This is a genomic window from Maribacter algicola, assembly GCF_003933245.1.
GTDB classification, from domain to species: domain Bacteria; phylum Bacteroidota; class Bacteroidia; order Flavobacteriales; family Flavobacteriaceae; genus Maribacter; species Maribacter algicola.
Map to the genome: position 1 here is coordinate 864,803 of NZ_QUSX01000001.1, position 57,671 is coordinate 922,473.

Annotated in this window: 56 protein-coding genes (2 of these 56 running past the window's edge); 50 read left to right on the forward strand and 6 right to left on the reverse strand. The window is 43.1% G+C overall.

Annotated features, from left to right (window positions below):
• The 3 genes from DZC72_RS03565 to DZC72_RS03575 form a co-directional block, all read left to right on the forward strand.
• Positions 1-1,255: the 3' portion of a DUF1501 domain-containing protein gene (locus DZC72_RS03565; protein ID WP_125221507.1), read on the forward strand. Its footprint begins 446 nt before the window's first position; 1,255 of the gene's 1,701 nt are visible here — the last part of the coding sequence; the start codon falls outside the window, past its left edge; the stop codon is at positions 1,253-1,255.
• Between the two features lie 126 nt (positions 1,256-1,381).
• Positions 1,382-3,508 (forward strand): methionine--tRNA ligase, encoded by a 2,127-nt coding sequence (gene metG, locus DZC72_RS03570; RefSeq protein ID WP_125221508.1) that lies wholly within the window; start codon positions 1,382-1,384, stop codon positions 3,506-3,508.
• A gap of 165 nt (positions 3,509-3,673) precedes the next feature.
• Complete coding sequence (locus DZC72_RS03575) at positions 3,674-5,821, forward strand: Tex family protein (protein ID WP_125221509.1); 2,148 nt, start codon at positions 3,674-3,676, stop codon at positions 5,819-5,821.
• A gap of 17 nt (positions 5,822-5,838) precedes the next feature.
• On the opposite strand, the gene DZC72_RS03580 is transcribed toward DZC72_RS03575, so the two are convergent.
• Positions 5,839-6,795: an L-threonylcarbamoyladenylate synthase gene (locus DZC72_RS03580; protein ID WP_125221510.1), complete on the reverse strand. Its 957-nt coding sequence runs from the start codon at positions 6,793-6,795 to the stop codon at positions 5,839-5,841.
• Positions 6,796-6,848: 53 nt separating this feature from the next.
• Here DZC72_RS03580 and DZC72_RS03585 point away from each other — a divergent pair, with 53 nt between their 5' ends.
• Positions 6,849-7,751: a histone deacetylase family protein gene (locus DZC72_RS03585; RefSeq protein WP_125221511.1), complete on the forward strand. Its 903-nt coding sequence runs from the start codon at positions 6,849-6,851 to the stop codon at positions 7,749-7,751.
• A gap of 106 nt (positions 7,752-7,857) precedes the next feature.
• Positions 7,858-8,691, forward strand: a complete 834-nt coding sequence (locus tag DZC72_RS03590; protein ID WP_243641635.1) for a phosphatase PAP2 family protein — start codon at positions 7,858-7,860, stop codon at positions 8,689-8,691.
• Position 8,692: 1 nt separating this feature from the next.
• Here DZC72_RS03590 and DZC72_RS03595 read toward each other — a convergent pair whose 3' ends face one another.
• On the reverse strand, positions 8,693-10,351 hold the full coding sequence (locus DZC72_RS03595; protein ID WP_125221512.1) for a solute:sodium symporter family transporter: 1,659 nt from the start codon (positions 10,349-10,351) through the stop codon (positions 8,693-8,695).
• 215 nt (positions 10,352-10,566) lie between these two features.
• Between DZC72_RS03595 and DZC72_RS03600 the strand changes: the two genes are divergently transcribed.
• On the forward strand, positions 10,567-11,850 hold the full coding sequence (locus DZC72_RS03600) for a serine hydrolase domain-containing protein (protein WP_125221513.1): 1,284 nt from the start codon (positions 10,567-10,569) through the stop codon (positions 11,848-11,850).
• A gap of 90 nt (positions 11,851-11,940) precedes the next feature.
• On the forward strand, positions 11,941-12,540 hold the full coding sequence (locus DZC72_RS03605; RefSeq protein ID WP_125221514.1) for a hypothetical protein: 600 nt from the start codon (positions 11,941-11,943) through the stop codon (positions 12,538-12,540).
• Positions 12,541-12,569: 29 nt separating this feature from the next.
• On the opposite strand, the gene DZC72_RS03610 is transcribed toward DZC72_RS03605, so the two are convergent.
• Positions 12,570-13,814 (reverse strand): NAD(P)/FAD-dependent oxidoreductase, encoded by a 1,245-nt coding sequence (locus DZC72_RS03610; protein ID WP_125221515.1) that lies wholly within the window; start codon positions 13,812-13,814, stop codon positions 12,570-12,572.
• Between the two features lie 118 nt (positions 13,815-13,932).
• On the opposite strand from DZC72_RS03610, the gene DZC72_RS03615 reads away from it, so the two are divergent.
• From DZC72_RS03615 to DZC72_RS03770, 32 genes are all read left to right on the forward strand, one after another.
• Positions 13,933-15,468 (forward strand): HAL/PAL/TAL family ammonia-lyase, encoded by a 1,536-nt coding sequence (locus DZC72_RS03615; protein WP_125221516.1) that lies wholly within the window; start codon positions 13,933-13,935, stop codon positions 15,466-15,468.
• Entirely contained in the window at positions 15,465-16,586 is a 1,122-nt protein-coding gene (locus tag DZC72_RS03620) for a WG repeat-containing protein (protein WP_125221517.1), read from the forward strand. Before DZC72_RS03615 ends, DZC72_RS03620 begins: the two co-directional genes overlap by 4 nt.
• A gap of 28 nt (positions 16,587-16,614) precedes the next feature.
• Complete coding sequence (gene fabG, locus DZC72_RS03625) at positions 16,615-17,346, forward strand: 3-oxoacyl-ACP reductase FabG (RefSeq protein WP_125222590.1); 732 nt, start codon at positions 16,615-16,617, stop codon at positions 17,344-17,346.
• A 19-nt stretch (positions 17,347-17,365) separates the two neighbouring features.
• Positions 17,366-18,586 carry a beta-ketoacyl-[acyl-carrier-protein] synthase family protein gene (locus DZC72_RS03630; RefSeq protein ID WP_125221518.1) on the forward strand — a complete coding sequence of 407 codons (1,221 nt, stop codon included), beginning with the start codon at positions 17,366-17,368 and terminating at the stop codon, positions 18,584-18,586.
• An 11-nt stretch (positions 18,587-18,597) separates the two neighbouring features.
• Positions 18,598-18,840, forward strand: a complete 243-nt coding sequence (locus tag DZC72_RS03635; protein WP_125222591.1) for an acyl carrier protein — start codon at positions 18,598-18,600, stop codon at positions 18,838-18,840.
• 24 nt (positions 18,841-18,864) lie between these two features.
• A complete protein-coding gene (locus DZC72_RS03640; RefSeq protein WP_125221519.1) occupies positions 18,865-19,752 on the forward strand; it encodes an LpxL/LpxP family acyltransferase in 888 nt (295 codons plus the stop codon).
• Positions 19,749-20,675, forward strand: coding sequence for a flavodoxin family protein (locus DZC72_RS03645; RefSeq protein ID WP_125221520.1), 927 nt, complete (start codon positions 19,749-19,751; stop codon positions 20,673-20,675). Before DZC72_RS03640 ends, DZC72_RS03645 begins: the two co-directional genes overlap by 4 nt.
• The gene (locus DZC72_RS03650; RefSeq protein WP_125221521.1) at positions 20,675-21,808 is read left to right on the forward strand and encodes a beta-ketoacyl-ACP synthase III; all 1,134 of its coding nucleotides are present in this window, start codon (positions 20,675-20,677) and stop codon (positions 21,806-21,808) included. Before DZC72_RS03645 ends, DZC72_RS03650 begins: the two co-directional genes overlap by 1 nt.
• A complete protein-coding gene (locus tag DZC72_RS03655; RefSeq protein ID WP_125221522.1) occupies positions 21,809-22,243 on the forward strand; it encodes a hypothetical protein in 435 nt (144 codons plus the stop codon).
• Positions 22,244-22,248: 5 nt separating this feature from the next.
• Positions 22,249-22,704: an ABC transporter permease gene (locus DZC72_RS03660; protein ID WP_125221523.1), complete on the forward strand. Its 456-nt coding sequence runs from the start codon at positions 22,249-22,251 to the stop codon at positions 22,702-22,704.
• A 2-nt stretch (positions 22,705-22,706) separates the two neighbouring features.
• Positions 22,707-23,117 (forward strand): hypothetical protein, encoded by a 411-nt coding sequence (locus DZC72_RS03665; protein ID WP_125221524.1) that lies wholly within the window; start codon positions 22,707-22,709, stop codon positions 23,115-23,117.
• Positions 23,101-24,108: a BtrH N-terminal domain-containing protein gene (locus DZC72_RS03670; RefSeq protein WP_125221525.1), complete on the forward strand. Its 1,008-nt coding sequence runs from the start codon at positions 23,101-23,103 to the stop codon at positions 24,106-24,108. The genes DZC72_RS03665 and DZC72_RS03670 overlap by 17 nt, the downstream gene beginning before the upstream one ends.
• A 10-nt stretch (positions 24,109-24,118) precedes the next feature.
• A complete protein-coding gene (locus tag DZC72_RS03675) occupies positions 24,119-24,862 on the forward strand; it encodes an ABC transporter ATP-binding protein (protein ID WP_125221526.1) in 744 nt (247 codons plus the stop codon).
• Positions 24,855-26,120 carry an ABC transporter permease gene (locus DZC72_RS03680; RefSeq protein ID WP_125221527.1) on the forward strand — a complete coding sequence of 422 codons (1,266 nt, stop codon included), beginning with the start codon at positions 24,855-24,857 and terminating at the stop codon, positions 26,118-26,120. The genes DZC72_RS03675 and DZC72_RS03680 overlap by 8 nt, the downstream gene beginning before the upstream one ends.
• Entirely contained in the window at positions 26,110-26,547 is a 438-nt protein-coding gene (locus DZC72_RS03685; RefSeq protein ID WP_125221528.1) for an acyl-CoA thioesterase, read from the forward strand. Before DZC72_RS03680 ends, DZC72_RS03685 begins: the two co-directional genes overlap by 11 nt.
• Complete coding sequence (locus DZC72_RS03690) at positions 26,540-27,682, forward strand: beta-ketoacyl-[acyl-carrier-protein] synthase family protein (RefSeq protein WP_125221529.1); 1,143 nt, start codon at positions 26,540-26,542, stop codon at positions 27,680-27,682. The genes DZC72_RS03685 and DZC72_RS03690 overlap by 8 nt, the downstream gene beginning before the upstream one ends.
• A 59-nt stretch (positions 27,683-27,741) precedes the next feature.
• Positions 27,742-28,803, forward strand: coding sequence for a methyltransferase (locus DZC72_RS03695; protein WP_125221530.1), 1,062 nt, complete (start codon positions 27,742-27,744; stop codon positions 28,801-28,803).
• Positions 28,804-28,808: 5 nt separating this feature from the next.
• Positions 28,809-29,423: a 3-oxoacyl-ACP synthase gene (locus tag DZC72_RS03700; RefSeq protein WP_125221531.1), complete on the forward strand. Its 615-nt coding sequence runs from the start codon at positions 28,809-28,811 to the stop codon at positions 29,421-29,423.
• Complete coding sequence (locus DZC72_RS03705; RefSeq protein WP_125221532.1) at positions 29,413-29,670, forward strand: phosphopantetheine-binding protein; 258 nt, start codon at positions 29,413-29,415, stop codon at positions 29,668-29,670. The genes DZC72_RS03700 and DZC72_RS03705 overlap by 11 nt, the downstream gene beginning before the upstream one ends.
• Positions 29,671-29,732: 62 nt before the next feature.
• A complete protein-coding gene (locus tag DZC72_RS03710) occupies positions 29,733-30,932 on the forward strand; it encodes a beta-ketoacyl-[acyl-carrier-protein] synthase family protein (protein WP_125221533.1) in 1,200 nt (399 codons plus the stop codon).
• Positions 30,933-31,028: 96 nt separating this feature from the next.
• A complete protein-coding gene (locus DZC72_RS03715; protein WP_317127092.1) occupies positions 31,029-32,090 on the forward strand; it encodes a beta-ketoacyl synthase N-terminal-like domain-containing protein in 1,062 nt (353 codons plus the stop codon).
• On the forward strand, positions 32,084-32,860 hold the full coding sequence (locus tag DZC72_RS03720; RefSeq protein ID WP_125221535.1) for a polysaccharide deacetylase family protein: 777 nt from the start codon (positions 32,084-32,086) through the stop codon (positions 32,858-32,860). The genes DZC72_RS03715 and DZC72_RS03720 overlap by 7 nt, the downstream gene beginning before the upstream one ends.
• Positions 32,853-33,470 (forward strand): LolA family protein, encoded by a 618-nt coding sequence (locus DZC72_RS03725; protein WP_243641636.1) that lies wholly within the window; start codon positions 32,853-32,855, stop codon positions 33,468-33,470. The genes DZC72_RS03720 and DZC72_RS03725 overlap by 8 nt, the downstream gene beginning before the upstream one ends.
• Positions 33,451-34,059, forward strand: coding sequence for a hypothetical protein (locus DZC72_RS03730; RefSeq protein ID WP_125221536.1), 609 nt, complete (start codon positions 33,451-33,453; stop codon positions 34,057-34,059). Before DZC72_RS03725 ends, DZC72_RS03730 begins: the two co-directional genes overlap by 20 nt.
• Entirely contained in the window at positions 34,056-34,646 is a 591-nt protein-coding gene (locus DZC72_RS03735; RefSeq protein WP_125221537.1) for a porin family protein, read from the forward strand. Before DZC72_RS03730 ends, DZC72_RS03735 begins: the two co-directional genes overlap by 4 nt.
• Positions 34,647-35,015, forward strand: a complete 369-nt coding sequence (locus DZC72_RS03740; protein ID WP_125221538.1) for a 3-hydroxyacyl-ACP dehydratase — start codon at positions 34,647-34,649, stop codon at positions 35,013-35,015. It abuts the gene before it with no gap.
• Positions 35,015-35,497, forward strand: coding sequence for a hypothetical protein (locus tag DZC72_RS03745; RefSeq protein WP_125221539.1), 483 nt, complete (start codon positions 35,015-35,017; stop codon positions 35,495-35,497). Before DZC72_RS03740 ends, DZC72_RS03745 begins: the two co-directional genes overlap by 1 nt.
• A 56-nt stretch (positions 35,498-35,553) precedes the next feature.
• On the forward strand, positions 35,554-36,753 hold the full coding sequence (locus tag DZC72_RS03750; protein ID WP_317127093.1) for a DUF2062 domain-containing protein: 1,200 nt from the start codon (positions 35,554-35,556) through the stop codon (positions 36,751-36,753).
• Positions 36,746-40,429 carry a 1-acyl-sn-glycerol-3-phosphate acyltransferase gene (locus DZC72_RS03755; protein ID WP_125221540.1) on the forward strand — a complete coding sequence of 1,228 codons (3,684 nt, stop codon included), beginning with the start codon at positions 36,746-36,748 and terminating at the stop codon, positions 40,427-40,429. The genes DZC72_RS03750 and DZC72_RS03755 overlap by 8 nt, the downstream gene beginning before the upstream one ends.
• Positions 40,426-41,976: a phytoene desaturase family protein gene (locus DZC72_RS03760; RefSeq protein WP_125221541.1), complete on the forward strand. Its 1,551-nt coding sequence runs from the start codon at positions 40,426-40,428 to the stop codon at positions 41,974-41,976. The genes DZC72_RS03755 and DZC72_RS03760 overlap by 4 nt, the downstream gene beginning before the upstream one ends.
• Positions 41,976-42,851, forward strand: coding sequence for a cupin-like domain-containing protein (locus DZC72_RS03765; protein WP_125221542.1), 876 nt, complete (start codon positions 41,976-41,978; stop codon positions 42,849-42,851). The genes DZC72_RS03760 and DZC72_RS03765 overlap by 1 nt, the downstream gene beginning before the upstream one ends.
• Positions 42,852-42,890: 39 nt before the next feature.
• Positions 42,891-44,513: a C45 family autoproteolytic acyltransferase/hydolase gene (locus tag DZC72_RS03770; RefSeq protein WP_125222594.1), complete on the forward strand. Its 1,623-nt coding sequence runs from the start codon at positions 42,891-42,893 to the stop codon at positions 44,511-44,513.
• A 71-nt stretch (positions 44,514-44,584) separates the two neighbouring features.
• Here the strand turns inward: DZC72_RS03770 and DZC72_RS03775 are convergent, their stop codons facing one another.
• Both DZC72_RS03775 and DZC72_RS03780 read right to left on the reverse strand, forming a co-directional pair.
• Positions 44,585-44,917, reverse strand: a complete 333-nt coding sequence (locus tag DZC72_RS03775) for a single-stranded DNA-binding protein (protein WP_125221543.1) — start codon at positions 44,915-44,917, stop codon at positions 44,585-44,587.
• Between the two features lie 188 nt (positions 44,918-45,105).
• Positions 45,106-45,294, reverse strand: coding sequence for a hypothetical protein (locus tag DZC72_RS03780; RefSeq protein WP_125221544.1), 189 nt, complete (start codon positions 45,292-45,294; stop codon positions 45,106-45,108).
• A gap of 211 nt (positions 45,295-45,505) precedes the next feature.
• Here DZC72_RS03780 and DZC72_RS03785 point away from each other — a divergent pair, with 211 nt between their 5' ends.
• The 8 genes from DZC72_RS03785 to DZC72_RS03820 all read left to right on the forward strand — a co-directional run bounded on the left by DZC72_RS03785 (position 45,506) and on the right by DZC72_RS03820 (position 52,732).
• Positions 45,506-45,799: a GNAT family N-acetyltransferase gene (locus DZC72_RS03785; protein WP_125221545.1), complete on the forward strand. Its 294-nt coding sequence runs from the start codon at positions 45,506-45,508 to the stop codon at positions 45,797-45,799.
• A 6-nt stretch (positions 45,800-45,805) separates the two neighbouring features.
• Positions 45,806-46,240 carry a (4Fe-4S)-binding protein gene (locus DZC72_RS03790; protein WP_125221546.1) on the forward strand — a complete coding sequence of 145 codons (435 nt, stop codon included), beginning with the start codon at positions 45,806-45,808 and terminating at the stop codon, positions 46,238-46,240.
• 27 nt (positions 46,241-46,267) lie between these two features.
• On the forward strand, positions 46,268-47,155 hold the full coding sequence (locus tag DZC72_RS03795; protein WP_125221547.1) for a sugar phosphate isomerase/epimerase family protein: 888 nt from the start codon (positions 46,268-46,270) through the stop codon (positions 47,153-47,155).
• A gap of 16 nt (positions 47,156-47,171) precedes the next feature.
• Complete coding sequence (locus tag DZC72_RS03800; protein ID WP_125221548.1) at positions 47,172-48,335, forward strand: mandelate racemase/muconate lactonizing enzyme family protein; 1,164 nt, start codon at positions 47,172-47,174, stop codon at positions 48,333-48,335.
• 5 nt (positions 48,336-48,340) lie between these two features.
• Positions 48,341-48,835 carry a VOC family protein gene (locus DZC72_RS03805; protein ID WP_125221549.1) on the forward strand — a complete coding sequence of 165 codons (495 nt, stop codon included), beginning with the start codon at positions 48,341-48,343 and terminating at the stop codon, positions 48,833-48,835.
• The gene (locus tag DZC72_RS03810) at positions 48,836-49,804 is read left to right on the forward strand and encodes an NAD(P)-dependent oxidoreductase (protein WP_125221550.1); all 969 of its coding nucleotides are present in this window, start codon (positions 48,836-48,838) and stop codon (positions 49,802-49,804) included.
• 2 nt (positions 49,805-49,806) lie between these two features.
• A complete protein-coding gene (locus tag DZC72_RS03815) occupies positions 49,807-51,105 on the forward strand; it encodes a Zn-dependent hydrolase (protein WP_125221551.1) in 1,299 nt (432 codons plus the stop codon).
• 73 nt (positions 51,106-51,178) lie between these two features.
• On the forward strand, positions 51,179-52,732 hold the full coding sequence (locus DZC72_RS03820) for a M20/M25/M40 family metallo-hydrolase (RefSeq protein ID WP_125221552.1): 1,554 nt from the start codon (positions 51,179-51,181) through the stop codon (positions 52,730-52,732).
• Positions 52,733-52,758: 26 nt separating this feature from the next.
• Here the strand turns inward: DZC72_RS03820 and DZC72_RS03825 are convergent, their stop codons facing one another.
• Positions 52,759-53,544 (reverse strand): SGNH/GDSL hydrolase family protein, encoded by a 786-nt coding sequence (locus DZC72_RS03825; RefSeq protein ID WP_243641637.1) that lies wholly within the window; start codon positions 53,542-53,544, stop codon positions 52,759-52,761.
• 233 nt (positions 53,545-53,777) lie between these two features.
• On the opposite strand from DZC72_RS03825, the gene DZC72_RS03830 reads away from it, so the two are divergent.
• The 3 genes in view from DZC72_RS03830 to gloA2 are tightly spaced (at most 12 nt apart) and all read left to right on the forward strand, a layout consistent with a single transcriptional unit that may run on beyond the window.
• Entirely contained in the window at positions 53,778-56,927 is a 3,150-nt protein-coding gene (locus DZC72_RS03830; protein ID WP_125221554.1) for a VPS10 domain-containing protein, read from the forward strand.
• A gap of 12 nt (positions 56,928-56,939) precedes the next feature.
• Entirely contained in the window at positions 56,940-57,512 is a 573-nt protein-coding gene (locus DZC72_RS03835) for a pentapeptide repeat-containing protein (protein ID WP_125221555.1), read from the forward strand.
• Positions 57,512-57,671, forward strand: partial view of an SMU1112c/YaeR family gloxylase I-like metalloprotein gene (gene gloA2, locus DZC72_RS03840; RefSeq protein ID WP_125221556.1) — the 5' end (the start) only. It continues 224 nt past the right edge of the window; the window shows 160 of its 384 coding nt (coding positions 1-160); its start codon is at positions 57,512-57,514; its stop codon lies beyond the right edge, outside the window. Before DZC72_RS03835 ends, gloA2 begins: the two co-directional genes overlap by 1 nt.

Sequence of the window (57,671 nt, forward strand, 5' to 3'; positions counted from 1 at the left end):
GGGGTCGGACATTTATGCCAACACAGATTTGACCACAACCGGTTTTAGCGGTCTGAACACAGGATGGATGGGAAGGCATTTTGAAAATATCTATCCCGATTATTTGATCAATCCTCCAGCGGCACCGGCAGCAATACAGATCGGTCAATTTGGAAATTTAATTTTCCAAGGAGAAGAAACAAACTATGCCTTTGTAACCTCTAATGTGGATCAATTACAAGAAATCGCGGAATCTGGTGTGGTCTACGGTTTGGACAATGCCCTCTTCAACGGTTGTATGTACGGGGATCAATTGAAATTTTTAAGAGGTGTGGCGAATACCACGTACGAATACTCCGGTCTAATTCACGAGGCCTACGAAAGAGGCCAAAACCAAGTAGAATATCAACAGAACGGATTTGCTCGTCAGATGGCCCTATTGGCGAGATTGATAAAAGGCAATCTGGGAACCAAAGTATATATGGTATCTATGGGCGGTTTTGACACTCATGGGAACCAGCCTTTGGCGCACGAACGACTAATGACCAATCTATCGGTTGCTATTAATAATTTCTACGAGGATTTAGGATTTACGCAACAGGACAACAAGGTTTTGAGTATGACCTTTTCGGAATTTGGCCGAAGGATATTCGAAAACGGTTCAAACGGAACGGACCACGGAAAGGCGGCCCCTACCCTGTTCTTTGGTTCGGGATTGAACGGAAGTGCCTTTGTAGGCGACCACCCTACGTTGGAAGACCCTGATGGAAGGGGCAACCTGGAATACACCATGGATTTCCGTGACCTTTATGCCACTGTATTGGCCGAATGGTTATGTGTGGACATTCCGCTGGTGGAACAACATCTATTGGACCACCCCTACAACCCGGTGAATTTAGGCTTTAACTGTAGCGGTACGGATTTCCCCGATATCGTGTACAGCGATGGCCCTGTGACTCCGCCAACACAACCCGGCGAAGAGGGTTCGGATCCCGTAAACCCGGATTTATTGAACGCCATTGTGCACAAGCCATTTTATCCTACAGATAGTACGCCACATATTTACCTGGAAATGCCCTTCTCTGCTCAGGTAGACATTCAACTTTATAATATTCTTGGACAACATGTAGGTACCGTCTTTAACGAAATGATGCTAGAAGGTTCTACCGAAATCAACATACGAGAGCGCGTACCCAAGCACCTATCAACCGGCAAGTACATTTATCGCATAAGTGTACAGAATCAAAAGATGAGCAAGTCGGTAATGGTAGCGTAAACGGTTTCCCCACTATGTAACTTGACCTTCGGTCGTACTATGGTACACCGAGGGTTTTTTGATTTTTCACTATCTGGTCCTACTCGGCATTAAAAATGGTTATTTTTGTGCCTTTAATTTACATTGATGTCGACAACTACAGCACCCAAGAGATATACCATCACCGCAGCCCTGCCTTATACCAACGGACCCATTCATATAGGTCATTTGGCCGGGGTCTACGTACCTGCGGATATTTATGCCCGTTATTTACGCCTAACAGGAAAAGATGTTGCCTTTGTTTGTGGCAGCGACGAGCATGGCGTGGCCATTTCCATGAAGGCCAAGAAAGAAGGAGTTTCACCCAAGGATGTTATCGATAAGTATCACGCTATTATAAAACAATCCTTTGCGGACTTTGGCATTTCCTTTGACAATTACTCCCGGACCTCAGCAGAGGTACATCATGAAACAGCATCGGGATTTTTCAAAAAATTATACGAACAAGGAGATTTCATAGAGGAAACTACCGCCCAATTATACGACGAGGAAGCGAAACAGTTTTTGGCCGACCGATTCGTAATCGGTACTTGTCCTAAATGCGGCAACGAGGAAGCCTATGGCGACCAGTGTGAAAATTGCGGGTCGTCCCTGAACGCCACCGATCTGATACATCCAAAATCGACCATCACGGGTTCTGTCCCCACTACAAAGGAAACCACCCATTGGTTTTTGCCCCTGGACCGCTATGAGGAATTTTTAAGGGAATGGATCTTAAAAGGCCATAAGGACGATTGGAAACCCAACGTCTATGGACAATGTAAATCTTGGATCGATGGGGGTCTGGAACCCCGCGCCGTCACCCGTGATCTGGATTGGGGAATTCCCGTCCCTGTAAAGGGGGGTGAAGGTAAAGTTTTGTATGTATGGTTCGATGCACCCATTGGCTACATCTCCTCCACCAAGGAATGGGCCCTAAGGGAAGGAAAGGATTGGAAACCCTACTGGCAGGACAAGGACACCAAATTGGTACATTTCATTGGAAAAGACAATATTGTTTTCCACTGCATTATTTTCCCTGCCATACTGAAAGCACATGGAGGTTATATACTTCCCGAAAATGTTCCGGCCAACGAATTCTTGAATTTGGAGGGGAACAAACTTTCCACCTCCAAAAACTGGGCCGTGTGGCTACATGAATATTTGGAGGATTTCCCAAACATGCAAGATGTGTTGCGTTACACACTAACAGCCAATGCTCCGGAAACCAAGGACAACGACTTTACATGGAAAGACTTTCAGGCTAGGAACAACAACGAGCTAGTGGCTATTTTTGGGAATTTCGTGAACCGCGTTGTAGTGTTAACAAATAAGTACTACGAAGGTGAAATACCCACTCCAAGTACCCTTTTGGAAGTGGATATTGAAACCTTGAACGAACTCAAAAAATTTCCAGAGATTATCTCCAGTTCCTTGGAGCGCTATCGCTTTCGGGAAGCTGGTCAGGAGTTGATGAATCTTGCCCGCTTGGGCAATAAATATTTAGCCGATGCCGAACCTTGGAAGGTCATCAAAGAAGATGAGGATCGCGTGAAAACAATTATGTATGTGGCTTTGCAAATTGCCACTGGATTAGCCGTGTTGAGCGAGCCGTTTTTACCGTTTACGTCGGATAAGTTAAAAAACATACTCAATATCGCTTTGGCTCCGCTCAGCGACCCGAATTTGGAGGCTGAACGTAGTCGAAGTCTCACTTGGAACAGCGTTTCTCAAAATGAGAACCTGTTATTACCCGGACACAAAATAGGTCAATCCGAACTATTGTTCCGTAAAATAGAAGACTCTGAAATACAGGCTCAACTGGACAAGCTGGAAGCCACCAAAAAAGCAAACCAACAAGAAAACAAAGAACTCATGCCTCAGAAAGATACAATTACCTTTGACGATTTCTCCAAATTGGATATGCGCGTAGGTACCATCATGGAAGCCGAGAAAATGCCAAAAGCCAAAAAACTATTGGTCCTTAAGGTGGATACCGGATTGGATGTTCGTACCATTGTTTCCGGCATTGCCGAAAGTTTTACCCCAGAAGAAATTGTGGGTAAAAAAGTGACCGTTCTTATCAATTTGGCACCTAGGGCCCTTCGTGGTGTAGAAAGCGAGGGCATGATTTTAATGACGGAAAACAAGGAAGGTAAATTGGTGTTTGTAAATCCTGATAATTCTTTCGATTCCAGTGGAGATGGAGTCGGAAATGGAGCGACTATCAATTAATCCAATTGAATTTGTTCCAATAGATTCTCGTGTATAGCTGGCACATCGAGCGGAGACGAGATAGGAGACCTATTCGAAGCAGGCTTGTTCGATAACTTCTCTTCTGCAACTCCAAAAAAATGCTCCTTTTTGGCGGACACCTGAACAGACAAAAAATAATTTACCATGTTACTTATCCCCTATATCCAAAAACACACCAACCTGCCTGAAAAAGCCATCCAAAACACGGTGGAACTACTTAACCAGGACTGTACCGTGCCCTTTATTTCCCGATATCGAAAGGAAGCCACGGGTGGTTTGGACGAGGTTCAGATTGGCAGCATCGTACAGTTTAAGGAACAGTTCGAGGCCTTGGAAAAACGGAAAATTGCCATTATTAAATCCGTTGAGGAACAGGGTTTATTAACCCCGGAACTTAGGGCCAAATTTGAATCCGCCGAGGATTTGACCCAATTGGAAGACCTCTACCTTCCCTTCAAAAAAAGCAAAAAAACCAAGGCCGAGGTAGCCCGAAAACAAGGTCTGGAACCCTTGGCCAAAATCATGATGGCCCAACGGTCGGACGATATAGAGTTTTTAGCTTCCAAATATCTGGGTCCTGAAATACAAAACGAAGACGAAGCTTTGGAAGGTGCGCGACACATCATTGCCGAATGGATCAATGAACGAACGGATATTCGAAATATGATCCGGAACCAGTTGGAACGCTTTGCCTTGATTACCACAAAAGTGGTGACCGCCATGAAGGATACTTCGACTACGCTCAGCACAAGTGAAAAAGCACAGAAATTCCGGGATTATTTTGATTGGAGCGAACCTTTGAACCGTTGTCCATCGCACCGTCTATTGGCCATTTTACGGGCGGAATCGGAAAAAATCATCCGAGTAAAAATAGAACTTGACGATGAGCGGTTACTGGAACGCATCGAGGAAAAAATCATCAAAACCAACAATGCCTGTGCGGAGCAAATAGCATTGGCCATTGCCGATGCCTATAAACGCTTACTGTTTCCATCCCTTTCAAATGAACTGTTGAAAAACGCCAAGGAAAAAGCAGATGACGAAGCAATCGCCGTTTTCTCCAAAAATCTGCGTCAATTGTTGTTGGGGGCTCCTTTGGGCGAAAAACGAATTTTAGCGATTGACCCCGGATTTAGGACGGGTTGTAAATTGGTCTGTTTGGACGCACAGGGCAATCTTTTACACAATGAAACCATATATCCCCATGCTCCCCAAAACGATACCACCGGAGCCATCAAGAAATTAAGTTCCTTGGCCGATGCCTATAAAATTGAAGCCATTGCCATTGGAAATGGAACCGCATCCAGGGAAACGGAACGATTGGTGAAAAAAGTGGCCTTTAAAAATCCCATCGAGGTTTTTGTGGTCAGTGAGGCCGGGGCTTCCATCTATTCTGCCTCCAAAATTGCCCGAGAAGAATTTCCAAATTATGATGTTACCGTACGTGGCGCCATTTCCATAGGTAGGCGCTTGGCTGACCCTTTGGCAGAATTGGTAAAAATCGACCCTAAGTCCATAGGTGTAGGGCAGTACCAGCACGATGTAGACCAAACGAAATTGAAAAAATCTTTGGACACCGTTGTGGAAAGTTGTGTGAACTCCGTAGGTGTAAACATCAATACGGCCAGCGTTCCTTTGTTAAGTTACGTATCCGGTATTGGCCCAAAACTCGCCGAAAACATCGTTGCCCATAGAACAGCGCACGGACCTTTTGGGAGTCGAAACGCTATTATGGACGTTCCCCGTTTAGGCGGAAAAGTCTTTGAACAGGGTGCCGGATTTCTTCGGATAAAGGATGCCGAAAACCCATTGGACGATTCCGCCGTACACCCCGAAAGCTATTCCATCGTACAAAAAATGGCATCGGACAAAAAGAAGGGAATATCTGAACTCATTGGAAACAAGGCCCTCCTGAAGGAAATCGACCTTAAAAAATACTGCACGGATACCATCGGCCTACCCACTTTGGAGGATATTCTTTCCGAACTGGAAAAACCCGGACTCGACCGTCGCGAAAAGGCGAAGGTGTTCACTTTCGACCAAAACATAAAAACCATATCAGATTTGCGGGACGGACAGTTGTTGCCCGGCATCGTGAACAACATTACCAATTTTGGGTGTTTTGTGGACATCGGCATCAAGGAAAGCGGCCTAATTCATGTTTCCAACCTTTCGGATAGCTTCGTAAAGGACGTAAATGCCCATGTAAGCCTTCATCAGCAGGTTATCGTAAAGGTATTGTCCGTCGATATTCCTAGAAAACGGATACAATTGAAGCTGCACAAAGGGTAAAGATGAAACTAATACCCCTAGTTTTGAGCCCGGAACAAGCGGTCGTTGATGCTACTGCCCAAGCCCTTTTCCGGAAAACGTTCGGCAAGGATCAAATCCAGTCCGCTTTTATCCAAGGTATGTAAGGCCTCAAAAAGTGACATGGCCGCCTCTTCCATCATCTTATTTTTTGAAAGGGTAATGACCTTGGTAGCCATTGGAAAATCTTCCTCGAAGAAACTGAGTACGCCAATACGTTTATCATAATACTGCTTCAAGGCTTCCCCAATATCATCACATACCATTAATGGGGTCCTTGGCGAATAGTGTTTTAACAGCATGCCTGGAGCTTCCGGGGAAGTTTCATTCTCGGTGGATACCCTTAGTTCGCCAACGACGGCCTCAATGGCTTCCTTGGGAATACCTCCTTTTCGGTACAATATGGGAATCTCCCCGTCAAAACCGATAATCGTAGATTCCAAACCCACCTGGCAGGGCCCTCCATCCAAAATAGCGGGTATTCGGTCGCCAAAATAGTCCCACACATGTTGCGCAGAGGTTGGACTCACCCGGGTAAAGGGATTGGCACTAGGGGCCGCCAAGGGAAATGGTAAGCCTTTTAAAAGTTCTTGCGTCAACGGATGCTTGGGCATTCGCACCCCTACCGTGGACTTTCCGCCCGTAATGATTTCCGGTACTATATCCTGTTTGGGCAATATCAAGGTTAGGGAACCCGGCCAAAAAGCCTCGGCCAAGTCATAGGCCTTTTGCGGAATATCCTTCGCCAAAACGGGCAATTGCTCCATTTGATGGATATGAACGATCAAGGGATTGAATGCCGGCCTACCTTTCATCTCAAAAATGCGCTTTACCGCCTTACTGTCCAACGCATTGGCGGCAAGACCATATACTGTTTCCGTGGGGATGGCAACCAATTCACCTTCCAGTAGAAGCTTTTGGCATTTTGCAACATCTATGGTTATTGAGGTCTTCATTAGGGCCAAAGGTAATTAAGGTTTCCATATTTTTGCATATTGATAGTCTATCGATGCTAAAAATCGCCTACCACCCCATTTACAATCATCCATTACCGGAAGGTCATCGATTCCCGATGATCAAGTATGAACTCCTGCCCAAGCAGCTTTTGTATGAAGGGACTTGCAGCGATGTAAATTTCTTTACCCCGGAAATCCCAAACGATAAGTACATCCTTGCGGCCCACGATGCCGAATATTTTTATGACCTTCTAAACCTCAAAATTCCACATAAGGAGGCCCGAAAAATTGGATTTCCACTGGACGAGAATTTAGTGGAACGGGAACGGATCATTGCCGATGGCACCATGAAAGCCTGTGAGTATGCCCTACAATATGGTGTTGCCATGAACATAGCCGGCGGAACGCATCACGCTTATAGCAATCGGGGTGAGGCTTTTTGTATGCTGAACGATCAGGCCATAGGTGCCCGATATCTGCAGTCCAAAAAATTGGCGAACCGAATACTGATTGTGGATTTGGACGTACATCAAGGGAACGGTACCGCGGAAATCTTCCAAAACGATACCTCCGTGTTTACCTTCTCCATGCATGGGGCCAACAACTACCCTTTTAAGAAAGAAATATCGGATTTGGACATTCCCCTGCAAAAAGGCACTGGGGACGTGCAATACTTGACCATTTTAAAGGATATTTTACCACAGCTTATTGAAAAACACCGTCCTGATTTTATTTTCTATCTCTGCGGGGTGGATGTGTTGGAAACCGATAAACTAGGAACCCTGGCCCTAAGCTTGGATGGTTGCAAACAGCGGGACGAATTTGTTCTAAAGACCTGCAAAGCGCATGGCATCCCGGTTCAGTGCAGCATGGGAGGTGGCTATTCAAAGGATATCAAAACCATCGTAGAGGCACATGCCAATACCTTCCGTCTGGCGGTGGACATTTTTTCCTAATTTCAAATTTAGACTTCTCCCAAAATCTGATTTGAGTTACATTTTTGGCCAATACCGACTTTGAAAGCCCCGTATTTTTAATACTTTAGGGAATAAATTAAGACTATTGAAACTTCCATCCTTTTTAATTTTACTGTTTTTAAGCCTTTTGGGACATACCCAGACAACACCGCTGGACACGGTAGACACGCGTTGGAAAATGTTCACTTATGACATGGGGAACATCTTTACAAGCGTAGGTCATTCCTATACCAGACCTTTTCATTGGAAGGGAAGACAATGGGCGGAATTCGGTGCCGTATTGGGGGGAACTGGAATTGTATATCTATTTGATGATAATACCTCTCAGTTTATTAGAAACAACCGCGAAGGTGTGCCCAAGTGGATACGGGATTATGGGGAAACCTATGGGAATCCCGAGAATAACTACTTGGCGACTTCAGGTGTCTATTTTACAGGATTACTTCTAAAAAATGAAAAATTAAGAAGGACCGGAGTGCTCTTGGTAGCATCGGCAACATCTGCCGGATTGTTACAACAGGTACTGAAATCTGTAGTAGGGAGAGCTCGACCCCTAGCAGAACTGGGCAAAGATACCTTTGACCCCTTTAACCCGAGTAGAAACTTTCATTCGTTTCCTTCCGGACATGCCATTTTAGCATTTACTAACGCCTATGCTATTGCAAAACAGTTCAAAAATCCTTGGGTTAAAGCCGGAATATATACGGTTGGAGCCATTCCAGGAATATCGAGGGTTTGGGACGGACAGCATTGGTTAAGCGATATGGTTTTTGCTTTCGCCATTAGTATTGCTACCGTTGAGTCCATAGACAGGTATCTGGATTCCAGGTACGACCAAAAGTATAATGACAATGTTAAAAAAGTGACTTGGAACCTAAATTTTGGCCCAGGTCAAGTGGGGCTGAACTTACGGTTTTAAATTATTTTGCGAAGTAAACATAGATGGCCACCACAATTAATACAACCGCTATTCCTCCTTGTTTAACGTATTTATAGGGCGATATATCTACCTGTTCAGTATAACGTAATTCAAATGCTTCTTTCCTTGGATAAAACTTTCCTATAACAAGCATTATGACACAGTTCATAACGAACAATATCGCCATTACATGTAAGTAGTGCGGGTAGGCGTCGGCCTCCACCAAGGATAATTGAGCAGGGTCCGTAACCCCAGCGTTCTTGGCCTCCTCCAACGCATTCCCAATAAAATGGGGTTTCATGATAAATTGGCTCACAATATATAGGGCTGAACCAAGGAATATTCCAATTTTGGCAGCAATGGCGGGAACCCGCTTTGTTAAATATCCCACCACGATTATTGTAAAAATGGGAATACTGTATATACCGTTGATTTCCTGAAGATAATTGAACAAGCTACCTGCATTAGCAATTAACGGAGCTATGAACATAGCGGCCAAGGCCAAACAAATACCGAAAACCTTACCGTATTTTACCACGGTAGCCTCTGAAGCATCCTTATTGATATGCTGTTTATAAATGTCTATACCAAAAAGAGTTACGGAACTATTCAATACACTGTTGAAAGAACTTAAGATGGCACCGAACAATACCGCGGCGAAAAACCCGACCAAAGTTTTAGGCAATACGGCCCTAACCAACTCTGGATAGGCTAAATCACTGGAAGCCAAGCCTCCTTCAAAATAATAGTAAGCGATCATTCCAGGGAGTACGAGGATAATGGGACCTAAAATTTTCAAGAAAGCGGCCAACAATAACCCTTTTTGCCCCTCAGCCAAATTTTTGGCCCCCAAGGCCCGCTGTATAATCTGCTGGTTGGTGCCCCAATAAAACAGCTGTACCAACATCATCCCGGTAAATATGGTCACAAAGGGTACTTCTTGACCTTTTTCCCCCGTAGAGTCGAAACGCTCCGGGTTCGCGGTCATCAAAACATCCAGTCCTTGGGTAACACTGCCGTCCCCGATCGCCATCAAACCAAAAACAGGAATCAATAATCCCCCAATTATCAAACCTATGGCATTGATACTATCTGAAACGGCCACGGCTTTGAGTCCGCCAAAAACCGCATAGATAGAACCAATGATTCCAATTCCCCATATACAATAGACCAAGGCGGATGATTCCGATATATTGAACATTCCCGGAACATCGAACATACCGCTAATGGCCACAGAACCAGAATACAATATAACCGGTAACAATACCACAACATATCCGGTCAAAAATAACGCGGAGGTAATCGTTTTAGTAGTGACATCAAACCGATCTGCCAGAAATTGGGGAACCGTGGTCAATCCGCCCTTTAAATATCTTGGCAACAAAAATACTGCTGTGACCACCATCGCCATCGCAGCCAGGGTTTCCCATGCCATAACCGATAATCCATCCTTATAGGCACTTCCGTTCAACCCTACAATCTGCTCCGTAGAAAGATTGGTAAGCAACAGCGATCCTGCAATGACCCCTGCCGTAAGACTTCTCCCTCCTAAAAAATAACCATCGGATGATTTTTCGTTGGTACTTCGTGTGGCGTACCAGGCAATAATCGCCACAAGTAACGTAAAACCTAGAAATGAGAATACTGCTAGAAAATCCATAAAGAGAGAATTAGTTGGTTCTTTTAGTTTGATACTTCCTTATACCTTCCTTCCGAAATATCCAGAAATCGCTCTGTACATAAGAAGACCTGCAAATTATGAAATTTGCACAAAAGGACGACAACTAATATAAGACATACAATATTGGCCGATGCATTTAATGGATTAAATAAGAAAAACATTTGCTACATTTAATAAAACCAAACGCTGAATAAATGAAACAACTCGCCAAACTTTTCCTTGTGCTTTTGTCCATACAACTTACCGCACAAACGAGTTCTATAAAAAATAGTCCGGTACTTACAGAAGGGAATCCATCGGAACAAGGGATGTCCTCTGAAAGATTGGATAGAATCGACTTAATGCTAAGTAATGAAGTCTCAAAGGGTAATCTCCCAGGTGCTGTAGCGCTAATTGCAAGGAATGGCAAAATTGTCTTTCACAAGGCCTATGGAATGGACAATTCAGAATCCGAAAAAGCAATGGAAAAAAATGCCATTTTTAGAATTGCATCGCAAACAAAGGCCATTACCGCTACGGCCGTAATGATGCTATGGGAGGAAGGAAAGTTTAAATTGGACGACCCGATCTCAAAGTACATACCCCAATTTGAAGCAGCCCAGATTTTGGAATCGTTTAACGAGGCTGATTCCACTTACACCACAAAACCCGCAGAAAACCAAATTACCATTAGGGACCTCATCACACATACCTCGGGAATAGGATATGGGATGATCGATGGCGATGAACGTTTTAGAAAAATATATGCGAAGGCTGGCATCATCGATGCCTTTACTTCTAAAAAGATACTAATAGGGGATAATATAAAAAAGTTGGCTACCCTACCCTTGCACCATGAACCAGGTCAAGCATGGACCTATAGCGAAGGTCTTGACGTGCTTGGCTATTTCATAGAAATAGTTTCAGGAATGCCCTTTGATAAATTTTTGCGCACCCGAATCTTTGAGCCTTTACAAATGAACGATACGTATTTCTACTTACCTAAGGAAAAATGGGACAGATTGGTGGCCGTCCAATATAGGGATGGAAAAAAATGGAAACGTTTCACTACCCCTATTTTTGATATTGACTATCCAAATAGTTCCGGGACCTTTTTTTCGGGGGGTGCAGGACTGTCCAGTACAGCACAGGATTATGCCAATTTCTTACAGATGTACCTCAACGGAGGTGAACTGAACGGTAAACGTTTGTTAAGCAGAACTACGGTACATAGTATTTTAAGTAACCAAATAGGCACCATTTGGGATGGTAGAAAACATTATGGTATTGCCTTTGACCTAATCAACGAAAAGGGAGCCATGGCAGGTGGTGAAGGTAGCGAAGGCACGTTTAGTTGGGGCGGCTACTTTAACACTCAATATTTCGCAGATCCCCAAGAAAATATAATAGGAATCATCATGAAACAGACCCAGGGCCCTGTAAATGACGATACGGGCTGGAAGTTTAGGCAAATGGTTTTCGCTTCTATTGACGATTAAAATGTAAGACCACATGCGTGTTAACCAATTGGGCATTTAATCATAAAAAGTAAAAATCCCTATAATTCTAAAAAATTAAACAACTAAATCATGAAAAAACAATTTGTATCCGCTTTACTATTATTCATTACCTTAAATGTATCCGCACAACGTTTAAAAATCAATGAGGGAGATTTTAAAAACCTAAAAGGAATAAATACCTATAGCGTTGTCTTTGATTATACCGATGTGCAAATTCCAAAATTTGAAAACGAGGAAGCCTTCTTGAAGGACAAAATGGACAAACGCGAAGAGAAAAAGGCTGGGGATGGTGAACGATTCAAAAACGAATGGTTCAGTGACCGTCCAGATAGGTACCATCCCAAATTTATAGAATCCTTTAATAAACGCTTTGAAAATGGCGAACTATCCGTAACCGAAGATGCGGCGGACTATACCATGGAAATACATACCACTAAAATATATCCAGGATACAATGTTGGGATTGTAAGGCACAATGCAGAAATAGATGCCTCCTTTACCATTTACAAAACGGGAGACAAGGATAATATACTGTTTTCAGGAAGCTATAAAGATGTTCAAGGAAATGGTGCTATGGGTTATGATTACAACTCTGGTTACAGAATTTCCGAGTGTTATGCCAAGTTGGCAAAAAACATAGCACAGGAATTTGACAAAAAAGTTTTGTAGAAGTTACATTGCTACAAGAAAACGACAGTCTAAAGACCGGCATTTTCCTTTTCCAAATCCGTAATGTGGGCTACGGTGCGAACTAACCGATGATGGTTTTTTACGAACGGATTGGTCTTGTCCCACACATAACCGGCCAGTACGGAACAAATTTGTTCCTTGATAAGCGGATTTTCAGAATCGGTAAAGAATATCTTTTGAAGGTTTCCCGTATACCATTCCTTCACATAGGTAGAAAATACCTCTACTCCTTCCAACATGTATTGGGAATACTCGGTTTCCCAATCCACTTCTTCCCCCCTAAGTTCTTTGGCTATCAATTTTGCCGATACATGCGCAGATTCCGTTGCAAAAGTGACTCCGGAAGAAAAAACGGGATCTAGAAACTCCGCACTATTCCCTGTAAGCACAAAACCCTTGCCATAAAGCTGTTTCACAGATTTGGCAATGTTCTTGATCATTTTGGGTTCAAAGACGTAGGGCAGAGCTTCAAACCTATCATGGTAGTGGTCGCTCAATTTCATCAAATTCCTAAGCCTATTCTCCATGGTTCCTTCAAAGGACTCCAAATACTCCGTGGGCCCTACATATCCAATACTTGTATATCCATTTGAAAAGGGTATGACCCATAACCAGGTTTCCTGGCTTACGATATCAAAAGTAATGCGATGCCCTTCCCATCCGCTGGGTCTCCTTATATCCTTTACATGGGTAAAAATGGAGGAATGTTTAGGTATTTCCGAGGGTTTTTCCAGGTCGAGCAATCTGGGTAGCACCCTTCCAAAACCACTGGAATCTATAATAAATTTGGCCTCTATCTCAGAAGAATTGCCTTCTTGGTCCGTAATTGTGGTAACCGAATGATTCTCTTTGAAATCCACCGCCAATACCTCTTTTTCAAATTCGATGTCTACCCCACGTTTCAGTAGTTCATCCGTTAATGTCTTATCAAATTCCGCCCTGGGAACCTGCCAAGTCCAATCCCACCCTTTGGTATGTTTTTTACTAAAATCAAACTCACAAACTTTAGCACCTTGCAAGAAACGGGCACCTGTTTTGATTTCAAAGTTCTTTTCCTTAAGGCAATCAAGCAGGCCAACGGCCTCAAAATGATCCATGCACCTGGGTATCAAACTTTCCCCAATGACAAACCTGGGAAATTTGTTTTTCTCAACAACCTTGACAGAAATACCCTCATTAAAAAGGTAGGCGGCCGCAACGGAACCGGAAGGTCCGGCACCGATCACCAATACGTCTGTTTTTTCTTTTTTCATTTAAAAATGATTTCCATGACAATCATGAACCTAATTCACTAATTATTTTAAATTTGCCCAAAAGAGACTTAATTTTAAAGACTAAGGTATTATTAAAACCTTATAGAATCAACCATACATGCCAGAAATTAAAGGAAGTCTAGGAATACAGGATTTTTACGATGTAATTTTTGACCAAAAGTCCATTACTCTTTCCAAAGTACTATTAGACACCGTAGAGGAAAGTCATAATTTCTTAAAGGAATTCTCTAAAAATAAGATTATTTATGGAGTGAATACAGGCTTCGGCCCCATGGCCCAATATAAAATAAAGGATTCACAAACCCTTCAATTGCAATATAATCTTATCCGAAGTCATGCCTCCGGTACGGCGAATCCCATTGAACCAAAATATGTTAGGGCGGCCATGTTGGCCCGCCTGAATACCCTAAGTTTAGGCAATTCTGGAGTTCATGTCTCCGTCATAGAAGTAATGGCACAATTGCTGAACAAGAACATCGTTCCATTAATTTATGAACATGGTGGTGTTGGCGCCAGTGGCGATCTTGTGCAATTGGCCCATTTGGCATTGGTCTTGATCGGCGAAGGCGAAGTATTTTACAATGGGGAAAGAAGGCCAACTAAAGAGGTATTTGAAATAGAAGGCATCAGCCCTATAAAAATAGCCTTAAGGGAAGGTCTGGGTCTTATGAATGGAACTTCGGTAATGACCGGTATAGGTATCGTGAACACAATCTATACCAGAAGATTATTGGAATGGGCCATTGCCTGTTCATCGGCCATCAATGAAATTATGCAGGCGTATGACGACCATCTATCGGAAGAACTCAATCTAACCAAAAAACATAAAGGCCAAAGGGAAATAGCCCGGGCCATGCGTAGTCATTTGGTGGACAGTTCCCTCACAAGAAAGAGAGAACATCATCTTTATACTTCCATTGACGAGGTATCCGTTTTTGAGGAAAAGGTCCAGGAATATTATTCCATACGATGCGTTCCGCAGATTTTGGGACCCGTTTGGGACACACTCAATGAGGTAGAGCGCATCTTAATGGAAGAGGTGAATTCCGCCAATGACAATCCCATTGTGGACGTGGAAAAAAAACATGTATATCACGGCGGTAATTTCCACGGCGATTACGTTTCCTTGGAAATGGACAAGCTGAAAATTGTGGTTACCAAGTTGAGTATGTTGGCAGAAAGACAGCTTAACTATTTATTAAATTCTAAATTGAACAATATCTTGCCTCCTTTCGTTAATTTAGGTACATTAGGTCTGAATTTTGGCATGCAGGGGGTTCAGTTCACCGCGACTTCCACTACTGCGGAAAATCAAATGTTGTCCAACCCTATGTATGTTCATAGTATCCCTAACAACAACGACAATCAAGATATTGTAAGCATGGGTACCAATGCAGCCCTCATCACCAAAAAAGTAATTGAAAATGCCTATGAGGTCGTTGCCATAGAAATGATAACCATTGTTCAAGCGATTGAATATCTTGAAATGGCCAACAAGGTTTCTTCCAAAACCAAAAAAATGTACGATGCGGTTCGTAACATAGTTCCCCCATTCAAAGAGGATGAGATTATGTATCCTTATGTAAATCAAGTAAAGAACTATATTATTAACCATCAAAATATAAAATCATGAAACGAATTTTAACTTTAACAATCCTTTTTTCCGTCATCTTTTCCTTTGGACAAGAACTGGCGCTGGTTCGTGAAAACGACCTTTTCGGTTATATTGACACATCGGGCAAATATGTGATCCAGCCCCAATTTGAAGGAGCCAAAAGCTTCTCGGAAGGATATGCGGCTGCTGAAAAGGACAAAATGTGGGGATACATCAACACGAAAGGGGATTGGGCCATTGAACCAACATATGACAAAGTAAAATACTTTAATTCTGGATATGCCTTAGTTTTAAAGGAAGACCGATGGAGATACATCGACCCTAGTGGCAAGGAATTGGAGATTCCCTCTACGGAGAAATTTTATGACTTTGAGGAAGGCGTGGCCTTTATCCGTCAAGGGGATAAAATAGGGCTGATAGGTACCGATGGGAAAATACTTATGGAACCCTCCTATGATGAAATAAAATCCTTCAGGGACGGATACGCCAAGGTTCGTAATGGAGAATTATGGGGAATGATTGACAACAAGGGGAAAGTTGTTATCCCCGTTGAATACGAGGAAATTGGAAATACCTGGAACAAAGCTGGGGTATATGGTAAAAAAGGAGCTGATTTTGGAATCATTCATAATGGGTCCTTTAACGTCATCGAAGGTGCAGACAAGGTTTGGAACTTCCATGGAAACTCTGTCCTAACCTATGCCAGAAAGGATAAAATGACCGGTTTTGTAAACTCTAAAGGCGAATGGGTCATTCAACCTATCTATAAAAAAGCAAGGGCCTTTTCCAATGGGCTAGCGCCGGTAGCGGAAAATAAAGATTGGGGGTATATAAACGAAGAAGGAAAAACAGTCATCGATTTCCAATATAAGGACGCAGAAATCTTTTCAGAAAACGGGCTGGCTCCCGTTAAGGATAAGGATTGGGGCTTCATAGATACAAGTGGAAACCTAATTATTCCCATGGAATATGATATTACCGCTGGATTGGCCTTTTTGGCCGGAAACAACGACAAGGGTTTTTTGGGTGATTTCGCCCGAATAAAATCAAAAGATGGTTGGGGCTTTTTTAATACCAAAGGCGAACTACTTGGCAACAAATGGTACCAAAATGCGGAACCATTCGTAAAAAATTAATATCCGTTTTTTAATGGGAGAGGAAAAAATCAAATACGCCTTGGTCACGGGTGGATCTAGGGGAATTGGAAGGGCCATTTGTTTGCAACTTGCCAAGGATTTAGAATATCAGCTTTTAATCAATTACAATGGTAACAGGAAAGCTGCGGAGGAAACACTGAGGATGGTCCAGGAAGTGGGTGGTTCAGGACAAATCCTACAATTCAATGTAACCGATTCCCAAGCGGTAAAAAATACATTGGACGATTGGCATGACAAAAATAAAAACGCCGTTATCGAGGTATTGGTGAACAATGCAGGTATCAAGAAGGACGGACTCTTCATGTGGATGTCCATGGAGGACTGGTCCTCTGTTATCAATACAAGCCTCAACGGATTTTATAATGTCACCAATGCCCTCATTCAAAAATTGTTGACAAATAGATACGGCAGGATAATAAATATAGTTTCCGTATCCGGACTCAAGGGAACCCCAGGACAAACGAATTATTCAGCGGCAAAAAGTGCCGTAATTGGTGCGACCAAGGCCTTGGCACAGGAAGTAGCCAAGAGAAAGATAACTGTAAATGCGGTTGCCCCCGGATTTATAGAAACAGATATGACGGAGGATTTGGATGAATTGGAACTAAAAAAGATGATACCCGTAAACAGATTTGGGAAACCCGAAGAAGTGGCCCATGTCGTTTCATTTTTAGCTTCGGACAAAACATCCTATATTACGGGCGAAGTAATTAATATAAACGGAGGTATTTATTCCTGATGAATTGAAAACGTAGAGGCTGATGAAGAGAGTCGTGATCACGGGCATGGGCATTTATTCCTGTATTGGGAAGAATCTGGAGGAAGTTAAGCAGTCCCTATATCATGGAAAATCAGGGATTGGTATCGACCCCCTTCGAACAGAATTTGGGTTTAGATCCCCCCTAACCGGTATTGTGGAGGACCCTGATTTAAAAAAATTGCTTTCCCGAAGACAACGGATCAGCATGGGCGAGGAGAGCAGGTATGCCTATGTCGCCACCCTCGAGGCCATGAAAAAGGCCGGAATTACCGAAGACTTTTTTGAACAAAACGAAGTTGGGATCATATATGGAAATGACAGCACTGCATTGTCCGTTGTTGAATCCGTAGACATTATTAAAGAGAAAAAAGACACCACCCTTGTTGGCTCAGGTGCCATTTTTAAGGCCATGAACTCTACGGTGACCATGAACCTTTCCACAATTTTTAAGCTCAAAGGTATTAATTTGACATTAAGCGCGGCATGTGCGAGCGGCTCACACTCCATAGGCCTTGCCTACCATTTAATAAAAAGCGGACTGCAAGATTGTATCATCGTAGGGGGAGCACAGGAGACCAATCACATATCCATGGCCAGTTTTGATGGTCTTGGCGTTTTTGGCATCCGTCCAGATGACGCAACAAAGGCCTCAAGACCCTTTGACCTAGATAGAAATGGTTTAATTCCCAGTGGCGGTGGGGCTACCTTGATTTTGGAAAGTTATGATAGTGCCGTTCTAAGGGGCGCACCAATTCTGGGCGAGGTCATTGGTTATGGCTTTTCATCCAATGGGGACCATATCTCTACCCCCAATGTTGAAGGACCCTCAAGGGCGATGCAGAGAGCGTTGGAAGATGCCAAAATGGATGCGGGGGACATTGACTATGTAAACGCCCACGCCACCTCGACCCCGGTAGGGGACGCCAATGAGGCCAAAGCCCTTTTTGAGGTATTTGGTAAAAGCAACCCGCTCATAAGCTCCACTAAATCCATGACTGGACACGAATGTTGGATGGCAGGCGCAAGTGAGGTCATTTACTCTATGTTGATGATGGAACATAGCTTTGTGGCACCTAACATAAACCTTGAAAATCCAGACGAGGACTCCGCAAAACTTAACTTGGCCAACAAAACCATAGATAAAAAAATTGATGTATTTTTGTCCAATTCATTTGGATTTGGCGGAACCAACTCCGCACTTATTATTAAAAAATGTTGACCAACAGTATGATGACCAAACAAACCATTATTGAGAAGATCAACGACTTCTTGATAGAAGATTTTGAAGTAGGGGAGGAAGAATTGGAACCCAATGCAAACCTTAAGGACACCATTGGCCTTGACAGCTTGGACTTTGTGGATTTGGTCGTTGCAGTGGAAAGTAATTTTGGGGTTAAATTGGTTGGAGAAGACTTTGTAAACGTTATTACCCTTCAGGATTTCTACAACCTAATTGAAAGAAAACTGGACTAAACCCAAACCTTACAATCTAGATGAATGGCGACTGAGTGGGAAGGAAAATCTAAAGGTACCGTCCTAGGCTATAAGCTATACATCTTTTTCCTCAATACTTTTGGACTAGGAGTCGCCTACTTTGTCCTAAGGTTCGTGGTATTTTATTACTTTTTGTTCTCCTATAAAAGTTCCAGATCCATTTTCTATTATTTCAACAGAAGACTCAAATACGCCAAGCTGAAAAGCATAGCCGCTATTTACCAAAGCTATTATATGCTTGGCAAGGTACTTACTGATAGGGTTGCCATTTCAACAAAATTCCGGGAGGTCTATCACTACACACATGATGGAATAGAACACATTGACGAATTGCTCAAACAGAACAAGGGCGGAATATTGATCAGTGGCCACATTGGAAATTTTGAAGTATCCCATTATTTTCTTGAAAACCGATACTCTATCTCCAAAATTTTCATGGTGACCACACATGCGGAACATGAGAATATTAAGGAGTACATGGACGGCATTGTTGCAAAATCCTCCATGGAATTTATTGTGGTACGTGAAGACATGTCGCATATTTTTGAGATTCACACTGCTCTGGGCCAAGGGGGGTTAGTCGTTTTTACAGGAGATCGATACCTCCCTGGAACCAAAACCCTAAAACAGGAATTTTTAGGCGCCGAAGCAGAATTTCCATTGGGACCCTATCTATTAGCTACCCGTTTAAAGGTACCGGTGCTATTCGTATATGTTTTGAAAGGGCCTAAAAAAGAATATCATCTGTATGCAAAAAAAGCGATTGCCAAGGCACGGGATCCGCAAGCCCTACTAAGTGAATTCACCCAAAGTATGGAATGGATTTTAGAAAGGTATCCCTATCAGTGGTTCAATTATTTTGACTTTTGGAAAGACAGTCTAAAGAAATGAAGGAAGTTTTAATTATATACTATTCCCAAACCGGACAGTTATTGACCATACTGGAAAATATCGCAAGAAACATCCAAGGCGATAATGTTCGTATTTCCTATTATGAAATAGTGCCGAAACCAACCTATGACTTTCCCTGGAAGAAGGAAAAATTCTATGATAGCTTTCCGGAATCTTTTCTTCAGATTCCAACTGATTTTGAATCTCCATCCAAAACGATTTTGGACAAAAAGTACGATTTGGTGCTTTTGGGCTATCCGGTCTGGTATTTGACACCATCGATACCCATAAACTCTTTTTTGAAATCCTCCGATGCAAAATTCCTCCTTGGGGACACTCCTGTGGTCACCGTAGTAGCCTGTAGAAATATGTGGATCATGGCCCAAGAGAAAATGAAGAAACTCTTGCTTGATGTTGGGGCAAAATTAGTGGGACATATCGCCTTGGTAGATAGAAATATCAATCATATAAGTGTGATTACGATTGCGCATTGGATGTTTTCGGGCAAAAAGGACCGGTATTTGGGAATTTTTCCAAAACCCGGGGTGTCTGACAAGGATATTAAAGAAGCGGAGCGATTTGGGGCTCCCATAAAGAAAGCCCTGCTATCCAATAATTATGACGCCCTTCAAAATGAGATTTTAGCCCTTAACGGGGTTAGCATAAATCCCTTTCTCATAATGACCGATAAAAGGGGAAACGTACTTTTTTCCAAATGGGCGAACCACATTATCAAGAAAGGAGAACCCGGAAATCCCAAACGCCTCAAATGGATTGGTTTCTTCAAAATTTATTTGTTATTTGCTATTTGGGTCATAGCCCCTATAGTTTTTATCGTATTTTTGCTGACTTATTTGCCGAGCTACAAACGAAGAAGAAATGATAAAGCCTATTATTCTTCGGTTGCGTTAAAAGAGAATTGATGAAGGACGTTTATATAACTAAAATTGCCAAATTTTTGCCCAACAAACCCGTTTCCAACGAAGAAATGGAGGAAAAACTGGGAGTTATAGACGGTAAAGCTTCCAAAGCACGACGTGTTGTCCTTCGAAACAATCAAATAAAACAACGCTACTATGCTATTGATGAGCATGGTAATACTACCCACAACAATGCACAATTGACCAAGGAGGTGGTTGAGAAGCTTTGTGATGAAAACTTTACCACCAAGGATATACAATTATTGTCCTGTGGCACATCTAGTCCGGATCAAATTTTACCCTCCCACGCCGCCATGGTACACGGCTATCTGAAGAACGGCAATATGGAAATTAATTCTCCATCAGGTGCTTGTTGTTCTGGAATGAATGCGCTTAAGTACGGTTATCTTTCGGTTATGACGGGACAAGTGGATAATGCAGTATGTGCTGGTTCTGAACGCACTTCTTCTTGGATGACCAGTGATATTTTTGAAAACGAGGTTACCCATTTAAAAGAGTTGGAGGACAATCCTATACTGGCCTTTAACAAGGAGTTTTTGCGGTGGATGCTATCCGATGGAGCCGGGGCAATGCTATTGGAGAATACACCCAATGGTGCGAACCCTCTTAAAATTGAGTGGATGGATGGCTATTCCTATGCCTTTGAAATGGACGCCTGTATGTATGCCGGGGCCGAAAAAAAGGAGGATGGAAATCTAAAGCCATGGAGTGAATTCCCTGCCCACGAATGGGGAAAATTATCCCTATTCGCCATGAAACAGGACACCAGATTGTTAGGTGCCAACATCTTGGTCAAAGGGGTCGATAGTTTAAAACAGGCCTACGAAAAGCATGGTATTGGACCAGAGGACGTAGACTACTATTTGCCTCACATTTCCTCGTACTACTTTAAGGAAGGTCTATATGCGGAAATGGAAAAACAAGGTATACCCATGCCATGGGAAAAGTGGTTTTTGAACCTTGAGCATGTAGGCAATGTAGGAGCTGCTTCCATTTATGTGATGTTGGAGGAACTGGTTGCCTCCGGAAAGTTGAAAAAAGGGGACAAAATATTATTACATGTACCGGAAAGCGCCAGGTTTTCTTATATGTACGCCTATTTAACCGTCTATTAGATGGAACGACTACTGCCGCCCATAACCGATTCTGAATTCGTCATCGAACTTATACCTCAAAAGGAGCCATTCGTAATGGTGGACAAGTTGCACCATTTCTCTAATAACAAAATTGTCACTGGATTGACTATAAGCAACAAAAACCTTTTCTGTAACAATAATATCTTTCTGGAACCTGGGCTTATTGAAAATATGGCCCAAACCGTGGCCATGCACAAAGGCTATACCTATTACTTAAAAAATGAACCCGCTCCCGTAGGATACATAGGAGCCATTAAAAAAGCCGAAATTTTCGAACTGCCAAAACTAGGCTCGGAATTGATTACCACGGTTACCATTTTGCACGATATCATGGGGGTGACTTTAGTAGAGGCAAAAGTCGAGTGCGGCGATACCTTGATTGCCACCAGTGAGATTAAAACTGCCTTAGCATAAACGTCATGGAAAGGGATGGGCAAAAAATAGACATTCGAAAATTCTTGCCCCACAGGCCCCCAATGCTTTTTGTCAGTGATATGCCCTTTGTAGACGATACATCCGTCATTACGGAATTCAAGATACTCCCCCATTGCATTTTTTTGGAAAACGGTTTTTTTACCGAAGCTGGACTTATTGAAAATGCCGCCCAAACCTGTTCCGCCATCGTTGGTCAAAGCTTTTACGATAAAAAGGACATGGAAGGTACCAGTAACGACCTTATAGGCTATATAAGCGCCATAAAAAAGGTGCAGATCTATGAATTGCCCAAAGTTCATGATATATTGGTAACGAAAGCACAACTCATGTCTCGGTATGACCTGAACGGCGTAAGTATCTGCACGATGAGTTCCAGCACTTTTAGAAATGCCGATTTAATTGTAGATTGTACTTTGAACTGTTTGATACAAGAAGTATAAGAATGAAGAAAGAAGATGTACCGCAGGACGAGAGCAACCTTGCATCTGCCAATTTTAGGGAGATGGTGTACGCAGTGGATGACGATGGAAAATACACTACCTCTTTAAGTACCGGTTGGGACCCCAAAAAAATTGCACTGGACAATGCCATCCAAGAAATAGAGGAGCGCATCGCCTATGCTAAAAATAGGGTTTTGAACAATGAAACAAGCCCTATCGAATATTACATGGAAGTCCATAAAATGGACCTGCCCGTACTGGCAAGCTATATGGGCCTATGGCAATGGCGCGTAAAAAGGCACTTTAAACCATTGGTATTCAAAAAGCTTAATCAAAAAACGTTACAAAAATATGCCGATGTCTTCGACATCAGTATTGAACAATTGAAATCCATTGATGACGGAAAATCTTAAAATAGACTTTGCTCACAACCAGTCCGCTCACTGTGAAAATGGGGTTGTTTCAAATCTTATGAAACACAATGGTTTCCAAATAAGCGAACCCATGGTGTTTGGTATTGGTTCTGGTCTGTTGTTCAGTTACCTGCCCTTCCTAAAGGTCAATTATGCCCCGGTTTTCACCTACCGTTCCATGCCAGGGTTCATATTCAATAAATTTGCGAAACGCACGGGTATAAAGATGAAACGGGAAAAGTTCAAGAATCCCAAAAAAGCCCAGGAACGCCTCGACCAAAATTTGGCCAAAAACAATCCCGTGGGTTTACAAGTGGGCGTGTACAATCTGGTATATTTCCCGGACGAATACCGTTTCCATTTCAATGCCCACAATATGGTGGTGTACGGCAAACAGGGAGACCGTTATTTAATAAGTGATCCTGTCATGGAAGAGGTAACCAGCCTTTCCATTAAGGAACTTGAGAAAGTGCGTTTTGCCAAAGGTGCGTTTGCCCCAAAAGGACATATGTACTACCCCATTTCCTTTCCGGAGAAACTAGAATTGAAGACCGCGATAGTTAAAGGAATCAAACAAACGGCGAGGGATATGACCGCCCCCGTGCCCATAGTGGGCGTAAAGGCGATGCGATGGGTAGCCAAGAATATAAGGAAATGGCCCAAGAAGCTAGGGCCAAAAAAAGCGAACCACTACTTAGGTCAAATTGTTCGTATGCAAGAAGAAATAGGTACGGGCGGCGGGGGTTTCAGGTACATTTATGCGGCATTTTTACAAGAGGCCAGTACCCTTTTGGACAATCCAAAGCTCATGGAACTTTCCACGGAAATGACCTCAATTGGCGATGCTTGGCGCGACTTTGCCGTGGATGCGTCACGCATTTACAAAAACCGAAATTCACAAAGTAGCGGTTACGAAGATGTAGCCATTCAATTGGAAGTGCTGGCCGATCGTGAAGAGCACTTTTTTAAAACCCTTAAAAAGGCGGTTTAAGAATAGTTTTATGATTCAAATCGACCAACTTTCCAAAAAATACAAGGAGGCGGAACAGTACTCCCTTCTGAAGTTGGACCTGAACATCCAAACAGGGGAAATATTTGGATTGCTGGGTCCTAACGGAGCTGGCAAAACAACCCTTATCTCCATTCTAAGCGGATTGATAAAACCTACCTCAGGTTCCTTCAAAATTGATGGCCTTGATTACGCATCGCACAATAAGGAATTGAAACAGCTGATCGGTATCGTACCTCAGGAATATGCCCTGTATCCTAGCCTAACAGCCTTTGAAAACCTCTATTATTTTGGCAGTATGTTTGGGTTACAGGGGCCTTCCTTCAAAACATCCATTCAAGAGCATTTAAGAATATTGGGGCTCGAAAAATTCGCCAATAAAAAGATAAAGGCCTTCTCTGGTGGTATGAAGCGACGGATAAATCTAATAGCCAGTATTCTTCACCAACCGAAAGTACTTTTTTTGGACGAACCTACGGTTGGAGTGGACGTTCAGTCCAAAACGGTCATCATCGATTATTTAAAGGAATTGAACGCCAATGGAACCACCATTGTGTACACTTCACATCACTTGAACGAGGCAGAAACACTTTGTACCCGAGTGGGAATTATAGACCATGGCAAGCTACTTTGTTTGGGAACTCCCAAAGAATTGATACAAGACGAACAAGGTGCGGAACACTTGGAAGAGGTTTTCTTGGCTCAAACCGGTAAAACCCTTCGCGATTATGCATAAACTTTGGGTATCGGCAAAAAAGGAGTTTTGGTTGCTTTCCCGGGATCTGGGCGGCCTGGCCGTTTTGTTCCTGATGCCATTGCTTTTGGTCGTTACCATCACGCTGATACAGGACAATACCTTTAAGACCATCCAGGAAAACAAGATACCTGTTCTTCTAGTCGATTTGGACCAAGGGGAAGTTTCGGACCAGGTTGGGGATAACCTAAAGGAGTCCCGACTTTTTGAAATCATTAGGGAAGAAAGTGAGGAGCAAGCTCAAAACTTGGTACAAAAAGGTGAATATCAATTGGCCATTATCCTACCTAAAAATCTGACACGTGATTTACACCTAAAAATAGACCAGAACGTATCTGGTATATTGGCCCAGTTTGGGGTTGAGGAGTTACAAAATCAGTCTGAGGTCAAAATCGAAAAAAAGGAAATCAGGCTCTACTTCGATCCTGCCACACAGCAATCCTTTAAAAGTTCTGTGCGGAACAACATCGATAAAATGATTTCCCAAATTGAGAGCAAATCCATTTACAGGGCCTTCCAAGAGGAGTTGGGCGAGGATGAAAACAGTTCCATTTTTGATACGGAAAGCTTTATTTCCTTCACTGAAATTGTTCCAAACGCCAAAAAAAAGGCAAGTATCCCCAACTCCACCCAACATAATATTCCAGCTTGGACCTTGTTCGCCATCTTCTTTATCATTTTGCCCTTATCAATAAACATGGTGCATGAAAAAAATCAGGGAACGTTCATAAGACTTAGGACCCAGCCCATTCCCTACGCGACGGTTTTGGGAGGCAAAGCCTTTGTTTTTTTAGTCGTTTCCCTCGTTCAATTTATTTTGATGCTCCTGTTGGGTGTGTACCTTTTTCCTTTGATGGGTCTTCCCAAATTGGAAGTAGCGGGAAGAATTCCGTTATTGATGATCGTTGCGTTTTTTGCAGGACTGGCAGCCATTGGTTTGGGACTGCTGTTGGGAACCGTTGCCAAATCCCAGGAGCAATCGGCTCCCTTTGGGGCAACCTTTGTGGTCATCCTTGCGGCCATTGGTGGGGTTTGGGTACCCGTTTTTGCCATGCCCCATTTTATGCAGCTGCTCTCAAAACTGTCCCCAATGAACTGGGGATTGAATGCCTTTTATGATGTATTTTTGAGAAATGTTGGGTTTGGGGAAATCCTTCCGGAAATATTCGCCCTTTTCCTATTTTTCATTGCAACAACGGTTGTGGCCATAATTTATAACGAAAGAAAAAATGCCGTCTAACAGTTCCAAGGAAATCAGTTTTACCAGCAAGGTACGTGTCCGTTTTACCGAAACCGACCCATTGGGTATCGTTTGGCACGGAAACTACATTCAATATTTTGAGGATGGACGTGAAGCTTTTGGGAGACATCACGGGATTTCCTATCTGGATCAAAAGAAACATAATTTTTCCTCCCCCATCGTAAAATCTACCTGTGAACACAAGCTCCCGCTCCGCTATGGCGATGTTGCCGAGATAAAGACAACCTATGTAGATACGGCGGCGGCAAAAATGATATTCAGGTACGAAATCATGAACCCCGAAGGTAAAGTTGTTTGCACCGGGGAAACCGTTCAAGTCTTTGTGGAACTTCAAGGGGAACTTTCCTTAGTCATTCCCGAATTTTTTAAAGAGTGGAAGAAAAAAGTGGGTCTATTGGATGGATAACGTTTACCTATCACATAACAACATCGTTTCTTCCTTAGGTTTTGATAGTACCACGGTTATCGATAGTATCGAAAAAGGAAACTGCGGGTTATCGGTCTATGAAGACAACAAGGTATTGCATGTGCCCTTTTGTTCCTCACGGATAGCCGCAAAGGAGCTTCAAAATCGATATGAAAACCTCAATCCCGACACGGAACACACCCGTTTGGAGAAAATGATGTTGGTCTCCCTTGCGGACACGCTTGGCAAATCAAAGTTAGGATTGGACGAAAGAACGGGACTTCTTATTTCCACTACCAAAGGAAACATCGATGTTCTGGAGGAAAACAGTAATTTTGCGGAATCCAGGGCCTATCTTGCATACTTGGGTGAACAGGTTCAGAAATTCTTCGGATTTAAAAACAAGGCCATTATTATTTCCAATGCCTGCGTATCCGGCGTTTTGGCAGTCGCCGTAGCCAAAAGATTGATAAGACAAGGGAAATATGATCGCATGTATGTGGTGGCAGGGGATTTAGTAACCCAGTTCATACTTTCAGGGTTCAATGCTTTTCAAGCGTTAAGTTTGGAACCCTGTAGACCTTATTGTAATTCCCGGACCGGTATTAATATCGGAGAGGTGGCAGCCAGTGCCTTGGTGACCAAAAACCCTAGCGATTTGGCCCCAGAATCCGTCCAAATAATGGGGGAGGCATCCTGTAACGATGCCAACCACATCTCGGGTCCTTCCCGTACCGGTGAGGGGCTTTACAGGTGCATTGAAAATGCCGTATTACAATCGGGCATGGAAAAAAATGATATCGATTATATTTCCGGGCATGGTACGGCCACGATGTTCAATGATGAAATGGAGTCGATCGCCTTTGAACGTGCCGGCCTATCCAAAACACCCGTAAACAGTCTAAAAAGCTACTTTGGGCACACCTTGGGCGCATCGGGCCTACTGGAATCCATCATCGGCATGCATTCATTGCATAAAAACACCTTGTTCGCCTCCCTTGGTTTTGAGGAACTGGGTGTCTCAAGGCCCATGAACATTATCAAAGAAACAACCAAAAAGGAACTAAACGTATTCCTGAAAACCGCCTCGGGGTTTGGCGGTTCAAACACCGCGGTTATCTTTAAAAAGGTATAAACTTTGTTATTATCGTGTGGGGTATTAAATTCGCCTTTTTCAATCCTTGATTTTAAGAAATGCCAAAAAAATATATTAAGGCCATTGATGCACTGCAGGAGGCACAGAAAATAGCTTTTGCCCCTTTCGTTTTCCAGACCACGGTTTCCTTGAAAAATTTAGGGGTTTTTGACTTTATATTTCAAAACGTAGCCAAAGGCGGGGTCACCCTTACCGAAATTTGCGAGGAACTCTCCATTAGCGAGTATGGCCTGAGCGTACTCTTGGAAATGGCCGAAAGTGCCAACATTGTCTCCATGGACGAACGCGGAAGGTATGAGCTCACCAAAATTGGTTATTTCTTAAATTACAACCCTATGACCCAGGTGAACATGAATTTCACTCAAGATGTTTGTTACAAGGGACTTTTCCACTTAGAGGAAGCCATTCGGGAAGGCAAACCTGCCGGACTCAAGGAATTGGGAAATTGGCCCACCATTTACGAGGGACTTTCCCAATTGAAACCTGAAATTCAGAAGTCATGGTTCGCTTTTGATCACTTCTATTCTGATGGTATTTTTGAGGAAGCGCTAAAAATCGTCTTTAGGCACCAACCAAAACTGTTGTTCGATATTGGCGGAAACACCGGAAAATTTGCCATCCAATGTTGTGCTTACAACGAAGAGGTAAACGTGCATATTTTCGATTTACCTGGACAATTAAAGGTAGCCTTGAAGAATACCGCGGATCAAGGTTTTGGGGACAGGGTCCAAGGAAGTGAAATCGATTGGCTTTCAGAAAATCCTCAAATTCCCATGGGTGCGGATACCATTTGGATGAGCCAATTCTTGGATTGCTTCTCAAAAGAGGAAATCCTAAAAATTTTGAAAACAGCGGCGAATGCCATGGAATCCCAAACGGAATTGATCATTATTGAGACCTATACGGACCGACAAAAATTCGAGAACGCCAAATTCACCTTGGAAGCCACGTCCCTCTACTTTACCGCTTTGGCCAACGGAAACAGCAAAATGTACAAGGCCACGGAACTTATGGAACTTGCCGAAGCCGCCGGTTTGGAATTGAAGAATGATATAAGTTTGGGCGAATTCCACACGTTATTCGTCTGCAAAAAGAAATAATTTTATTGGAGAACCGGTATTACATAGAATCCTTTAGCCACGTAAACAATGGCATCGTTTCCGTTAACGGTACGCCCGTATTCAAAACCTTGGAAACCGATTTTAAATCGGTCATGAAATTGGCCTACAAACAGTTGATCGTGGATTATCCCAAGTTCTTTAAAATGGACAACCTGAGTAAACTGGGACTTTTGGCCGCGAATGTGTTATTGAGGGAAGAATCGGAAAAAAATATCGCCATGGTATTCTCCAATAGGGCTTCCAGTTTGGATACGGACCGTGGGTACCAAGACTCCATAAAGGATGCCACCCAGTACTATCCCAGCCCCGCCGTTTTCGTATATACCTTGGCCAATATCTGTATGGGCGAAATCAGTATCAAGCACAAAATTCATTCAGAGAACTGTTTCTTTGTCATGGACGAATTCAGCCCTGAAACCCTGAGTTCCTATGCTGCGGAATTAATGGATGAAAACAAGGCCAAAAAGGTATTATGTGGGTGGGTAGATGTGGATAATGAAAAATATGATGCATTTTTGTATGTTGTAGCGAAGAAAGGTACTTTTGTCCATTCCGATGCTGAAATAAACCGATTATATAAGACGACCCATGAGCAGTGATTTGAAACAAGAATTAAAGAAAAAAATTATAGAGCAGCTGAACCTGGAAGATGTTACCGCAGCTGAAATTGCGGACAACGACCCATTGTTTGGAGACGGTTTGGGACTTGACTCGATTGACGCGTTGGAACTCATCGTAATGCTGGACAAGGATTATGGCATTAAACTGGCAGATCCAAAGGAAGGCCGAAAAATCTTCGAGTCCATCGATACCATGGCCGCTTACATCAGTGCGAACAAAGCCTAACGTGGCAACCTATCACAGATTTACATACAAGTTGTAATCTGCTATTTGTCTAAATATTTTCAATGAATCAAGGAGTTGCGATTACTGGAATGGGCCTAATTTCCGCTATTGGTAACAATGTTGCGGATAACTTCGCTTCCTTGATTTCCGGTACAACGGGCATTTCCAAAGTCAGCCGTATAAAAACGGTCCATGAACATGAAATCATGGTGGGGGAAGTTCCGATGACCAATGGGGAATTGGAAAAATTACTGGGACTGCCTTCAGATTCCCATTCGAGGACCCCTTTACTGGGAATAATCGCGGCAAAGGAAGCACTGGCACAGGCAGACATTCAAAATATATCTGAGTACAGAACCGGACTTATATCCGGCACTACGGTAGGGGGCATGGACAAATCGGAGCAATATTTCTACGACTTTTATGAAAGGGACCTTCATTGGAATCACATTAACAGCTTGCATGCCGGTGACTCCACACAAAAAATTGCGGATGCCATAGGTCTTACCAAAAGCTTTGTAACCACCATTAGTACGGCCTGTTCCTCCGCCGCCAATGCGATCATGTTGGGGGCCAGAATGATCAAGAGTGGTGAACTGGACCGGGTAATCGTGGGCGGATCGGACAGTCTTTCAAAGTTTACCATCAATGGCTTTAAGACCTTGATGATCTTATCCGATAAGTATAACACTCCCTTTGATGAACACAGAAAAGGGTTGAATCTGGGCGAGGCGGCCGCATTTTTGGTATTGGAATCAGATGGAATCGTTTCCAAGGAAAACAAAAAGGTGTTGGCCTATGTAAAAGGCTATGGCAATGCCAACGACGCCTATCACCAAACCGCTTCGTCGGAAAATGGCGACGGAGCCGTCATGGCGATGGAGAAGGCCCTAAAAGTGGCCGGAATTTCCCCAAGCGAGGTGGATTATATCAATGCACACGGTACGGCAACGCCCAACAACGACCTTTCCGAAGGGAGGGCCTTACTTCGTGTTTTTAAGGAGAACGTTCCGGAATTCAGTTCCACCAAACCATTTACGGGGCATACCTTGGCAGTAGCAGCAGGTGTAGAGGCCGTTTATTCCGTTTTGTCCATCCAAAACAACGTTATCTATCCCAACCTCAACTTTAAGACGCCCATGACCGAATTTAATTTGGTTCCAGAGACCCAATTAAAAAACAAGGAAATAAAAACGGTACTCTCCAATTCCTTTGGTTTTGGCGGTAACTGTTCTACCCTTATTTTTACCAAAGAGGCATGAAACCCTCATCGAGGGCATTGGTATGGTAAGTTAAATACCCAGGCGAAAGAAAATGTTTAAAAATCAAGCCAATAACCTAATTTTAAACACATGAAAATGGAGGTGTACATAAACAGTATCGGCTCGGTTTCCGTCCAAAAAACCTTTGATGATTCGGGCTTTTTGGAGGAAGTTGTTGATTATGAGGGTACTTCGGTTAAAGCGGTTGACCCCAATTATAAGGACTACATACCTCCAGCGGCGGCCAGAAGAATGGCAAAAGGACTTAAAATGAGCGCCGTCAGCTCCCAAAATGCCATGAAGGAAGCAGACTTGAAAAACGTGGACGCCATCATTGTAGGCACAGGCCTTGGTTGTCTGGGCGAATCCGAAAAATTTGTACGGGATTTACTGGATAATGACGAACAGTACCTTACCCCTACCCGGTTCATTCAATCTTCCCACAACACCGTAGCGGGCTCCATTGCATTGGATATGGGGTGCAAAGGATACAATTTTACCTACGTGCATTCCAACATATCGTTCGAGTCCAGCCTATGGGACGCCAAGCTACAATTAGAGAACAATGAAGCTGAAAACATATTGGTAGGAGCCGTAGACGAACTGGTAGAACACCATGTAACCACACATCAATTCATCGATCATATAAAAAAAGAGCCTGTTTCCAGGGAACAGGTACTGCGCTCCGGCACCAAGGGCATTGTTTTTGGTGAGGGATCCCACTTTTTTGTACTGTCCAATCAAAAACAGGATACAACCTATTCAAAGCTCTTTGCCATGGGAATTTACAATACCCTAAGGAAGGAGGAGGTCTCCGGTACAATTCTGGGTTTTTTGGATACGAATGGATTGACACTCGAAGATTTGGACGGTGTCATTTTAGGTAACAATGGGGATGTAGATTTCGATACGATTTACCATGACCTTGCAAATGGGATATTTCAAACTATTCCACAATTTGTGTACAAGCATCTTTCCGGAGAGTATGACACAGCCTCCGGTTTCGGTTTTTGGATGGCCAATAAAATCTTCAAAACCGGTAAGGTTCCTGAGGTTATCCGTTGGAACGATATAAAAGTAAGCCAACCAAAAAGGCTTTTGTTATATAACCAATATCGAGGTAAAAACCACAGTCTGGTAGTCCTGGAAAAATGTTAACACGGAAAACCGTAAATACTATTTTTCTATTAGGCGTCGTTGTCTCTCTGGCCATTTCCATTTTCAAACCGATTCCTTGGCCCGCTTTCGCCCTATTGACGGCAAGTTGGTTCTTCTTGACACTGTGTGGTTCTTTTTTTATCCGGTGGAACTACCACATGACTTCCTTGAATTCAAATAACGAAATCAATAAACCCCAAATCGCCATAACCTTTGATGACGGACCGCATCCGGAATACACGCCCAAAGCTCTATCCCTTCTGGAAAAGTACAATGCCAAGGCGACCTTTTTCTGCATCGGGAAAAATATTGCAAAACATCCGGAGCTAATTAAGGAAATCATAAGGCAAGGACATTCTGTAGGGAACCATACGTTTTCACATGCAAACACCTTTGGCTTTTTTGGCACATCCAAAGTAACCCAAGAGCTGAATCGAACGAACAAAATTGTGGAAAAGCTAACGGGTTTAAAAATGACCTTGTACCGGCCCGCTTTTGGCGTCACTAACCCAAGCATAGCACGGGCCGTAAAAAACCTAGAATTAAATTCCATAGGTTGGAACGTTCGTTCCTTGGATACCACTTTTAGGAATGAAAATCAGGTTTTGAAACGGATAACTTCCAAAACGGAAGAAGGTTCCATTATCCTACTTCATGACACCAGTGCAAAATCTATCGCCGTTTTGGAACGATTATTGGTATTTTTGGAAAACAGAAAGTTGGAATCGGTTACAGTGGACCAATTACTTCAAATAAGGGCTTATGAATAGAATCTTGGTAATCTTGTTATTTTTCTCCTATGTGGGTTTCGCCCAGACTAAAATGTCCGTTCAAGAGGCGAAATCCCTACAGGAAATGGTTAAACAAAAAGCACAACAGACCCAAACCATCACAAGTGATTTTGTTCAGTACAAACACCTGGACTTTTTGTCCAATGATATTGAATCGAGCGGAAAATTAGCTTTTAAAAGCCCTGAAAATGTCAGTTGGCAATATCTAAAACCATTTTCGTACAAGGTTGTTTTTAAAGATGAAAAACTCCTCATTAACGATAACGGCAATAAGAGCAAACTGGACCTGGGCTCCAACGAACTCTTCAAACAGCTTAACCATTTGATCAGTGCCAGTATCAACGGGGATATGTTCAGCGCCGATGAATTTGAAATTGCCTACTTTAGGGAAAATGGTGCCCCTTTGGTTCACTTTTTGCCCAAAGACCCTAAATTTTCGGATTTTATCAAAGCCTTTCACATCAGATTTTCCAAACAGGGAACCGTGGAAGAGGTAAAAATGATCGAACCCAGTGGCGATTATACTAGAATCGTATTTTCAAATAAAGTAGAAAACAAAGCGATTCCAGATGCGGTTTTTAACCTTTAGCCTTTTCCTTCTTCTTTTGGGGTGTGCTTCCTATCCCAAAAAAAGAGGATATACAACTACGGAAATCATTACCCAGGAAATCGTCAACCCTTATTTCTCGGATAAAAAAAAAGACTATGTCTACAAATCCAATATTACCGTTTTTAAGAATACCTTCGGGGGGATTTTGGTATTAAAGAAGATGGATGATAAAACCCATCGAATTGCCTTTACTACGGAACTTGGAAACACCATCTTTGATTTCTCTATAAGCGAGACTGAATTTAAGGTAAACCGTATCCTAAAGGAACTAGACCGTAAGATTCTTTTAAGTGTATTGGAGCAGGATTTTAGAAGCCTGGTCCAAGAAAAAACATCCTCTTTGGAAACCTTTGAAAAGGGTGAAAACATATTGAATAAGGTCAAAATAGATTCCAAAATACATTACTATACGTTCAAAAACGATACCCTGACCAATATCACACGCGTAAGAAACCAAAGGGAAAAAGTAGACATCGCATTTTTTGAAATAGGCGACACCATGGCAAGACATATTCAAATTTCACATAAAAACTTGAAACTTGCCATATCTTTACGGGCCATCAAATGAATAAGTTAGCCACCATACTCTTTTTTATTATCTGTGCCGGCATATCGGAATCAAAAGCACAGGTGGCTCCTGGCATCAAATTGGGCTATAATGAAAGCCGAATTAGCAAGACCCGCTTGGAACCTAAATCGGGATTATATATTGGCGGGTTTCTGGACATTCCGATTACGAAGCGCTACGCCATTCAACCGGAAGTTTTTTACTCCTCCCAAGGCGGAGCCTCCGTTAGCTCCGATTTTGGGGATGTTCAAATTGATTATTTGTCGGTAATGGCCGCCAATAAATTTTATGTAGGACTAGCTAAAGGGTTTCATTTTAACCTAGGCTTGGGGTTGGACATAAACCTAAAAAATAACTTTGTGAATTTGTTCAATGGTGATGCGGATGGCGAAATATCCCCTTTTGATGTTGTGGTATTTGGAGGTATGGGATATGAGTTTAATTTTGGACTTATTTTGGAAGCACGTTATAAACAAGGAACCGTAAGTGTGGACTTGTTTGGGGCCGATGACCTTTACGAGGAAGCAGGAAGCAACTTGAACGGTGTTTTTCAATTGGGTGCTTCCTATAAATTTAAAAGTAAATAGATGTTGTTAGAAGGATTGTACGAAATTCAGGAATTCGAGTTTGTGGAACCTCATGTGAAGGCCACTATTAAACTCAATAAAGAACACGAGATATTCGAAGGGCATTTTCCAGGCCATCCCGTATTGCCCGGTGTTTGTGTAATACAAATCATTAAGGAGCTTACCGAAAAATCCTTGGAGAAAAAACTAGTGTTGTCCGTAGCTTCGAATGTTAAGTTCATGGCCGTTATCAACCCTGAGAAAAATGATATCGTACAATTGGAAATTGAACTTGACCAGAATGAAAGCGAAGTCAAAATCAAGAATACCGTGCGTTTTGAAGATACCTTGGCATTAAAATTGAACGCCAATTTCAAAATTAAAGCCTAATGAAATTGGTACTCGTGGGATTTCTATCCTTTTTTCTTTTTTTCATTCATATTGAGGAAGTCCGCAAGCTATATCCCGAAGCCATAGAAGATGCCTCCATGACCGATAACCTGAACGAGTTATTGGCCACGATTACCTTGGAGAACAACGCCGTACTATATGGCTATAAAGGAGCCGTTTTTACCCTAAAGGCAAAACACGCAAAAACAGCAAAGGACAAAAAGGAATTCTTTCAGGAGGGAGTCGCCATCATCGAAGCCGCCGTAGCATACAAACCTGAAAATATTGAACTCAGATTCATTCGATTGAGCGTACAGGAAAATGCGCCGAAAATTGTAAAGTACCATAATGCCTTGGAGGCCGATAAAAATTATATTCTAGAACACTTTTCGGAATTGAAGGATGGCTCCTTAAAAAAAATGATTCAGAAATATATCAAGGGTTCAAAAGCTTTTTCAGATACGGAAAAGTTGGGCTTCTAGACCTTTTTGATTATGTATCTTTACCGGAATTTTTAGCATCATAAAATCAAAACCAAGTGCCGGACCAAGCATCCATAATGGAGAGAATGCAACAATGGCGTTGCTGTGTACTGATACCAACGTACAATAATGAAAAATCATTGGCCAGGGTATTGCGGGGTGTATTGCGGTTCACTTCGAACATCATAGTAGTCAACGACGGCGCTACGGACGGCACCCTTGAAATTTTACAAGGCTTTTCCCAGATCCATCAAATCCATCTTGAAAAAAACCAAGGAAAGGGCAAGGCTCTTAAAACTGGATTTAAAGAAGCTTTGAACAAGGGCTACGAATATGCCATAACTATGGATTCTGATGGGCAACACTTTGCGGAGGACATCCCCGTATTTTTGGATGCCTTGGAGAACGAGGCTACAAAAAATGTATTGTACATAGGAGCCCGAAACATGGCCCAAGCCGATGTTCCGGGCAAAAGTAGTTTTGGCAACAAATTCTCAAATTTTTGGTTTTGGTTCGAAACAGGAACATGGCTACAGGATACACAATGTGGCTATCGTTTATATCCATTGAAGGAAATTGAAAAGCTATCTCTTTTTACACCTAAGTTTGAATTTGAAATCGAGGTGATCGTAAAGGCTTCTTGGAACGGAACCTTGGTAAAAAACGTACCGGTTAAAATAGTATATGACGACGTGGACCGTGTATCCCATTTTAGAACTGTGCCGGACTTTACGCGTATCAGTATTCTAAATACATGGTTCGTATTTGTGACCCTTTTTTATATAAAACCAAGGGATTTTTTTAGAAAGGTTAAAAAAAAGGGGGTTAAAAAATTCCTACTGAACGATGTTCTGGGAAGTAAGGATACTCCTGCGAAAAAGGCATCCTCCATTGCTTTGGGGGTTTTTATAGGCCTTAGTCCTTTGTGGGGGCTACATACCCTATTGGTACTTTTTTTATCCTTTCTTCTTAAACTGAACAAACCCATTGCCTTTGCCTTTTCCAATGTAAGTTTGCCGCCCTTTATTCCATTTATTGTACTGGCAAGTCTGCAGACAGGTAGTTGGATTTTAGGGGAATCCTTTACCTTCTCATTGGATTCCATCAATGAAAATTTTAATTTCCTTATACATTTAAAGGCTTACTTGTTGGGGAGTATGGTATTGGCCCTTACGGGCGCATTACTTTTAGGGGGAATAGGCTATCTTACCCTTACTTTTTTTGGAAAGCGGAAAATGGCCGTAAACAATGGGTGATTTCTTTTTTAGGGCATACAAACATATTAGAAAACATAGGGCAATCAGTGTCTTTCTGCTTCTTCTTGTAATTGCAGGTCTGGTATTTTGTACTACGAAAGTTAATTTCAAGGACGATATCACTGCCCTAATACCCTCCAATCCCGAGTCAAGGCGCATTCAGAAAGTACTGAAATCAATTGCCTTTACGGATAAAATCATCGTAAACATTGAAAAGGGAGACACTGCTTCCGTGGTAGTGCTCACCAAGTATGCATCTGATTTTGTGGACAGTCTTCAAAATGGGTATTCAGAATATGTAAAGAACATTCAAGGTAAGGTAGACGATGACCAGGTCTTGAATACACTGGATATGGTATATGACAATCTGCCCTTTTTTTTGAACGAAACCGATTATAAGGAAATCGAAGGGAAGCTATCAAGGGATAGTATCCAACTTCAAATGGAACAAAACTACCGTAGCTTGGTGTCCCCCTCTGGAATCATCACCAAAAAAACTATCATAAAGGACCCCTTGGGACTCTCCTTTATTGCTCTTAAAAAACTTCAAAAAATAGGGGTTGCCGAAGATTTTATCCTAAAAAACGGCTTTTTGTTGAACAAGGAGGAAACCAATATCCTACTTTTCATCACCCCTACATATCCCTCAAGTGCCACTGTGGAAAACAGACCGTTGGCCGATGGACTTTATGAAATCCAGCGAAAACTGAACGACGCGTATGGCGACAAAGTGGATGTTTCCTTTTTTGGTGCCGCTTTGGTAGCCGTGGCCAATGCCCAACAAGTAAAGAACGATATTATTTTTACAGTAAGCATTGCCATGGTGGTGCTACTTGTACTTCTTATGGTCTTCTATAGACGGGTTACCCTTCCTTTCATACTGTTTGCCCCTACCCTTTTTGGGGCACTTTTGGCTTTGGCCCTTTTGGCTATTTCCCGTGAATCCCTTTCCGCCGTATCCTTGGGTATAGGAGCCATACTATTGGGGGTCACCCTGGATTATGCCCTGCATATATTAACCCACATAAGAAAAGGGGAGGAACTGCAACTCATGTACCGTGAAGTGGCCCCTTCCATTTTAATGAGCAGTCTAACAACGGCTTCGGCCTTTTTATGCCTATTGTTTTTGGAATCCCAAGCCTTACAGGATTTGGGGGTTTTTGCTTCAGTGAGTGTGGTTGGTGCGGCGGTCTTTTCGCTTTTATTCATTCCTCAGGTATACGCGTTTGAAGGAATTAAAACGGGAAGTCCCGGCGTTCTGGAGAAAGTGGCCGCGTTCGAATTCCACAAAAACACATGGGCGATCGGCATCATTGTCGTAGGGCTTATCATTAGTGTTTTTTTCTATGACAAGGTTCGTTTTGACCAGGACATCGCCAAACTGAATTTTGAATCGGAAGTATTGAAAAAGGCCCAAAAAAAGTTGGAGTCACTTACTGATTTGGAGTCAAAGTCCGTATATCTATCCACCTACGGAGCAGATTGGGAGAAGGTTCTACAAGAAAACGATACTATCTATGACGAGTTGCAGCAGCTTAAAAAAGAGCAAAGCATCATCAATTTCACCTCGGTATCCAGTCTAGTGAAATCCAATAGTACCCAAAAAGATAAAATAGCCCAATGGCAAGACTTTTGGTCCCAAACCAGAAACGACTCCTTACGGAAAAATATAAATTCTAGTGCCGAAGGCTTGGGTTTCAAGGCAGGCACCTTTCAAAATTTTTATACTTGGCTCAATGGCGATTTTAAACCCATGCAAGTAACTGATTTCAAAGACTTCCCTGCCTTGAATATCAATGATTACATTGTCTCCGATAGCTCCGGAACAACGGCCACATCCTTGATCAAGCTGAATGAAGAACAATATCCCATAATCAAGGAACATTTCTCCCAGAATCAAAATACACTCCTGATCAACAGAAAGGAAGTGAACGAGTCCTTTCTGGGAACTCTAAAAGAGGATTTTAATCGCTTGCTTTGGTTGTCCCTCATAACCGTGGTCATTATTTTGGCCTTATTTTACAGAAGCCTTTCCTTGACCTTGGTAACGGCCATTCCCATTTTTCTAACCTGGTTCTTGACGGTGGGCATTATGGGTCTTTTGGGCATTGAATTCAACATATTCAATATTATCATTTGTAGTTTTATTTTTGGTTTGGGAGTGGATTACAGCATTTTTGTTACCAATGGGTTGCTTACGGAACATCGAACGGGTATCCAATGCCTTCCAACGCATAAAACCTCCATAATTCTTTCGGTAATCACTACCATTGCCAGTGTAGGTGTCATGATTTTCGCCAAACATCCGGCCCTATATGCAATTTCCCGGGTGTCCTTGATCGGGATTTTCTCTGCGGCCTTCGTCGCCTTTACCATACAACCTATTTTGTTTCGGCTTTTTATTGGCAATCGAAATAAGCGACCGATTTCTCTACGGTATTTCATCCATTCCGTAGGTTCCTTTTTATATTTCGGGTTGGGCGGAATACTCTTTTCCAAATATGCCTGGGTCGTCACCCTTTTCAATCCCAATCGGGCTAAAAAACAAAATCTTGAGTTTCACAAGGCGGTTTCCAAATTGATGAAATCTGTTTTATATACCAACCCTTTCGTTAAAAAGCAGGTATTGAATCCTTCAAAGGAAACTTTTGAAAAACCGGCCATGTTGATTGCCAACCATACCTCATTTTTGGATATTTTGTGCATTGGCATGCTGCATCCCAAAATTATCTTTCTAGTAAATGATTGGGTCTATAACTCCCCTATTTTTGGGAAGGCCGCAAAACTGGCAGGGGCCTATCCGGTCTCAGGAGGTGTAGAAAACGGGGAAGAATATTTGGCCAAAAAGCTGAAACAAGGATTTTCCATCATCGCCTTCCCAGAGGGTACACGTTCCACAACCAATAAAATCAACAGGTTTCATAAAGGTGCCTTCTACTTGGCCGAAAAATTCCAGTTGGACATCCTACCTATATTGATCCATGGTAATTCCGAAGTGCTGCCCAAAGGCAGTTTTGTAATCAGGGATGGCAGTATTACCGTGAAAATCATGCCAAGAATACCCTTTGGGGATACCCGATTTGGGGAAAATTATTCCCAACAGGCGAAAAAGGTTGGCGCGCAATTTAGAATAGAATTCCAAAAACTACGGGATGATATAGAAACCAAAGATTACTGGAACAAAACCCTTTTAGAGAATTTCAGGTTTAAAGGAGATACTCTTTTCAATCGGGTGAAAATGGATGTAGAACAAAACAGTGCAACGCATCATGAATTGCTAAAGTTAGTTCCTTCAAAAACAAGCATCGTCCATCTATCAAAAGACGCGGGGCTATTGGATCTGCTATTATCCCTGGATTCAATAGATCGAAAAATGCACACATATTTGGAAGACAACGAAGCTTTAACCGCTTTGGAGCAGAATTTTCTTTTTCGGCATTATGCCAAGATTACATGCTATACCTCAATGGACGATGCGCTTTCAAATACCGCGGATATACTGCTTATTAATTTGGATGGCCTATCATTTTCCTCAATAGAAATAAGGAGCTTTAAAACCATCATTCTGTTAAAAAAAGGCAGTTTATTGGATTACAGGGAAGTTTTGTCCTCAGATTTCCTGGTTAAAGCGCAAAATGATAATTTTATTGTACTCAAAAAAAGTCCATCAAATTGAAAGAGCATTACGATGTCATCATTATTGGCAGTGGTATGGGAGGCTTGGTAGCTGCCAATATCATGGCCCGGGAAGGCCGTAGTGTCTGTGTTTTGGAAAAAAACAATCAATTTGGAGGCAACCTGCAGACCTTTGTTAGGGACCGGACCATTTTTGACACTGGCGTACATTATATAGGAGGATTGGCACCCGGACAAAACCTGTATCGTTATTTTGATTATTTGGGCATCCTGGACGGTCTACATCTAAGAAAAATGAACCAGGACGGCTTTGACATCATCACTTTTGACAATGACGACACCGCTTATCCTCATGCCCAGGGCTACGATAATTTTACTGCCCAATTGGTAAAAAAGTTTCCGGAGGAAAAAAAGGCCATAGAAAGTTATTGCGAAAAACTTCAAGAAATTTGTAACAAGTTTCCTTTATATAATTTGGAAGAGGGTAAGCCCTATGGCAACGATGCTGAAATATTTCAACAAACCGCAAAGGACTATATTGAAAGTATTACAGCGAATGAGAAGTTGAGGGCGGTTTTGGCGGGGTCCAACCTTTTATATGCAGGTGATCCGGATAAAACGCCCCTGTATGTTCATGCCCTATCCATTAATTCATACATAGAAAGTGCCTATCGCTGTGCGGATGGCGGTAGCCAGATCACTAAATTGCTGATCAGAAGACTTAAGGAAAATGGAGGTGAGGCTTACAAACATAGTGAGGTTACGGAGATAACCTGCAATGACAAGAAACTGGAATCGGTAACCCTTAAGAACGGCAGTAAAGTGTACGGGAATATCTTCATTTCCAACATAGAACCGAAACATACCCTACAGATGATCGGGGAGGAACATTTTAGGAAATCGTACACAAGCCGTATTCAAGATATGGAAAGCATCATATCTGCCTTTAGCATCCATATTGTCCTTAAGCCCAAAACGTTCAAATACCTGAACAAAAACTATTATCATTTTAAGGATTATAGAAAAATTTGGGAGGCCCATAAATACACTGAACATACTTGGCCCGAGACCTACATGGTTTCCATGGGTGTGCGTAAGCACCAAGATGAATGGGGTGAGCAACTTACGGCCATCACCTATATGAGGTATGAAGAGGTAAAGGAATGGGAAGACACTTTTAATACGGTAGCCCAAAAAAATGACCGTGGAAAGGCCTACGAAGCATTCAAAAAATATAAGTCGGAAATCTTCCTAAAAGAATTGGAAAAAAAGTTCCCTAATATAAGGGAGTGTATTCAATCCGTGTATGCATCAACACCCTTGTCCTATCGGGATTATATAGGTAATCATCAAGGTTCCATGTATGGCTACGTAAAGGACGTAAACGATCCACTAAAGTCTTTTATTTCGCCCCGTACAAAAATTGAAAACCTCTATTTGACAGGTCAAAGCTTGAATATGCACGGCATTCTAGGAGTAACCATCAGCGGGGTGGTTACCTGTTCCGAAATCTTGGGCGGATCCTATTTGATTAACAAGATTACCGACGAAATTTCCAATAAGACCAACAAAAAAATGACTGTCTAATGGGTACGTTTAAAACAACTCCAATTACCGTATTGGAAACCATTTCTAAGGAAGATTTTATCCGAAATTATTACAAGCCCCAGAAACCTGTGTTGTTGAAAGGCCTGACCAAAGATTGGCCCGCCTATGAAAAATGGTCCTTGGATTATATTCAAGGGAAGGCGGGCGACCAAATCGTGCCTTTGTACAACAACGAACCGGCCAAGGACAAACAAAGTGTGTATGCGCCCGTGGAGGAAATGAAATTGGCGGAGTATATCGAAATACTGAAAACCAAGCCTACTGACCTTCGTATATTCTTTTATGAAATATTGAAGAAAATGCCCGATTTAGTAAACGACTTCGAATATCCGGACATAGGTCTGAAATTCTTCAAAAAATTGCCCGCACTCTTTTTTGGCGGTGGAGAATCCAAGGTTTTTATGCATTATGATATAGACTTGCCGGATAGTATGCATTTTCATTTTGACGGTCATAAACACGTGACACTCTTCTCACCGGAACAGACTAAATACCTATATAGGGTTCCCTACTCCATTCATAATCTGGAATCCATAGATATGGACGATCCCGATTTTGAGAAGTATCCTGCCCTACAATATGCTGAAGGTATAACGGCGAATATGGAACATGGAGACGCCCTTTTTATGCCCAGTGGTTATTGGCACTATATCAAGTATCTAGACGGAGGTTTTTCCATGACCTTACGTGCGCTTCCCAGAAGACCCTTAAAATTCGCCAATATGCTCTATAATGTGTTGATCATGAGAAATATTGACAATTTCACCAGAAAACACTGGGGTCAAAAATGGTTGGATTACAAGGATAGAAAGGCCATAGAAAAAACGCATAAGAACATCCTTAATCTTACCTAATTGGGAAAACTAAAAATACTATACCGTGCAATTATCCTGATGCTATGTATAGGTGTTCTTTCCTCTTGTGGGGTTAGGAAATCCTTACTGGAAAAACCGGACATTGCCGCCTACAAAACTCAAATTCCCGAGCGAAAAAAAATCAATGATTCCACCTATAGCATAGTCGATAATTTTCTTCGAAAGAATAAACAAGGGCTCTGGGAACTCCACGTGAGTGGAAATCCTTTGGAATTGGGTTTAAAAACGGGAAGCCTTACCCAGGAATTGTTTAACGAACAGGAGAACATTTTCGTAAAGAAGATAGATGAATTGGTACCCTCCAAGGGTTATCAGAATTTGCTGAGAAAATTCTTGGCTTGGTTCAACCGTAAAATGTACCTCAATATTGATTCGCAATTTAAAGCGGAACTTTATGGGGTCTCCCAATACGCCTCCCCAGACTATGATTATATCGCCAAACCCTATCAGCGCGTCATGTATTTCCATGGGGCTCACGACATAGGCCATGCACTACAGGATTTGGCTTTGGTTGGCTGTTCCTCTTTCGCAGCCTGGGGCAACAAAACAGAGGATGGAAAATTAGTGATCGGCAGGAATTTTGATTTTTATGCAGGTGACGAATTCGCCAAGAACAAAATAATTGCCTTTGTAGAACCAGAAAAGGGACACAAATTCATGTCGGTTACTTGGGGTGGAATGATCGGGGTGGTCTCTGGGATGAACGATCAGGGACTTACCGTAACCATCAACGCCGGAAAGTCCCAATTTCCTTTGATTGCCAAGACTCCGGTTTCCTTGGTCACCCGGGAAATTTTGCAATATGCCTCAACCATTGACGAGGCCATTGCCATTGCCAAAAAGAGAGAGGTCTTTGTGTCGGAATCGATATTTGTAGGTAGTGCCAAGGATAAAAAAGCGGCTATTATTGAAGTTTCTCCCCGTAATTTTGGAGTCTATGAAGTGGAAAACAACAATCAATTGATATGTGCAAACCACTTCCAAAGTGCTGCCTATGCCAATGATAAAAAAAATCAGAAACATATTTTGGAAAGCCATTCCCAATACCGATACGAACGCATGGAAGAGATGTTGGAAGAAACACCCAAAGTAAGTCCTACCAAAGTGGTTTCCATTTTAAGGGATAAACAGGGTTTGGACGAAAAGCAAATAGGGTATGGAAATGAAAAGGCATTGAATCAATTGTTGGCCCACCATGGTATTGTTTTTCAACCCGAAGATTTAATGGTCTGGGTGTCCAGCAATCCGTATCAATTGGGTGAATTTGTAGCATATGATTTAAACGAGGTTTTTAACCTTCCCAAGGTAACGAATCGGCCTATCGCGCAGACCGACCTGAATATCCCTAAAGACCCTTTTTTACAAAGTGAGGCCTACAAGGATTATGAGCGGTACAGAATGTTGAGGGATGAAATAGAAGATGCCATTTCTGAAAAAGCCCATATAGATCAATCCCGGTTAGAAAATCTGGTTGCACTTAACCCTAATTTTTGGGAAGGGTATTTTTTGGCAGGTTTATACAATTACAACATGGGATATGATTATGTCGCCAAGAAATATTTTGAAAAGGCACTGAAAAAGGAAATTACTACGGTTCCGGATCGGGAAAATGTGGAAAAGTATCTACGTAAACTGCGATAGCAAAACTTCCTATTACTAAAAAAGCCCCAAAACCTTAGAGGTTTTAGGGCCTATATGAGGACTCTTTTGTCTTATTTCCCCAACATCAATAATTCATTGCACCTGATTTCCGTGATGTACCTGTTATCTCCCTCCTTGGTCTCGTAGGAGCGATGGGTCAGTTTACCTTCTACGGCCACCTGCTTTCCTTTGGTCAAATAATTTTCTACAATTTCTGCTGTCTTGCCCCAGGCGACAATATTATGCCATTGCGTATCATCCACTTTTTCACCCTTGGCATTTTTGTAGCTTTCGGTCGTGGCCAATGAAAATTTGGCCAATTTGGTACCATTCTCCATGGTTACGATTTCTGGGTCCTGACCCAAATTACCAATCAACTGTACTTTGTTTTTTAGTGCGTTCATAATTTTAAATTTTTACGTTAAACAGTTAATACTATCAAGCCTCCTTGACTTGACGGTACAAACTTATTTCCGCTCCAAACTTTTACTCGGTTTAAAAACATTTATTTTCGATTGTAATCATTTACAGTCGTTTGTCAACTTTTATAAATTTGAATATCAATATTTTATTTATAATATTAAAATTGAATTTATTTTCTAGGAATAGATGACTTCTGGGCATCCCTTAAAAACGACCTACCGCCCCTAAAGGAGAAATAGGCAATGATCCAACCAACAAATTGCCAAAACCAATCTTGGTGCATCTCATGTCTCAATTCAGCTTTAGGTTCGAGCAATAAATAAGGGGTCCTTTTTACCAATGGAATAAAATCCGGCATAAAGTAAACCCCGATTGTAATACTTAAGAAGATAAAAAACACCCCAAGTATTCTCTCTAAAATTTTGCGGCTTATTGACACTTTAATAAAAGTATCTATTTTCAATCATTCAATAAAAAAATGTAGCTGCCTGCCCTATAATAGTGATAGATATCCTATTAAAGATTAAATCCTTTTTCCTATCTTAAAAGCTTTAAATAGCGCACTCCCTATGGATTTAAATGTGACCGACAATCCCGATAAAAAAAGATACGAGGCTGCCATCGAGGGCCACACGGCCTTCATTGAATATATCAAGACCAAGGAGAAAATCTTCCTGACCCATACGGAGGTGCCTGTTGCACTGGAGGGTAAGGGAATCGGTTCGGCACTGGTACTGCAGGTTTTTGAGGATATAGAGAAGTTGGGACTTACTCTAGTACCCCTTTGTCCCTTTGTAGCCATGTACTTAAAAAAGCATCCGGAGTGGCGAAGGTTGGTAATGAAGGGCATCAATATAGCATAAAGAACTATGGATAAAGAAATAACCAAAGAGTACACGAAAGACGACTTGACCATTGTATGGAAACCCAATAAATGCATACATTCCGGGGTTTGCGTAGAAAAATTGCCCGATGTCTATAAACCGAAGGAAAAACCTTGGATAACCCCAGAAAATGCCAATATTTCAGACCTGAAATCACAGATCAAGTCATGTCCCTCCGGGGCCTTATCCTATTACATGAAAGGTGAAGGAGAAACCCAAGAAAGTAATACCGATGAACTATATACCGAAATCAAGATTTTGGCAAACGGCCCTTTTCGTGTAATGGGTAAATTAAAGATTGAGACAGCATCTGGGGAAACGATCCACAAGGATGGCCCTATGAGTTTTTGTAGGTGCGGGGCATCGGAAAACAAACCTTTTTGCGATGGGGCCCATCGGAAAATAGCATTTAAAGGATAAATAACATACTAATAAAGAATTAAATTCATGGAATTAGCCATACACAATTGGATGCGTGCAGAATCATTGGAACATACACTCAACCGTATTTCAAAACTCGATTACACGTATCTTGAAATTCAGGGAGCACCCGAAAGTTATGATCCGCAAAAGGTCAAACTGCAAATGGATATATACGGTATTAAATGTTGGGGTTCCGTTACCTTGATGTTGGAGGAGCGGAATTTATTGGCCAAGGACCCCGCCCAACGTAAAATGTCCATCCAATACGTAAAGGATGTCGCCAAGATGGTGTCAGACCTTGGTGGCTCAGTCATTTCTTTGGTCCCTGCAACCGTTGGCAAAATCATACCAGATGCCACTCCAGAACAGGAATGGGAATGGGCCGTTGAAGGTGTCCGAGAAGTTTACAAGTATACCGAAGAATTAGGGGTAAGGATAGGCATTGAACCCATTAACCGTTTTGAGACCTATTTCATTAATCGGGGAGCACAGGCCTTGGCCCTAGCCGAAGAAGTTGGACCTAACTGCGGTGTCTGCCTGGACACCTTTCACATGAACATTGAAGAAGTGGACATGTTCGAGACCATGAAAAAAGTGGGCAACCGCTTGGTGAATTTCCATGTGGCAGATAATAATAGAATGGCCCCGGGCATGGGCCATTTAAACTGGAAAAAAATTATTGATACCTTAAGGGAAATCAATTACGACAAAGTGCTCTCCGTAGAGTTTTGTGCCCCGTTGGACAGAACTCCAGCAAACCCTTTTCCAAATTCCATTGAAAGCGATCCCAAGGAATTAACGGCAGAACAAAAAAAGTTTTTGGAAGACCATGGAAGTTCTGCCATTACCGATGATTTTTATACCATGCTGACGAAAAAATCCATGGACACCTTAACTGAACTACTTAAATAATCAGAAAAATTAAACCGTGAAAATAACCAACATAGAAGCGTATTGGCTTCGTTGCCCCATCCCAAAGGAAAAACAGCATTTTAGCGATTACGGACTCCTCACCAATTTTGATATGACCTTGATCGTTGTTACAACCGATTCCGGTCTTCAAGGATTTGGGGAAGCTAAAGCGGCCGTTGGCTCATCAGGATCTTGCGCCAGCATCGTCAGTTGTGTGGAAAACGAATTAAAACCCCAACTAGTGGGGCAGGATGCCCGAAACATTTCCCGAATCTGGGAGATGGTCTATAACGGAACTCGTGACCACTATTCCTTGTCCCGAGGTCGTAAGTTTCCTATTTTAGGCCGACGTGGACTCACCATTTCAGCACTCAGTGGCATAGACACCGCCCTTTGGGATATTAAGGGAAAATCCCTTGGAGTTCCAGTGGTGGATCTGTTGGGCGGTAGTTGTCGCGATAAAATGGAAGCCTACGCCAGTGGCGGATGGGCCAAGGTAGATGCCATAGGGGAGCAATTGAAAAGTTACACGGCCAAAGGTTTTTCAGGGGTAAAAATGCGCGTGGGCATCATGGACGAGACCGTAAAAGCGAGCGTGGATCGTGTAAAAGCCGCGCGTGAAGCTTTAGGAGATGACATCAAGTTGATGACGGATGCCCACGGCACCTTCAGCGTGCCGGAGGCCAAACAGTTTTGTCGCGGCGTCGCCGATTGTAACCTGTATTGGTTTGAGGAACCCATCAATCCGGATAATAAAATAGGTACTGCAGAAGTTCGCTCCCAGACCGATATTCCCATTGCGGCAGGTGAAAGCGAATACACGGCCTTTGACATTCGGGATATGATTTCGGAACGTGCACTGGACGTGCTGCAACCGGATTGCGCCATCATTGGTGGGATTACGGAGGCCATGCGGGTATCACAATTGGCACATACCTATCAATTGGAACTGGCACCGCACTGTTGGGGATCGGCCTTTTCCTTTATGGCAGGACTTTCAGTAGCCTTTGCCTCGCCTTCTGCCAATGTCATAGAATTTTCCTTGGGTGGAAACCCCATGATGTACGACCTGGTGGAAGAACATATTAGTGTGGGCCAAGACGGCATGATCGACGCTCCGGATAGACCCGGTTTGGGCCTGACCCCCAATTGGGATTTTGTAAAAGAATTTAAACAATAAGAACCATGGCAAAAGCAGTAAAAATCAATCACGTAGCCTTGGTGGTGAGCAATTTGGAGGAAGCTTGTAAATTCTATGAGCACGAATTGGGCCTGGAACCCATTCCCGCATTTTTGTTCGACTACCCTACGGCCTTTTTCAAGTTCAATGAGGAGCAACAATTACACCTGACGGAGTGGGAGGACACCTATTCCTTTAGGGGACATCTGTGCGTTACCGTGGACGATATCAACGCGGTTTTCTTTCGGATGAAGGAGCTTGGTGTTATTGACATTAGTCCTTGGGGTAAGGTGCGTCAACTACCAGATGGTGCCATACAAATGTTCGTACGGGATCCATCAGGCAACTTGGTGGAAATATCCTCGGATCCAGATGATAAGGAAAAAATCGACCCCAAAATTTTCGAGGACGAATTATACCAAGAAGGAATTTATGTGTCCGGAAGAAACGATTTCAGGGGTTATAAAACTAAGGACGCGACCCTATACCACAATAAATAAATGCTAAAAAATATCCTTTTATTGGAGACGGTAGCCGAAGAGGCCATGGAGCTTTTGGAATCGGCCGAGGATATGAATATTCTTACCGGTTTTGACCCAGCTTCCCTGGAGACGCATCTTTCGGAGAGCGAAATTCATGCCATTATCACCCGTGGAAAAGGTCAGGTGCGGTCATCGCTAATGGCATCCCTCCCCAAATTGGAAGTCATTTCCAGATGTGGCGTAGGCTTGGATAACATCGATGTTTCAGCGGCGACCGAAAGGGGCATCAAGGTGGTAAACGCGCCTAATTCCAACGCCAATACCATTGCAGAGCATACCATTTCCTTGCTACTGGTTTTACAACGAAACCTCTACAATGCCATTACCATGGTCAAGGAAGACCGATGGCAAGACCGGGGCCGTTATGTCGGCGACGAATTGCATGGAAAGACCTTGGGAATTTTGGGCATGGGAAATATCGGAAAAAAAGTAGCCAAAATTGCCGATGCCCTAGGTATGGAGGTCATCTATTGGAGTTCCAAGGAAGAGGCCGTGCCCTACACTTTTAGGGATTTGGATGAAGTCCTGAAAACGTCGGATTGCATCAGTCTGCACCTACCCCTTACAAAGGAGACCGAAAACCTGATAAATGCCGCTGCCCTGGCAAAAATGAAACCATCGGCCCTAATCATCAATACCGCCCGGGGGAAGATCATTGATCAGACCGCGCTGACCGAAGCACTCTACGCCAACCGTTTGGGCGGTTTTGCCGCCGATGTACTTTCCGAAGAACCGCCAAAAGCGAACGACCCTTTATTAAAACTGCCCAATACCTACATTACCGCGCACGTGGGTAGCCTCACCAAGACAACCTATGATTTTATGTGCATGTTCACGGTACAAAATACCCTAGCTATCCTTCGAGACGAAATACCCGCCAACAATTGTATTTATAACTTAAAAGAATTAAAAGATTCGAATCGATAAAAATGAAGTATCAACCCAAATCAACCAACCTTTTTTTGCTGTTTCTATTGTCCTGTATTTCAGTGCATTCCCAAATACTTGTGAATCAAGACCGATTAGAAGAACGGATTTTCGATCTGGCAAAATTCGGACTTCAGGATAATGGCGAAACGGAGCGGGTCGCTTTTAGTGATGCCGATTTGGAGGCGCACCAGTGGGTCATTTCGGAATTGACCAAAATGGGTTTGGAAACGCATACCGATTTTGCGGGGAACATAGTGGCGACTAGATCGGGTACCAAGAAGAACATGAAACCCATAGTCTTTGGGTCCCATATTGACCGGGTTCCCAATGGGGGCAATTATGACGGATGCGTGGGCTCCATGGCCGCCTTAGAAGTCATTCAGACCTTGAACGAAAACAATATAAAAACAAAACACCCACTTCAGGTCATCATCTTTTCCAACGAGGAAGGTGGTGTTATGGGTAGCCGGGCGATTGCCGGTCATTTGGGTAAAAGTGCCCTAGGCGTTAAAAACTCCACCGGCTACTCGATGGGCGAAGGCATCATGCGCTTGGGCGGGGACACTACCCGACTGGCAGAGGTTGTACGGAAAAAGGGCGAATTGGCCGCCTTCTTGGAACTTCATATTGAACAGGGAGGCATCCTTGAAAAGGAAAATTTGGATATTGGGGTCGTAGAGGGCATCGTTGGTTTAAAGTGGTGGGACGTAGAATTCACCGGATTTGCCAATCATGCAGGCACTACGCCCATGAACGCCCGAAAGAATGCGCTATTGGCGGCGGCAAAATTCATCGTTGCCGTAAACGAAATCACCAACAGCTTTGACGGGGCTCAAGTGGGTACCGTAGGGAGAATCAAAGCGGAGCCCGGAGCCCCAAACGTAATTCCCGGAAAGGTAACCGCCAGTTTGGAAATTCGGGATCTTTCATCGGAAATTATCCAAAAAGTGTACCAGGCCATAAAAACAAAAACAGCCGAAATCGCGGAATCCTCCAATGTCACGGTGGAATTCCATCCTCTAGATACTACGGCCGACCCAGCCATTATGAATCCGGAAATACAAAAAATCATTGCCGAAAATGCCAAATCCTTGGGGCTTACCTATAAATATATGCCCAGCGGTGCAGGGCACGACGCCCAAGATATGGCCATTATTGCCCCTACGGGAATGATTTTTGTTCCCAGCAAAGGAGGTATCAGCCATTCGCCAAAAGAATTTACTTCCGCAAAGGATATGGCCAACGGTGCCAATGTCCTGCTAAAGTCCCTATTGGAATTGGATAATACGATGGAATAAATTTTATGGTTTGTTTTTTCCGTTCTAGCTGTAATTGCTAACTTGGACCATTATCCACAAACGAACTCATAAAATGAAAAAACCGCTACTCTTTACCCTCCTGTTGTTCACTGTATCCATTATAAACCTGTCCGCACAGACTGTAGAAGAAATCGTAGCGGCCATTGAAAAAGAGGGTACCGAAAATTCGCAATTGGAGGAATTGGCATATCAATTGATGGACCTAAACGGACCAAGATTGGTGGGTACACCCGAAATGAAATCGGCGCACGATTGGGCAGTAAACACGTATAAAAGTTGGGGTATCGACGCGGAAAACCAGCAATGGGGCACTTGGAAGGGTTGGCAACGTGGCATCACCCATGTGGATATGGTTTCGCCCAGAGTGGCCTCCTTACACGCCACTCAATTGGCTTGGAGCCCTAGTTCCGGGAAAAAAGGAGTAACGGCCGAGCTTATTACCCTACCAAAAATAAAGGATTCCATGGCATTTGCCCAATGGCTCCCAAATGTGAAAGGCAAAATCGTAATGGTAAGTATGATGCAGCCCACAGGTAGGCCAGACGATAATTGGGAAGAATTTGCCACCGAAGCTTCCTTTGCCAAAATGAAAGAGGAAAGGGAAGCGATGGAAAAAGCCTGGGACGAGAACATGAAAAATACCGGATACTCCAGTAGGACCATCAATAAGGCTTTAGAAGACGCGGGCGCAGTAGCCATAGCCCAATCCCGATGGTCACGTGGATTTGGGGCGAACAAAATTTTTAGTGCCGGAACCGATAAAATTCCCGTAGTGGACATATCTCTGGAAGATTATGGAATGTTGTATAGAATGGTAGAACACGGTGCAAAACCCCAGATCAAGATTATGGCCGAGTCCAAAGAACTTGGCGAAGTACCTACCTTTAATACCATCGCTACCATTCCCGGAACGGAACTTCCCGATGAATACGTAATCCTGTCCGCACATTTCGACTCTTGGGACGGAGCCACGGGAGCAACGGACAATGGCACCGGAACCATTACCATGTTGGAGGCCGCACGGATCCTACAAAAAGTATATCCCAACCCTAAAAGAACCATACTCATAGGTCATTGGGGCAGTGAGGAGCAAGGACTGAACGGTTCACGAGCTTTTGTGGAGGATAACCCAAAAATTGTAGAAGGACTACAGGCCTTGTTCAATCAGGACAACGGTACGGGAAGGGTCGTACGCATTTCCGGACAAGGATTTTTACATGCGTATGATTATTTGGGCCGATGGTTGGAAGCCGTTCCAGATGCCTACAAAAATGAAATTGAAACTACCTTTCCAGGAACTCCTGGAGGCGGCGGCTCAGATTATGCGTCCTTTGTAGCAGCTGGCGCACCAGCCTTTTCATTGAGTTCCCTAAGTTGGGCCTATTGGAACTACACTTGGCATACGAATTTGGATACCTATGACAAAATTGTTTTTGACGATGTTCGAAACAACGCCATCCTGACCGCCATCCTAACCTATATGGCCTGCGAGGACCCAGCGAAAACATCGCGTGAAAAAGCAGTTTTAGGTATTAATCCAAGGACTGGGGAGCAACGGGAATGGCCTAGCCCAAGAAGCCCCAATAGAAAAGGGGGATTGGATTAAAATCTATGTTTATTTCAGATATGCACCTATCTAGACAATAGTGCCGCTCGTATCGAACGGCTCCAAATTTCGTATCCAGCCTTGTTTAAATGGAGTCCGTCTGCCATATACAGTTCGGGTCGAGGTTTGTGGTCTTGGGATATCATCTGGCTAAAGACATCAATAAATTGGGCTCCGAGTTCATTAGAAACGTATTGTTTCAATAACCGATTGGTTTCCAGTATATCCGGGAGCATCTCCTGCCTTGTAATCGTGGGTTTTATGCTGATGATTGCCAAAGCTATGTTTGCATCCTTTGCCTTGATTTTTTGTACCAACCCCTTGCAGTCGGCTAAAACTGTTTGGGGTGATTTTCCTTCGCCCAAATCGTTCTCACCAGCATATAGTACAATCTTTTTTGGCTGTAAAGGTTCAAAGACCTCATCAAAATAATGGGCACACCAGGTGTAGTTGGAACCGCCAAAACCTAGGTTTAAGACATTCAAGGGAGTTAGGTCTTCCTTCATATGCACCCACAGCCTGATGGAAGAACTCCCATAAAAGACAACCAGGTTTTCTTGGTTTTCAAGGCTTCGGACCCTTCTTTTGAGTCGGTTTATCTGGTTGCGCCAGAAGTCGGACGGGTCTTCCCCGTCAAGATGTGATGTTTCAATTGTGTCAGGTTGAACCTTATCGGCAGACCTGTTAAACCCCAAATGTTTCCAAAAATCGGCAACTACCGATTTTAATCGCACTAGATACCCCATGCCACTTAAATCTTCTTTACAAAGGTACGATATACCTATTCGTATATGGATATATGACCATTTCATATAATTATCTATAAATAACATTTGTATCGAGGCACCCTACTGAAGCGAAATTCCTCTAACTAAAGGAGAGGTTTCCTTAAAAAAGCTTCACTCCTTGATTAGGGATGGGTGTTCCGCGACAGCAAAACGGGGAGGGTCGGGATAAGACTTTTCGTATTTGCTGGGATTCCGACTTTTGAACGGAAAATAAACACCAATTCATTATCTTCATAGCCCTAAAACCATCCGAAACCATGATACAAAAACTAAGCTGTCTCATCGCACTACTTTTTATTTTACCAACAACCTTAGAAGCCCAACGTAGAAAAAATAGAAATCAATCGGACTATATAAAAGTTCAAGACTCCATGTTCACTAGCCTAAAGTGGCGTAACATTGGCCCTTCAAGAGGTGGTAGAAGTGTAGCCTCCACTGGGGTCGTTGGTGAACCCATGACCTATTATATGGGAACAGTAGGCGGTGGCATCTACAAAACAACCGATGACGGACTTACTTGGAAAAATATTTCGGACGGCTTCCTAAAAACAGGTACCGTAGGTGCCATTGCCGTTGCGGAAAGCAACCCAAACATCGTATTTGCAGGTATGGGCGAACATGCGGCCCGGGGGGTGATGACCTCCATGGGCGATGGGGTCTACAAATCTACCGATGCCGGAAAAACATGGACCCATGTGGGCTTGGATGAAACCCGACATATTTCGGATGTGATCATTCACCCTACCAATCCAGACATTGTTTTTGTTGCTGCCCAAGGAGCCCAATACGGACCCAGTGCACAACGAGGCATCTATAAATCGGTGGATGGTGGTTTCACCTGGGAAAACGTTCTTTTTGTAGATAATAATACAGGAGCCTCCTCCCTATCCATGGATATGAAAAATCCCTTGATTCTGTATGCCGCCATGTGGGAACATAGACGTTATCCCTGGGTAATGGAATCGGGCGGGAAGAATTCGGGCATCTATAAGTCTACTGATGGCGGCTCGACATGGAAACAATTGAAAGAAGGACTTCCTAAAGAGATGGGGAAAATTGGCATCTCCGTTTCAAGGGCCAATCCGGAGAAAGTATTTGCCGTCATTGAGGCCGAAGGCGAAAAAGGCGGTGTGTACCGCTCCGATGATGCCGGTAAAAAATGGACGCAGGTGAACAAGGATCGTATCAACATTGCACGGGCTTGGTACTATATGGAAATTTTTGCAGATCCACAAAATGAAAACATAGTGTATGTCCTCAATGCCCCAGTGACCAAATCCATCGATGGCGGAAAGACCTTTACCCCCGTTCCTACCCCGCATGGGGACAACCATCACTTATGGATCCATCCCCATAACAACCAAATAATGATCAATTCCAATGATGGCGGTGCCAACATTTCAAACAACGGCGGTAAAAGTTGGAGTACCCAGGAGAACCAGACTACAGCACAATTCTATAGGGTAATCACTGATAATTTAGTCCCCTACAATGTGTACGGAGGGCAACAGGACAATTCTACCGTGGCCATCGCCTCCAGGACCAACGATTCCGGTATCGACTGGAAGGATTGGTATCCCGTGGCGGGAGGTGAGAGTGCCTTTTTGGCCTTTGATCCAAACGACCCAAAAATAATCTACGGAGGTACATACCAAGGTAATATCGACAAGTGGGACGCTGCGACCAAGGAATCCAAACCCATCAAACAATATCCGGAACTGGGTCTGAGCATTGCGCCAAAGGATGCGAAATATCGGTATAACTGGAATGCGCCCATCATTACGTCTCCCCATAACCGACAGACCATTTACCATGCAGGGAACGTGGTCTTTAAATCGACCGATGAGGGTATCAGCTGGACCGCCATCAGTCCGGACCTGACCAAAAACGAAACGGACAAGCATGGCCCTGGCGGAACGCCTTTTACCAATGAGGCCGCCGGTGGCGAAAATTACAACACCCTGACCTATTTGGTGGAATCCCCACATGAGGAAGGTGTACTATGGGCAGGCAGTGATGACGGACTTTTGCACATGACCAAAGACGGTGGTCAAAACTGGCAGAATGTAACCCCATCAGGAATTCCCGATGGCATTGTGAACAGCATTGAGGTTTCTCCCCATGACCCGGCCACCGCCTATGTGGTAGTAATGCGCTATAAGTCGATGGACCTCAATTCCTATATTTTCAAGACCACCGACTACGGCGCAACATGGGCCAAAATCGTGAACGGCATCACGGGAGAGCATACCTTTACCAGGGTCGTTCGCGAGGACAAAAAAGTAAAAGGCCTGCTTTATGCTGGTACCGAAACCGGACTTTTTATTTCACTCAACGACGGACAGAATTGGCAGCCTCTACAATTGAACTTGCCCATAGTGCCCATCAACGACCTCATTATCCATGACAATGACCTGGTAGCCGCCACGGCTGGAAGGGCCTTTTGGATTCTGGACGACCTATCGGCCTTACAAAACATACAGACCGTAAAGCAGGCCGTAACCGTTTTCCAACCCAAGGATACGTATTTATTTTTCGGTGGCTATAGTGAAAATCCAGGCCCAGGGGAAGGTTCCAACCCAAAAAGCGGCGTGACTTTCGATTACTATCTGGAAGAAAAACTGGATTCCACCGAACTGAAATTGGAGGTGTTGTACGACGGTAAGGTCATCCGCACCCTAACAAACCAAAAACCAAAAGATTTTAAATCTTGGCCGGGAGGACCCTCCAAACCGGAAGTACTTCCTTCCAAAAAAGGCTATAACCGATTCACATGGAATTTTAGAAGAGACCCTATTGTGGCCGTGGACAAGGTATTCGTTTTGGGAGGCGACCAAGGCGCGACCGTGGCCCCGGGAACCTACACGCTGCGTCTTTCCATGCCCGGAACCACTTCCGAAACGGAAGTCAAAATCTTGGCAAACCCAAACGTAAAGGCAACTCCGGCCGACTATGCAGAGCAACAGGAAATGTTGAACACCATTGATGAAACGGTCGTGGACATACACGAAGCCGTCAATGCAATGCGGTCTGCCAAGGCACAACTGGAAAATTATAAAAAGTTGTTGAAGGATACCGATAGTGCATCGGAGTTACTAAAACAAGGAGATTCCATTATGAAGAGGATTACCCAGTGGGAAGAAAAATTGATACAACCCAAGCAAAAAACGTTTCAGGATGTCATCAACTTTAAGAACCAGCTCAATGCGCAGCTTTTGACCCTAAAAGGCTATATAGACGTGGCCGAACCCAAGGTTACCCAAGGGGCCAAGGAACGCTACAATGATCTATTACAACTTTGGAAGGGATTAAAACAAGAGCAACAAACCATCATTCAAAAAGAAATGGCGGAGTACAATCAAACGTACCGTTCTTTGGAGCTTCCAGCTATTATTATGGAAGAATAAGGATAGAAATATATGGCCGATTTTATCTGCGACCAAACCTTCAAAGCGCAGGATTTCACCAAAACCCGTTTAAAGAAGGCGGAATATGAAAACTGTCGATTTGAGGGATGCGATTTTTCCAATGGTTTTTTAGACAACCAACACTTTATGGAGTGTACCTTTTTGGAATGCAACTTGAGCAACACCAACGTGGTCAATGCCATTTTTAAGGAAGTCCGCTTTGAGCATTGCAAGATGATGGGATTAAAGTTTGAGGACTGTAACGCTCTTTTTATGGACTTCCGTTTTGTGGACTGTACCTTGAATTATAGCTCCTTTTATGGCCTAACGCTGAAAGGGCTTCGTGTGGAGGACACTAAGCTCATTGGGGTGGATTTTACGGATTGTAACTTAACACAGGCCCAATTCGTACGTAGCAACCTTGAAAACGCCGTATTTCAAAACACCAACCTCTCCCAAGCAGATGTAAGCACTTCAACCAATATGATTATAGACCCGGAAATAAACGATTTGTCTAACTGTACGTTTTCTTTGGCAAACCTGCCCGGATTATTGACCAAACACAAAATAAAGGTAGTTTCCTAATGCTTTCCAAAGTCCATCATATTGCCATTATTTGTTCCGATTATGAAAAATCCAAGGAATTTTATACCCAATTTCTGGGATTGACCATTATAAATGAAACCTACCGAACCGAGCGGGATTCCTATAAACTGGATTTGGCCTTAAACGGGGATTATATCC

Bases quoted from the DNA above. Each gene is read 5' to 3' on its own strand.
- metG (WP_125221508.1), top strand. From the start codon at position 1,382: ATGTCGACAACTACAGCACCCAAGAGATATACCATCACCGCAGCCCTG.
- DZC72_RS03575 (WP_125221509.1), top strand. From the start codon at position 3,674: ATGTTACTTATCCCCTATATCCAAAAACACACCAACCTGCCTGAAAAA.
- DZC72_RS03580 (WP_125221510.1), bottom strand. From the start codon at position 6,795: ATGAAGACCTCAATAACCATAGATGTTGCAAAATGCCAAAAGCTTCTA.
- DZC72_RS03585 (WP_125221511.1), top strand. From the start codon at position 6,849: ATGCTAAAAATCGCCTACCACCCCATTTACAATCATCCATTACCGGAA.
- DZC72_RS03595 (WP_125221512.1), bottom strand. From the start codon at position 10,351: ATGGATTTTCTAGCAGTATTCTCATTTCTAGGTTTTACGTTACTTGTG.
- DZC72_RS03600 (WP_125221513.1), top strand. From the start codon at position 10,567: ATGAAACAACTCGCCAAACTTTTCCTTGTGCTTTTGTCCATACAACTT.
- DZC72_RS03605 (WP_125221514.1), top strand. From the start codon at position 11,941: ATGAAAAAACAATTTGTATCCGCTTTACTATTATTCATTACCTTAAAT.
- DZC72_RS03610 (WP_125221515.1), bottom strand. From the start codon at position 13,814: ATGAAAAAAGAAAAAACAGACGTATTGGTGATCGGTGCCGGACCTTCC.
- DZC72_RS03615 (WP_125221516.1), top strand. From the start codon at position 13,933: ATGCCAGAAATTAAAGGAAGTCTAGGAATACAGGATTTTTACGATGTA.
- DZC72_RS03620 (WP_125221517.1), top strand. From the start codon at position 15,465: ATGAAACGAATTTTAACTTTAACAATCCTTTTTTCCGTCATCTTTTCC.
- DZC72_RS03635 (WP_125222591.1), top strand. From the start codon at position 18,598: ATGACCAAACAAACCATTATTGAGAAGATCAACGACTTCTTGATAGAA.
- DZC72_RS03640 (WP_125221519.1), top strand. From the start codon at position 18,865: ATGGCGACTGAGTGGGAAGGAAAATCTAAAGGTACCGTCCTAGGCTAT.
- DZC72_RS03645 (WP_125221520.1), top strand. From the start codon at position 19,749: ATGAAGGAAGTTTTAATTATATACTATTCCCAAACCGGACAGTTATTG.
- DZC72_RS03650 (WP_125221521.1), top strand. From the start codon at position 20,675: ATGAAGGACGTTTATATAACTAAAATTGCCAAATTTTTGCCCAACAAA.
- DZC72_RS03655 (WP_125221522.1), top strand. From the start codon at position 21,809: ATGGAACGACTACTGCCGCCCATAACCGATTCTGAATTCGTCATCGAA.
- DZC72_RS03660 (WP_125221523.1), top strand. From the start codon at position 22,249: ATGGAAAGGGATGGGCAAAAAATAGACATTCGAAAATTCTTGCCCCAC.
- DZC72_RS03665 (WP_125221524.1), top strand. From the start codon at position 22,707: ATGAAGAAAGAAGATGTACCGCAGGACGAGAGCAACCTTGCATCTGCC.
- DZC72_RS03670 (WP_125221525.1), top strand. From the start codon at position 23,101: ATGACGGAAAATCTTAAAATAGACTTTGCTCACAACCAGTCCGCTCAC.
- DZC72_RS03675 (WP_125221526.1), top strand. From the start codon at position 24,119: ATGATTCAAATCGACCAACTTTCCAAAAAATACAAGGAGGCGGAACAG.
- DZC72_RS03680 (WP_125221527.1), top strand. From the start codon at position 24,855: ATGCATAAACTTTGGGTATCGGCAAAAAAGGAGTTTTGGTTGCTTTCC.
- DZC72_RS03685 (WP_125221528.1), top strand. From the start codon at position 26,110: ATGCCGTCTAACAGTTCCAAGGAAATCAGTTTTACCAGCAAGGTACGT.
- DZC72_RS03690 (WP_125221529.1), top strand. From the start codon at position 26,540: ATGGATAACGTTTACCTATCACATAACAACATCGTTTCTTCCTTAGGT.
- DZC72_RS03695 (WP_125221530.1), top strand. From the start codon at position 27,742: ATGCCAAAAAAATATATTAAGGCCATTGATGCACTGCAGGAGGCACAG.
- DZC72_RS03705 (WP_125221532.1), top strand. From the start codon at position 29,413: ATGAGCAGTGATTTGAAACAAGAATTAAAGAAAAAAATTATAGAGCAG.
- DZC72_RS03710 (WP_125221533.1), top strand. From the start codon at position 29,733: ATGAATCAAGGAGTTGCGATTACTGGAATGGGCCTAATTTCCGCTATT.
- DZC72_RS03715 (WP_317127092.1), top strand. From the start codon at position 31,029: ATGGAGGTGTACATAAACAGTATCGGCTCGGTTTCCGTCCAAAAAACC.
- DZC72_RS03720 (WP_125221535.1), top strand. From the start codon at position 32,084: ATGTTAACACGGAAAACCGTAAATACTATTTTTCTATTAGGCGTCGTT.
- DZC72_RS03725 (WP_243641636.1), top strand. From the start codon at position 32,853: ATGAATAGAATCTTGGTAATCTTGTTATTTTTCTCCTATGTGGGTTTC.
- DZC72_RS03730 (WP_125221536.1), top strand. From the start codon at position 33,451: ATGCGGTTTTTAACCTTTAGCCTTTTCCTTCTTCTTTTGGGGTGTGCT.
- DZC72_RS03735 (WP_125221537.1), top strand. From the start codon at position 34,056: ATGAATAAGTTAGCCACCATACTCTTTTTTATTATCTGTGCCGGCATA.
- DZC72_RS03740 (WP_125221538.1), top strand. From the start codon at position 34,647: ATGTTGTTAGAAGGATTGTACGAAATTCAGGAATTCGAGTTTGTGGAA.
- DZC72_RS03745 (WP_125221539.1), top strand. From the start codon at position 35,015: ATGAAATTGGTACTCGTGGGATTTCTATCCTTTTTTCTTTTTTTCATT.
- DZC72_RS03755 (WP_125221540.1), top strand. From the start codon at position 36,746: ATGGGTGATTTCTTTTTTAGGGCATACAAACATATTAGAAAACATAGG.
- DZC72_RS03765 (WP_125221542.1), top strand. From the start codon at position 41,976: ATGGGTACGTTTAAAACAACTCCAATTACCGTATTGGAAACCATTTCT.
- DZC72_RS03770 (WP_125222594.1), top strand. From the start codon at position 42,891: ATGCTATGTATAGGTGTTCTTTCCTCTTGTGGGGTTAGGAAATCCTTA.
- DZC72_RS03775 (WP_125221543.1), bottom strand. From the start codon at position 44,917: ATGAACGCACTAAAAAACAAAGTACAGTTGATTGGTAATTTGGGTCAG.
- DZC72_RS03780 (WP_125221544.1), bottom strand. From the start codon at position 45,294: ATGCCGGATTTTATTCCATTGGTAAAAAGGACCCCTTATTTATTGCTC.
- DZC72_RS03785 (WP_125221545.1), top strand. From the start codon at position 45,506: ATGGATTTAAATGTGACCGACAATCCCGATAAAAAAAGATACGAGGCT.
- DZC72_RS03790 (WP_125221546.1), top strand. From the start codon at position 45,806: ATGGATAAAGAAATAACCAAAGAGTACACGAAAGACGACTTGACCATT.
- DZC72_RS03795 (WP_125221547.1), top strand. From the start codon at position 46,268: ATGGAATTAGCCATACACAATTGGATGCGTGCAGAATCATTGGAACAT.
- DZC72_RS03805 (WP_125221549.1), top strand. From the start codon at position 48,341: ATGGCAAAAGCAGTAAAAATCAATCACGTAGCCTTGGTGGTGAGCAAT.
- DZC72_RS03810 (WP_125221550.1), top strand. From the start codon at position 48,836: ATGCTAAAAAATATCCTTTTATTGGAGACGGTAGCCGAAGAGGCCATG.
- DZC72_RS03815 (WP_125221551.1), top strand. From the start codon at position 49,807: ATGAAGTATCAACCCAAATCAACCAACCTTTTTTTGCTGTTTCTATTG.
- DZC72_RS03820 (WP_125221552.1), top strand. From the start codon at position 51,179: ATGAAAAAACCGCTACTCTTTACCCTCCTGTTGTTCACTGTATCCATT.
- DZC72_RS03825 (WP_243641637.1), bottom strand. From the start codon at position 53,544: ATGAAATGGTCATATATCCATATACGAATAGGTATATCGTACCTTTGT.
- DZC72_RS03830 (WP_125221554.1), top strand. From the start codon at position 53,778: ATGATACAAAAACTAAGCTGTCTCATCGCACTACTTTTTATTTTACCA.
- DZC72_RS03835 (WP_125221555.1), top strand. From the start codon at position 56,940: ATGGCCGATTTTATCTGCGACCAAACCTTCAAAGCGCAGGATTTCACC.